Annotated in this window: 44 protein-coding genes and 2 rRNA genes (1 of these 46 only partly in view); 32 read left to right on the plus strand and 14 right to left on the minus strand. The window is 53.3% G+C overall.

Annotated features, from left to right (window positions below; genetic code table 11):
* The 6 genes from ACKGJP_RS09750 to ACKGJP_RS09775 form a co-directional block, all read left to right on the plus strand.
* Positions 1–571: the 3' portion of a carbohydrate ABC transporter permease gene (locus tag ACKGJP_RS09750; protein WP_409345464.1), read on the plus strand. It extends 410 nt beyond the left edge of the window; only the last 571 of its 981 coding nucleotides appear in the window; its start codon lies off the left edge, out of view; its stop codon occupies positions 569–571.
* A gap of 122 nt (positions 572–693) precedes the next feature.
* Positions 694–2,073: an ABC transporter substrate-binding protein gene (locus ACKGJP_RS09755; protein WP_409345465.1), complete on the plus strand. Its 1,380-nt coding sequence runs from the start codon at positions 694–696 to the stop codon at positions 2,071–2,073.
* Between the two features lie 130 nt (positions 2,074–2,203).
* Positions 2,204–4,087 carry a twin-arginine translocation signal domain-containing protein gene (locus ACKGJP_RS09760; RefSeq protein ID WP_409345466.1) on the plus strand — a complete coding sequence of 628 codons (1,884 nt, stop codon included), beginning with the start codon at positions 2,204–2,206 and terminating at the stop codon, positions 4,085–4,087.
* A 115-nt stretch (positions 4,088–4,202) separates the two neighbouring features.
* Entirely contained in the window at positions 4,203–6,884 is a 2,682-nt protein-coding gene (locus ACKGJP_RS09765) for an alpha-mannosidase (RefSeq protein ID WP_409345467.1), read from the plus strand.
* Between the two features lie 97 nt (positions 6,885–6,981).
* The gene (locus ACKGJP_RS09770; protein WP_409345468.1) at positions 6,982–7,926 is read left to right on the plus strand and encodes a carbon-nitrogen hydrolase family protein; all 945 of its coding nucleotides are present in this window, start codon (positions 6,982–6,984) and stop codon (positions 7,924–7,926) included.
* Positions 7,927–8,144: 218 nt separating this feature from the next.
* Positions 8,145–9,371 carry an SGNH/GDSL hydrolase family protein gene (locus ACKGJP_RS09775; protein ID WP_409345469.1) on the plus strand — a complete coding sequence of 409 codons (1,227 nt, stop codon included), beginning with the start codon at positions 8,145–8,147 and terminating at the stop codon, positions 9,369–9,371.
* 41 nt (positions 9,372–9,412) lie between these two features.
* Here ACKGJP_RS09775 and ACKGJP_RS09780 read toward each other — a convergent pair whose 3' ends face one another.
* Positions 9,413–9,577 carry a hypothetical protein gene (locus tag ACKGJP_RS09780; protein WP_409345470.1) on the minus strand — a complete coding sequence of 55 codons (165 nt, stop codon included), beginning with the start codon at positions 9,575–9,577 and terminating at the stop codon, positions 9,413–9,415.
* A gap of 6 nt (positions 9,578–9,583) precedes the next feature.
* The gene (gene fumC, locus ACKGJP_RS09785; RefSeq protein ID WP_409345471.1) at positions 9,584–10,972 is read right to left on the minus strand and encodes a class II fumarate hydratase; all 1,389 of its coding nucleotides are present in this window, start codon (positions 10,970–10,972) and stop codon (positions 9,584–9,586) included.
* Between the two features lie 346 nt (positions 10,973–11,318).
* On the opposite strand from fumC, the gene ACKGJP_RS09790 reads away from it, so the two are divergent.
* From ACKGJP_RS09790 to ACKGJP_RS09865, 16 genes are all read left to right on the plus strand, one after another.
* Positions 11,319–12,086 (plus strand): sugar phosphate isomerase/epimerase family protein, encoded by a 768-nt coding sequence (locus ACKGJP_RS09790; RefSeq protein ID WP_409345472.1) that lies wholly within the window; start codon positions 11,319–11,321, stop codon positions 12,084–12,086.
* A gap of 121 nt (positions 12,087–12,207) precedes the next feature.
* The gene (locus tag ACKGJP_RS09795; protein ID WP_409345473.1) at positions 12,208–12,879 is read left to right on the plus strand and encodes a class I SAM-dependent methyltransferase; all 672 of its coding nucleotides are present in this window, start codon (positions 12,208–12,210) and stop codon (positions 12,877–12,879) included.
* A gap of 404 nt (positions 12,880–13,283) precedes the next feature.
* Positions 13,284–14,824, plus strand: a 16S ribosomal RNA gene (locus ACKGJP_RS09800).
* 176 nt (positions 14,825–15,000) lie between these two features.
* Positions 15,001–17,919, plus strand: a 23S ribosomal RNA gene (locus ACKGJP_RS09805).
* The 16S and 23S rRNA genes sit together here, the layout of an rRNA operon.
* 235 nt (positions 17,920–18,154) lie before the next feature.
* Positions 18,155–19,588: a sensor histidine kinase gene (locus tag ACKGJP_RS09810; RefSeq protein ID WP_409345474.1), complete on the plus strand. Its 1,434-nt coding sequence runs from the start codon at positions 18,155–18,157 to the stop codon at positions 19,586–19,588.
* A 192-nt stretch (positions 19,589–19,780) separates the two neighbouring features.
* On the plus strand, positions 19,781–20,854 hold the full coding sequence (locus ACKGJP_RS09815; RefSeq protein WP_409345475.1) for a Gfo/Idh/MocA family protein: 1,074 nt from the start codon (positions 19,781–19,783) through the stop codon (positions 20,852–20,854).
* A 177-nt stretch (positions 20,855–21,031) separates the two neighbouring features.
* Complete coding sequence (locus ACKGJP_RS09820; RefSeq protein WP_409345476.1) at positions 21,032–23,296, plus strand: helix-turn-helix domain-containing protein; 2,265 nt, start codon at positions 21,032–21,034, stop codon at positions 23,294–23,296.
* A gap of 234 nt (positions 23,297–23,530) precedes the next feature.
* A complete protein-coding gene (locus ACKGJP_RS09825; protein ID WP_409345477.1) occupies positions 23,531–24,445 on the plus strand; it encodes an ABC transporter permease in 915 nt (304 codons plus the stop codon).
* 14 nt (positions 24,446–24,459) lie between these two features.
* A complete protein-coding gene (locus ACKGJP_RS09830) occupies positions 24,460–25,338 on the plus strand; it encodes a carbohydrate ABC transporter permease (RefSeq protein WP_409345478.1) in 879 nt (292 codons plus the stop codon).
* A gap of 45 nt (positions 25,339–25,383) precedes the next feature.
* A complete protein-coding gene (locus ACKGJP_RS09835) occupies positions 25,384–26,976 on the plus strand; it encodes an extracellular solute-binding protein (protein ID WP_409345479.1) in 1,593 nt (530 codons plus the stop codon).
* Positions 26,977–26,992: 16 nt separating this feature from the next.
* On the plus strand, positions 26,993–28,285 hold the full coding sequence (locus ACKGJP_RS09840) for a sialidase family protein (RefSeq protein WP_409345480.1): 1,293 nt from the start codon (positions 26,993–26,995) through the stop codon (positions 28,283–28,285).
* Between the two features lie 20 nt (positions 28,286–28,305).
* Positions 28,306–29,184 (plus strand): dihydrodipicolinate synthase family protein, encoded by an 879-nt coding sequence (locus ACKGJP_RS09845; RefSeq protein ID WP_409345481.1) that lies wholly within the window; start codon positions 28,306–28,308, stop codon positions 29,182–29,184.
* The gene (locus ACKGJP_RS09850; protein ID WP_409345482.1) at positions 29,171–30,262 is read left to right on the plus strand and encodes an SGNH/GDSL hydrolase family protein; all 1,092 of its coding nucleotides are present in this window, start codon (positions 29,171–29,173) and stop codon (positions 30,260–30,262) included. Before ACKGJP_RS09845 ends, ACKGJP_RS09850 begins: the two co-directional genes overlap by 14 nt.
* Before the next feature lie 47 nt (positions 30,263–30,309).
* Entirely contained in the window at positions 30,310–32,358 is a 2,049-nt protein-coding gene (locus ACKGJP_RS09855) for a hypothetical protein (RefSeq protein WP_409345483.1), read from the plus strand.
* 203 nt (positions 32,359–32,561) lie between these two features.
* The gene (locus ACKGJP_RS09860) at positions 32,562–33,044 is read left to right on the plus strand and encodes a hypothetical protein (RefSeq protein WP_409345484.1); all 483 of its coding nucleotides are present in this window, start codon (positions 32,562–32,564) and stop codon (positions 33,042–33,044) included.
* The gene (locus ACKGJP_RS09865; RefSeq protein WP_409345485.1) at positions 33,041–33,730 is read left to right on the plus strand and encodes an AIM24 family protein; all 690 of its coding nucleotides are present in this window, start codon (positions 33,041–33,043) and stop codon (positions 33,728–33,730) included. Before ACKGJP_RS09860 ends, ACKGJP_RS09865 begins: the two co-directional genes overlap by 4 nt.
* Before the next feature lie 109 nt (positions 33,731–33,839).
* On the opposite strand, the gene ACKGJP_RS09870 is transcribed toward ACKGJP_RS09865, so the two are convergent.
* Positions 33,840–34,628 (minus strand): lipase family protein, encoded by a 789-nt coding sequence (locus ACKGJP_RS09870; protein ID WP_409345486.1) that lies wholly within the window; start codon positions 34,626–34,628, stop codon positions 33,840–33,842.
* A gap of 356 nt (positions 34,629–34,984) precedes the next feature.
* On the opposite strand from ACKGJP_RS09870, the gene ACKGJP_RS09875 reads away from it, so the two are divergent.
* Positions 34,985–35,743: a C1 family peptidase gene (locus ACKGJP_RS09875; protein ID WP_409345487.1), complete on the plus strand. Its 759-nt coding sequence runs from the start codon at positions 34,985–34,987 to the stop codon at positions 35,741–35,743.
* A gap of 116 nt (positions 35,744–35,859) precedes the next feature.
* Here the strand turns inward: ACKGJP_RS09875 and glpX are convergent, their stop codons facing one another.
* Positions 35,860–36,831 (minus strand): class II fructose-bisphosphatase, encoded by a 972-nt coding sequence (glpX, locus tag ACKGJP_RS09880; protein WP_409345488.1) that lies wholly within the window; start codon positions 36,829–36,831, stop codon positions 35,860–35,862.
* A gap of 327 nt (positions 36,832–37,158) precedes the next feature.
* Here glpX and ACKGJP_RS09885 point away from each other — a divergent pair, with 327 nt between their 5' ends.
* On the plus strand, positions 37,159–37,833 hold the full coding sequence (locus ACKGJP_RS09885; RefSeq protein WP_409347116.1) for a helix-turn-helix transcriptional regulator: 675 nt from the start codon (positions 37,159–37,161) through the stop codon (positions 37,831–37,833).
* Positions 37,833–38,633 (plus strand): pyruvate, water dikinase regulatory protein, encoded by an 801-nt coding sequence (locus tag ACKGJP_RS09890; RefSeq protein WP_409345489.1) that lies wholly within the window; start codon positions 37,833–37,835, stop codon positions 38,631–38,633. The genes ACKGJP_RS09885 and ACKGJP_RS09890 overlap by 1 nt, the downstream gene beginning before the upstream one ends.
* A 573-nt stretch (positions 38,634–39,206) precedes the next feature.
* On the opposite strand, the gene ACKGJP_RS09895 is transcribed toward ACKGJP_RS09890, so the two are convergent.
* Positions 39,207–39,818, minus strand: coding sequence for a biotin transporter BioY (locus ACKGJP_RS09895; RefSeq protein WP_409345490.1), 612 nt, complete (start codon positions 39,816–39,818; stop codon positions 39,207–39,209).
* Positions 39,819–39,922: 104 nt separating this feature from the next.
* Here ACKGJP_RS09895 and ACKGJP_RS09900 point away from each other — a divergent pair, with 104 nt between their 5' ends.
* The 5 genes from ACKGJP_RS09900 (at position 39,923) to ACKGJP_RS09920 (ending at position 46,086) form a co-directional block, all read left to right on the plus strand.
* The gene (locus tag ACKGJP_RS09900) at positions 39,923–40,786 is read left to right on the plus strand and encodes an ATP-binding cassette domain-containing protein (RefSeq protein ID WP_409345491.1); all 864 of its coding nucleotides are present in this window, start codon (positions 39,923–39,925) and stop codon (positions 40,784–40,786) included.
* Positions 40,783–42,639 carry an ATP-binding cassette domain-containing protein gene (locus ACKGJP_RS09905; RefSeq protein WP_409345492.1) on the plus strand — a complete coding sequence of 619 codons (1,857 nt, stop codon included), beginning with the start codon at positions 40,783–40,785 and terminating at the stop codon, positions 42,637–42,639. The genes ACKGJP_RS09900 and ACKGJP_RS09905 overlap by 4 nt, the downstream gene beginning before the upstream one ends.
* 255 nt (positions 42,640–42,894) lie before the next feature.
* Entirely contained in the window at positions 42,895–43,947 is a 1,053-nt protein-coding gene (locus tag ACKGJP_RS09910) for a LacI family DNA-binding transcriptional regulator (protein ID WP_409345493.1), read from the plus strand.
* Between the two features lie 270 nt (positions 43,948–44,217).
* Positions 44,218–44,319 carry a sporulation protein YjcZ gene (gene yjcZ, locus ACKGJP_RS09915; RefSeq protein WP_409345494.1) on the plus strand — a complete coding sequence of 34 codons (102 nt, stop codon included), beginning with the start codon at positions 44,218–44,220 and terminating at the stop codon, positions 44,317–44,319.
* A gap of 510 nt (positions 44,320–44,829) precedes the next feature.
* Positions 44,830–46,086: a Gfo/Idh/MocA family protein gene (locus ACKGJP_RS09920; protein WP_409345495.1), complete on the plus strand. Its 1,257-nt coding sequence runs from the start codon at positions 44,830–44,832 to the stop codon at positions 46,084–46,086.
* Positions 46,087–46,432: 346 nt separating this feature from the next.
* Here ACKGJP_RS09920 and nikR read toward each other — a convergent pair whose 3' ends face one another.
* The 9 genes from nikR to ACKGJP_RS09965 form a co-directional block, all read right to left on the minus strand.
* Positions 46,433–46,882, minus strand: a complete 450-nt coding sequence (nikR, locus tag ACKGJP_RS09925; protein ID WP_409345496.1) for a nickel-responsive transcriptional regulator NikR — start codon at positions 46,880–46,882, stop codon at positions 46,433–46,435.
* A 107-nt stretch (positions 46,883–46,989) separates the two neighbouring features.
* On the minus strand, positions 46,990–47,586 hold the full coding sequence (locus tag ACKGJP_RS09930) for an ABC transporter ATP-binding protein (RefSeq protein WP_409345497.1): 597 nt from the start codon (positions 47,584–47,586) through the stop codon (positions 46,990–46,992).
* Positions 47,576–48,499, minus strand: a complete 924-nt coding sequence (locus ACKGJP_RS09935; protein WP_409345498.1) for an ABC transporter ATP-binding protein — start codon at positions 48,497–48,499, stop codon at positions 47,576–47,578. The genes ACKGJP_RS09930 and ACKGJP_RS09935 overlap by 11 nt, the downstream gene beginning before the upstream one ends.
* A gap of 44 nt (positions 48,500–48,543) precedes the next feature.
* Positions 48,544–49,413, minus strand: coding sequence for an ABC transporter permease (locus ACKGJP_RS09940; RefSeq protein WP_409347117.1), 870 nt, complete (start codon positions 49,411–49,413; stop codon positions 48,544–48,546).
* Positions 49,413–50,402 carry an ABC transporter permease gene (locus tag ACKGJP_RS09945; protein ID WP_409345499.1) on the minus strand — a complete coding sequence of 330 codons (990 nt, stop codon included), beginning with the start codon at positions 50,400–50,402 and terminating at the stop codon, positions 49,413–49,415. The genes ACKGJP_RS09940 and ACKGJP_RS09945 overlap by 1 nt, the downstream gene beginning before the upstream one ends.
* A gap of 19 nt (positions 50,403–50,421) precedes the next feature.
* Positions 50,422–51,993 carry an ABC transporter substrate-binding protein gene (locus ACKGJP_RS09950; protein WP_409347118.1) on the minus strand — a complete coding sequence of 524 codons (1,572 nt, stop codon included), beginning with the start codon at positions 51,991–51,993 and terminating at the stop codon, positions 50,422–50,424.
* A 301-nt stretch (positions 51,994–52,294) separates the two neighbouring features.
* Positions 52,295–53,533 (minus strand): WD40 repeat domain-containing protein, encoded by a 1,239-nt coding sequence (locus tag ACKGJP_RS09955; RefSeq protein WP_409345500.1) that lies wholly within the window; start codon positions 53,531–53,533, stop codon positions 52,295–52,297.
* A 146-nt stretch (positions 53,534–53,679) separates the two neighbouring features.
* A complete protein-coding gene (speE, locus tag ACKGJP_RS09960) occupies positions 53,680–54,558 on the minus strand; it encodes a polyamine aminopropyltransferase (RefSeq protein ID WP_409345501.1) in 879 nt (292 codons plus the stop codon).
* A 4-nt stretch (positions 54,559–54,562) separates the two neighbouring features.
* Positions 54,563–55,888 carry an S-adenosylmethionine decarboxylase related protein gene (locus ACKGJP_RS09965; RefSeq protein WP_409345502.1) on the minus strand — a complete coding sequence of 442 codons (1,326 nt, stop codon included), beginning with the start codon at positions 55,886–55,888 and terminating at the stop codon, positions 54,563–54,565.
* A 232-nt stretch (positions 55,889–56,120) separates the two neighbouring features.
* On the opposite strand from ACKGJP_RS09965, the gene ACKGJP_RS09970 reads away from it, so the two are divergent.
* Together ACKGJP_RS09970 and ACKGJP_RS09975 are read left to right on the plus strand one after the other, a co-directional pair.
* Positions 56,121–56,468 (plus strand): zf-TFIIB domain-containing protein, encoded by a 348-nt coding sequence (locus ACKGJP_RS09970; protein ID WP_409345503.1) that lies wholly within the window; start codon positions 56,121–56,123, stop codon positions 56,466–56,468.
* Positions 56,469–56,575: 107 nt separating this feature from the next.
* The gene (locus ACKGJP_RS09975) at positions 56,576–57,244 is read left to right on the plus strand and encodes a tetratricopeptide repeat protein (protein WP_409345504.1); all 669 of its coding nucleotides are present in this window, start codon (positions 56,576–56,578) and stop codon (positions 57,242–57,244) included.
* Positions 57,245–57,671 lie beyond the last annotated feature (427 nt).

Raw genomic sequence — 57,671 nt, forward strand, 5'->3', positions numbered from 1 at the left:
AGGGCTGGTTACGTTCGGTGTCATTCTAACCTTCCTGATCCCGCCGCAAATCATCATCATTCCGCTCTATGTGATCTACAGCAAGCTGGGCTTGTTGAATACGCCGTTTGTGTTCATCGTTCCTGCATTGTTCGGACAAGGGCTGCGAAGCGCTCTGTTCATCTTGATCTTTCGCCAGTTTTTCAAATCGCAGCCGGTCGCACTGGAAGAAGCGGCCAAACTGGACGGAGCATCGTCGTTTCGCCTTTTCTTCACCATTATGCTACCGCTTGCGCGTTCTGCCTGTCTCGTCGTTTTTCTGTTTTCGTTCATTTGGTATTGGAACATGTACTACGAGCCGTCGTTTTTCCTGAACGACAAGTACATTCCGTTGTCGATCAGCCTGAACCGTATGAATGAAGTGCTGACCGGAACACCTGCCGCTTATTCCACCTTAACCGGCGGCGTATCGATCAACGAAGGCGCCAAAATGGCCGCGGCATTTCTGATTATGTTCCCGCCCCTTATCCTCTATATGTTTCTCCAGAGGTGGTTCGTGGAAAGTATAGAACGGTCCGGACTTGTGGAATAAGGCGACGTCTTGAAGGGAGGTGGTTATTGGCAGACATTGAGAACCAGGCAAGGGAAGTCGCAGCTTAGAGAGATATTGAAGGGAAGGTTTTCGTTCGTATCTACTAAGGGAGGTAAAAAAGAATGAGGGAAAAACGGTATTTCGCATTCGTGGTTGGCATCATCCTCGTATTATCGATGTTTTTGTCGGCATGCTCGACAGGAGGAGACAAAGGGAGCGCAACGACGTCTCCGGCGGCTCCGACGGCTCCGACGGCTCCGACGGCAACAGCAACCGTCAAGCCGCAGGAGAAGCGTGAACCGGTAACGTTAAAAATTATCACATGGGAACAATCGTACACCGACTTGTACAAAAAGTTTAACGAGAAATACCCGTGGATCACCATTGAACCGATCTTCCCGGCAAACGGATTAGATACGAGTATTATTGAAAAAATTGCCGCTTTGCAAGCTGCGGGAACACCGGCGGATCTGACTTGGCTCACCGACTTGAGTCATTATACGAAAGGCGGCTTGCTAGAAGATTTGAAGCCGTATATTGCGAAGGACGAATCGCTCAAAAGCAAGAAGCTTCCAAAAGGATTCTTCGAATCGTTCGATAACGCGAAGGGCCAGCGTTTTGCCATTCCGATGGTCGACGTTCCGATGTGGGTCTTGGTGAACAAGGATCTGCTTGCCAAGCATGGCTTGGAAATGCCGAAAAACGATTGGACGTACGATAAATTCCGTGAGCTTGCAAAAGCGGCAACAGACCCTGCGGCAGGGGAATACGGCTTGACGAGCAATGGTATTTTCGCCCGATATTTCTTGTCTGCAATGTCGGTAGCTAACGGAAGTTCTCCTAATTTATGGTATATGAATGAAGATTTGACACAGACTGTGCTGGATAAGCCGGAAGCGATGAACGATTTGAAATGGATACAAGAGTTAATTACGAAAGACGGTTCCTACCCAGACACGAAGAAGGCGACGGAGTTGGGCGGTTCAGTCAGTAAATTTATTAATGGCAAAACCCTATTCGATATTGGCGGGGACTGGGTCCTGGAACCGTTGGCAAAAGAAGCGAAATTCAAATACGACGTCTTGCCGTTCCCGAAAGGCAAAGTGTCGCAGGTTACTCATCATATTTATGGCCCAATCGGCATGTTGGCCGGTTCGAAGCATAAGGAGGAGGCGTGGTTGTGGATCAGCTTCCAGTTTGAGAACGAAGCGCAAAAATGGAAAGTTGATCATGGCTCCAACGCGTTCGTCATCGACGATGCTTTGAAGAACTACATCGACCAGTCGCCACTGTGGAAGGGCAAAAATACGGAAGCCGTAAAACTGACCAAAGATATGTGCTGCATCGCTCCTGGCCCTACCATTCCTGTATTCCAAGAACATCCGTTTACGTTTTTGGCGGAAACGATTTTGGCCGGCGGAGACCTATCTGGGCTCAAAGGAAAAATCGATGCATGGAACAAGAAGACGCTGGATTTAAGAAAGGCCGCTTCCGGCCAATAATCGGTACGATAGGGACCTCTTAGGAGTTGGCATCCTAAGAGGTCCTGCATGCAAATTTGCTGCGGTGACCTTAGAAACGACAGCGTAAAGGTAACGTTTCATCATAAACATACCGGGAGGTTTGTCGCGCATGACAAATCAGGTTAACGGCGCAATATCGAGACGAACATTCGTATCGGCTCTTGGTGTTGCCGGTGTTGCGCTTGCGGCGGGGGGAGGACTACAGATGGGAAACATGATGGCAGGCAGCGGCAATGCTGTGAAGAGCGTTCCGGATGTGGCGACCTTGCGTACCATATCCGGCGACTATGATGGCCAAGTCGTCGTACTTGTCAGCTATTACGACGGCTGGAATACAACCGGACGCGGGCCGCTCGGTGGGGGGTGTTTCGTTTGGAACACTGCCGGCACCGATGCCGACAACGGTGGCACCGTGTTTGCCGTGACGGGTGCGTCAGGACAATGGGTGCGACTACTATCCGGTTTCGTCGCGCCGGAAATGTTCGGCGCCCGATCGGACGGCAGCGACGATACGAACGCGTTTCATCGCATGTTCTCCGTCGGCTTGCCTGTCGAGCTCGGGCCGTATACGTACAGCGTCTGCCCGTTGCCTAACGAGGATTCCATTATCTGGAACAGGGGGAGTCTCTTCAAGCCTCAGTCAAGCGTTCGCGGCATTCCCGGCCGATCGAAGCTCGTTTGGGGCGGCGAAGCAACCGCTTATTTCATGGCTCTGCGGGATACAACCGGCATCACGATTGAAGGCATTCACTTCGTAAACGGAGCCGGAGCTGTATGTATGGATCCGATCCGCGATTATTCGGTCAGCGACATCTCCATCATAAACTGCATATTCGAAGGCCAAGCCGATCTTGCCGTAAGCTGCGGCAGACAGCTTGCCATTGATGTCAACTCCAAGAAGTGCAGCAAGATTAAAATTCGTGGATGCACGTATTTGAACGTCCGCGGCCACGCCGTCCTGTTGACGAACGCTCGCGACGTCGAGGTCGTCGGCAATTTGTTCGACGGCGTCTGGGCGGGCGAGGGCGTGAACATGGGAGGGTTTTGCATCGATGTCAGCCAGGGCGTCCGCGGATGCGTCGTGTCCAACAACATCGCCCGCAACAGCACGTATTTCACCAAGACCGAATCTTATACGGTATTCGGCTCCACAGACGATAATCTGACGACGGACGTTGTCATCGCCAACAACGAGTGCATCGATATGCGTCCCGTATATCAATCCGGCGCCTACGTGAGCGGATTCGCCATCTTCATCAACAGCCGGATCGGCAACGTCGTCGTCGAAGGGAACAGGATTACGTACAATAAGGGGAACGGCATCTACATTTACGGATCGTCAGCCGGCAACGGTTCGGTCATCGTGAAAGGCAATGTGATCGTGCAGACCGATGCCGGCACCTATTCGAGCAGCGGCATCTACTGCGAGCCGAACAGCTTCAACAGGGTGCTCGTGCAAGGCAACACCGTGCACGGATTCCTCAACGGAATCGTATGCCACGTCGGCATGGCCAGCATCCATGACAATGACGTTTCGGCACTTCAAGCCGCCATTGCCGTAAACGGAGCGTCCGAGGTCTCGATCGAAGGCAACGACCTTCGCGGGGTGACGGGCGTAACGTTCGGAAATTCGACCCCTCAATTCTACAAACGAATCCGCGCTTGCGGCAATCGTATCAAGGCAACGACCGGCATTTGCTTCGACATGACGAATGCACAAAACCCGGCAGGATGCGTCATCCAAGGCAATATTTTCGAAAAAACCGACACGGGTGCAGATTTGCCGGCGTTGTCCGCCAACAATATCGAGTCGTGGGTCGTTTCCGGCAACACGTTCAGCGTGCCGGCTGCCTCCATGAGGGCTCTCGGACTATTCGGTACGGTCAAGACATCGGTCATTCGGGACAATATAACGAACGGCATTCATCAGATCGCAGCTATGGATGCGGCAACCGTCCAACAAGGCAATCTGACGTCAGCAGCCGCCATTTAACGGCCTTGAAGTCGAACAAGACCGATTATCGGGAAGTTATAGACCGCGAGGATTCCGGTTCGGCTGAAGGGGCTTCATGTACATTCACAAAATATATACCGGGAGGTTATCCCGCATGACGAAACCGACATTCTATTATTTTTCCAGTACCCATTGGGACCGGGAGTGGTACGAATCTTTTCAGGGCTTTCGTTTGCGGCTTGTCGATATGATGAACGATCTGATTGAGGTAATGGAAAATCAGCCGGATTTCGCAACGTTTCACTTAGACGGGCAAACGATTATGCTGGAGGATTTCCTGGAAATCGAACCGGCCCAAAAAGGACGGCTTACCCGTTTGATTCAGGAGGGCAGGATCGTTATAGGCCCGTGGTATGTCATGCCCGATGAATTTCTTCTATCCGGCGAAAGTTTGATCCGAAACTTGTTGACGGGCCGGAAAATATGCCGGGAATGGGGGGCCGATCCTTGGCGGTACGGTTACGTTTGCGATATTTTCGGTCATATCGCCCAAATGCCGCAACTATTCAACGGGGTTAATATCCCTTTTGCGGTGCTGGGGAGAGGGCTTAATGAGCACGACGTGCCTGCGCATTTTCGCTGGAGTTCGCCGGACGGCAGCGAATGCATCACCTTCAAACTGCCGGATGAAAACGCCTACGCCTCTTTTTTAGTAGTCATCATGGAAGCGGAGAACAGTCGTTTATCGCCCGACGAAACGAAGCGGCGGATCCAAACCTTTATTGACAAGGAAATGGAGCGAAGCCCGATCCCCGTCTGCCTGCTAATGGATTGTATGGATCATACATCGATTCGCCGAAATACGGTGAACGTTCTGGAGATGATTCGCGAGCTGTATCCGGAAGCGGAGGTCAAGCACGTCAATTTGGAGCAGATGGGGAAGCAGTTGGAAGGCTATGCCGATCAGATGCCTATAAAAATGGGGGAACTGAACGAACCGGGCAAACAGCCGGGTTCCAATTACTTGATCACCCATACGCTATCCAGCCGTTATCCGCTCAAAAAGGCAAACGACGAATGCCAGGTCCTGCTGGAAAAATGGGTGGAGCCGATGGCTGCTTTATCCGAGCTTCGCGGCTATTCCGTTCAGAAGACCTATGTCGATCTGGCCTACAAGTATTTGATGCAGAACCACCCGCATGACTCGATCTGCGGTTGTTCGATCGATCAGGTCCATCAAGACATGCAGTATCGGTTTGACCAAGTAAAAGAGATTTCCAAGCATGTGATCAGTACCATCCTGTGTAAGGGGTTGCTAAGGAACCATGAGGAAGGAAGCGGACATACCCGAGTGCTGACATTGTGGAATCCGCTGCCGTTCCCAAGGCGCGGCACTGTCACCGTGGACATTGATTTCGATCAGCCATATCCCACCCATTATCAGGAGCCTTTCGGTTATGAAGTGAAAAACAGCTTTACCATCCATGATAGCCATGGACGGGAAATTCCTTACGGGCTATGCCGGATGAAGAAAAACTTTATCGTAACAGGGCTTGGGACGGAGACGAAAGCGACGAGAGCGGCGGACCGTCATACTGTATCGCTGGAGGTGGATGTTCCTGCGATGGGAACGGCTGCATACACGATTGTTCCAAGCAAGAAATCTTCCCGGTATTTGGACCGGTTATCCCGTTCCGAACGGGAAGCGGAGAACGACTATATCAAACTTACGGTAAACGATAACGGTACGGTCGCGGTTTACGATAAACGCTGCGGCGTACGCTACGACAATCTGTTAAGTTATCTCGACGACGGGGAAATCGGCGACGGATGGTTTCATGCGAGCCCTGCCGATGATCGTCTGATCGGCAGCAGGGGAAGCGAATGCTTCATTGAAACGGTCGAAAACGGACCGGCTCGTGCCGTATTTCAGATTACACACTTTATCCGGATTCCCAAGTCCTTGGAACGGCATCCCCATGGACTAAAGCGTTCGGAAGAGCATGTTACGTTAACGATTCGCTCGACGATAGGGCTTTCGAAAGGTGCGGCGCATGTCGATGTCGAAACCGAAATAGACAATCAAGCCCGGGATCATCGCCTGCGTCTGGTTATCCCTACGGATGTGCCGTCCCCGACTTTTTTTGCGAATCAACCGTTTGCCTTTGTGGAAAGGCCGACTGGCATTCGTACGGAAACGCAGGACTGGAAGGAATGCGAGGTGCCGGAGAAACAAATGGGGGGGATCGTGGGCAAACGCAGAACGGACGGTACCGGACTGGCGTTCGTATCGGCCTTCGGCTTGCACGAATGTGCCGCACCGGATGACAATCGGGGCACCCTGCATGTAACGATGTACCGTTCGTTCGGGAGAACGTATAGGACGAATGGGGAAGAAGGCGGTCAACTTGCCGGGAAGCTATCATTTAAATATGCACTCGCCGTACTCGATGCTTCCACATCTTATGCGGATTTGACACGGCTGCAAGAGGGTTTGCAAGTCGATATGCACGCCGTTTTCGCTAGAGCCGCTGATGATCACGTTCCGGCCCAACCCGTAAGCTATTTCGAAATATCCAATTCCGACATTTGCGTAAGCGTCATCAAGCGTCCGGATAACGGTAACGAAGGGGAGCTGATTGTTCGCTGCTTCAATTTGTCCGAACGTCCCTCATCCGCCCGGTTCACAAGCTTTAAACGCATTGCGAAAGTGACGGCGGTGAATTTGCTTGAAGAGCCCGCAGGAGAGGTTTTACATGATTCGAATGGTTTTGACGTTCGTCTCGGTCCGTGGAAAATTCAAACGTTCCGCTTAACTTTCGGTAACTTTCAATGAGATGATTTGTTCAACGCGCGCTTCTCCCGGCGCGCGTTGCGGCGCTTCATGGCGGCGGGCAAACCAGATGATTATGTAGAAAGGCGAGGGATCAGTCATGGTTCGAAAAGCAACAATCAGTACGTTCAATTTCCACTATTGTACAGTCAATCCGACCGGCAGCGTCGAGGAATACGTAAACTACGTCATGCTTTTTCTGGAAAACAAAATCAATCATGTCCTGCCGGATCGACCGGATTTGATCGTTCTTCCCGAATGCTGCGATATGCCGGCCGGGTGCACGGGGGAAAAGCTGCGCGACTATTATCGTGTGCGGGGCGATCGGATTCTGCATGGTTTATCGGACCTGGCGGTGCGGCATCGCTGCTATATCGCTTATCCTTCCATCCGGCTGCTTGATGACGGCACTTGGCGCAACTCCGTTCGGCTGATCGACCGCAACGGGGGAGTCGCCGGCACCTACGATAAGAATCACCCGGTCATTGTCGAAATGGAGAAAGACGGGATCGTATGCGGGAATGAAGCTCCGATCTTTTCGTGCGATTTCGGTACGGTCGGCTGCGCCATATGCTTCGATCTGAACTTCGAACCGCTGCGGGCCAAGTATGCTGCCGAACGTCCGGATCTCATCCTTTTTCCTTCGATGTTTCATGGCGGGTTCGTGCAGCAGCATTGGGCTTATTCGTGCCGCGCTCACTTCGTCGGTGCGATTGCGGGCGGATTACCGAGCTCGATCATTTCCCCGGTAGGACAATTGGTCAGCACCACATCCAGTTATTTCGATTATAGGAGCGAAACGGTTAATTTGGACTGTGCCGTGGTTCATCTCGACAATAACAGGGAGCGTCTTGAAGCGATGAGACGCAAGTACGGAACGAAAGTAAAGGTTACCGATCCGGGTTATCTCGGTTCCGTTCTTATTTCGAGCGAAACGGACGAATGTACGGTCCACGACTTGATCCGGGAGTTTAAATTTGAGCTGCTGGATGAGTATTTGATGAGGTCCTTGGCACACCATCGGAATGACGGAATCTCATCATGATTTAAGTGCTAAGGAACATCTTCCCTTGCTTTTCGGCAAACTTGGAGCGTTTTGGAAATTTGGATGCGACAGACTCTCATTCTTTTGATGACGAACGGGCACTAGGATGAGTGCTTGAATGAGGCTCACTTATCGAGATCGAGTCGATGAATTCCTATCAATCGATATCGGATTGGTGCATCGACGAATCCGCAATTTCATAGGGAGAGTGCGAGCATATGACGGAGCATGGGAGTAGGAAAGGAATAAGAAGTACTTTTGCGCTCGTACTGGTGTTCGCTGCTTTTGCGATTCTGTACGGCAGAAATGCGGGCAAAGAAGCAGCATCTGATGACAAACCGAGTGTTGAAAAGGGGAAGCAGTCAGTAATTCCAAATCCGACAGAGAAACAAACAACGCCTCAAGACACGAGAAAAAAGGTTGATCCGCCAAATGATGCGATTGAGGTTCAACTGCCCCCGACGATAAACGCTTTGACAGGCAAAGAAATCAACATTTACTTTGACAATTTGATTATAGGCGATGCGGGTGACTATCTATTCGACGTCGTCTGCTCAATCGGCATCCTGCAAAATGAACGTTGGACATTGAACACGAATACGGCAGGAACATACCCGATCACGATTAACGTGTACGACAAAAAGAGCATACAGAAGGTTGGTACGGCTTCAGCCACGGTAATCGTCAAATCGGGCAGCGTTGGAAGCGGCGTTACGAAAAAAGCCTTGTTTATTGGGGATAGCACGACGGCTGCCGGTAAATATACCGGCGAATTGCTCAACCTATTCAGCTCCGACCCGATGGACATCGAGCTGCTGGGTTCGCAAGGAACGGCACCGAACCTTCACGAAGGACGAGGCGGCTGGCGAGTGGATCAATATTTTACGAATGCCTCAAGCCCTTTTGTGTTCAATGGTGCATTTAACTTTTCGCAATATATGCACAGTCAAGGATATACCCGGGTCGATTATGTGTTCTTCCACTTGGGGATCAATGATATTTTCAACGAAACGAGCGATTCCGGCGCTCATGCCGTCGCTAATGCGGCGGTCACCGCTTATAACAACATGATCGCTACTATGAAGACATTGTTCCCGAACATTAGGATCGGTATGTGCTTAACGATCCCGCCGTCAAAACATCAGGATGCATTCGGGAATAACTACGGCTCCGGACAAACGAGATGGCAATATAAGCGTAACTGGTTCCAATGGAATAAAGCGATTCTGGCCGCTTTCCAAAACCGGACCGCAGAGAACATTTACCTTGTCCCGCTTCATGCGATCCTTGACACAGAACACAATATGAGTGTGTCAACAGTTGCTGTGAATGCAAGAAATAGCACGACGACTGTCCGTCAAACGGACGCCGTTCACCCGGCTGATACGGGATACAATCAAATGGCCGATGCCATTTACTGCTGGTTGAAAGGTTTCGAGAGCTGAAGCGGGCAATGCAAATAGGACGGGGGCTAATCGCCCGCGTCCTATTCGATTGTACGCCAGTTAACCAACTGGCCAGGTTCGATGCTGCTTGCCCCGTTTATCCGAGCAATCGCTGCTCGGTATAGGTCGTATGGCGCCAAACGGCCGCCGTTCGTTCCCTCAACGGAGGGGATATCGATCCCGTTCACGGGGATAACGTTCCACATGTCGCTTCACTCCTTCGGTTGAATCATTTGTTCGGGGCGAACGATTTGATCGAACTGCTCTTCCGTCAGCAAACCGCTTAGGAGTGCGGCTTCCTTCAGCGTAATGCCTTCCTTGTGCGCCGTCTTGGCTACGGATGCCGCGTTCTCGTAACCGATATGCGGGTTCAGTGCCGTGACAAGCATTAGCGAACGTTCCACATTGCTGCGGATAACGGCTTCGTCCGGTTCGATGCCGACGGCGCAGTTGTCGTTGAACGAGTGCAGCGCGTCCGAGAGCAAGCGTGCGGACTGTAGGAAGTTGTATATGATAACCGGCTTGAATACGTTCAACTCGAAATTGCCTTGGCTGGCCGCGAAGCCGATAGCGGCGTCGTTGCCCATGACTTGGCAGACGACCATCGTCATCGCCTCGGATTGCGTCGGATTCACTTTGCCTGGCATGATCGAGCTCCCGGGTTCGTTCGCAGGGATCGTAATCTCGCCGATGCCGCTCCGCGGACCGCTTGCAAGCCAGCGGACGTCGTTGGCGATTTTCATCAGATCGGCGCTAAGTGCCTTCAGGGCTCCGTGCACATAGACAAGCTCGTCATGGCTGGTCAGCGCATGAAATTTATTCGCTGCGGTAACGAAGGTTTTGCCCGTCAAGCGGCTGATTTCATCGGCAACAAGCTCGCCGAAGCGGGGATGCGCGTTAATGCCGGTGCCGACCGCCGTGCCGCCGATCGCCAGCTCGCGCAGCGAATCGGCGCTTGTCTTGATCATCCGTTCCGTTTTATCGAGCATGCGGTGCCAGCCGCTTATTTCCTGTCCGAGCGTAAGCGGGGTGGCGTCCTGCAAATGGGTGCGGCCGATTTTGATGATGTTCGCGAATGCCTCGCTTTTACGTGCGAGCGTTTCCTTAAGCAAGGCGATAGCAGGGAGGACCAGATCCTCGACGGAAGTCAGAGCAGCCATATGCATGGCGGTAGGGAACGTGTCGTTGGAGCTCTGGGATTTGTTTACGTCATCGTTCGGATGGATCCTCAACTCGCTGCCTTGAGCCTCTAATTTTTCGTTTGCAAGATGGGCGATGACTTCATTAACGTTCATGTTGGATTGCGTACCGCTGCCCGTTTGCCAAACCACAAGCGGGAAGTGTTCATCCCAGCGGCCTTCCAGAATCTCGTCGGCGGCCGAAATAATCGCTTCAGCCTTGACGGCGTCAAGTTTGCCGAGGCCGCGGTTCACCGCAGCGGCGCTTTTTTTGAGGACGGCGAACTGGCGAATCAGTTCGAGCGGCATTAATTCCGTGCCGATCCGAAAGTTTTCCGAGCTGCGCTGGGTTTGTGCGCCCCACTTTTTATCCGCGGGAACTCGAATTTCTCCGATGGTATCCTTCTCTATGCGGTATTGCATGAGGATTTCCTCCTTTAATATACGATAATGATAATCATTATCATAAATATATCATGTTGCTCTTCCGGTGGCAAATCGGTTATTTACTGCGACTGCAGCCGAATTTGTCTTCCATGGATTCCATCCAATGGATAGTATGGCTTTTTTGCCGGATTGTTTGCCTGAAGGATGAAAAATGGGCGGATCCTTTCATTCACGGGTGCCCTGATGCGTATTACACGGGAAAAGGTTTGTTTGAATCGGGTGCACATTATATAATTACGGCGAGATGTAAGGCTGGAGTTTGGCAAGTATGGATCGTGTTCAGGCAGCGTCTCCAGCAAGTTAACGGAGAGGGGAATACCGAATGCTGTTTACCGGACTTGTATCGGTTACGTTTCGTCAGAAAAGCCCGGAAGAAATCATTGCCTTAGTAGCAAAAGCCGGATTGGACGCCATCGAGTGGGGGGGAGACGTTCATGTTCCCGCCGGAAATTTGGAGAGGGCCAGAGAGATCGGTCAGGCTACGCGCGACGCGGGGTTAACGATCGCTTCGTACGGCTCCTACTACCGAGCGGGCTGCGGCCAGTCGTTCGCGGACGTTCTGGAAACCGCCAAAGCGCTCGGAGCTCCGTCGATCCGGATCTGGGCAGGCAACAAGGGGACGGACAAGGCGGATGAAGAGTGGTGGCGGAACGTTGCCGGGGATGCGAGGGCGGCAGCCGCAAGCGCGAGCGCTGAGGGCATCCGAATCGCTTTCGAATTTCATGCCAACACGCTGACGGACGGTACGGAACAAACGCTTCGCTTACTAGAGCGGGTAGGGCACGAATCGGTGTCGACCTATTGGCAGCACAAGCCGGAATGGAATGTAACCGAAAATGTAAGCGCGCTGGATAAGCTGTCTTCGCAGTTATCCAACGTTCATGTATTTCATTGGGAGCCGGGCGTACATTTGCCTTTAGAAGAAGGCATCGAGCCGTGGCGCCGGTATATCGATGCGCTGGAAGCTTTGAACGGCGACCGCTTTTTGCTGATGGAGTTCGTCAAAGACGGCGAAGAAGCGCAATTTCTAGAAGATGCCGCAGTTCTGAAAAAGCTGACAGGCAGAGATCGGGCCCATAGCGGTAGCTGATAATGACGTATTGCCCTGCAGAGTGCTGCGGGGTGATTTTTTTTAAAGTCGTTCTCTACCGGGCGCCCTAAGCGGCCGTCTGTTATGCTGATAGGCAAGAGAGCGGAAGGAGTGACCGGCTATGTCTGAAGCAAAAAATGTTCCATTAGAAGAAATGTCTTCTTTTTTCAATCAAAGAGCAGGCGGCTATGACCAGCATATGAGAGGCGTGATCCCGTCTTTCGATTCTTTTTATTCGAGCCTGTCCGAACCGATCGCAGTTACGGATTTGCCGGTGCGGGTTCTTGACTTAGGCTGCGGAACCGGGACGGAGCTCCAATGGATTTTGGCAAAAGCGCCGAACGCCCGTATCACCTGCGTGGACGTTTCTGAAAATATGCTCGAGCTGCTGCTTGCCAAGTATCGTCTTTGGTCCGACAGGCTCACGATCGTAAGAGGCTCCTATCTGGAGATCGATTTCGAGCCGGGCGGGTACGACTATATCGTATCGGCGATGACCATGCATCACTTGCTGGCGGACGACAAGCTTGCGCTATATAAGAAGCTTCATACGGCCTTAAAGCCCGGAGGACACTATATCGAAGGGGATTACGTCGAGACGCCGGAGCGCGAGGAAAGGTGGCTTGAGGCATACAAAAGCATCGTCGGGCTAGAGATTCCCGATCTCCAGTACCATTACGATATCCCGTGCTCGATCGAAACCGAGCTTCGTCTTTTGGTAACGGCGGGTTTTCATGACTTTCAGATGGTTTGGCAGGAAGAGACGAATGCGGTGTATCGCGTACGGAAATGAGCGGCCCGGTGCGGTTCATTGAAAATGTTGAATCATGTCGAAAAAAAGCTTGACCATCTCCTGTTACCGTGCTATTCTAAGGTTCCTGCTTCGGACAACACCTTTTGAAAGAAAGGAAGAGAACGAAGCGAGGAAAAAAGATTTCAAAAAAAGCTTGCAAAAAGATTTGAAACATGATAATCTGTAATTCCGGCCGAGAGAGACAAGCGGTTGGGACGCAAAAGCAAGCAAAACGAATTGTCCTTTGAAAACTGAACAATGAGCGAATAAAGCCAGCAAAACAAAGCAACAAATCGCATGAGCAAGTCAATATCGAAATAAAACGAAGCTTCAGAAGTTTTGCCTCCGGCAAAACCGGCTCTGACGAGCCGCACGATATCTTTCGTGTTCGATCGGCTTCAACTTTTATGGAGAGTTTGATCCTGGCTCAGGACGAACGCTGGCGGCGTGCCTAATACATGCAAGTCGAGCGGATCTTTCCTTCGGGAAAGGTTAGCGGCGGACGGGTGAGTAACACGTAGGCAACCTGCCTGTAAGACCGGGATAACTCACGGAAACGTGTGCTAAGACCGGATAGTTGGTTTCTCCACCTGGAGAGATCAGGAAAGACGGCGCAAGCTGTCACTTACAGATGGGCCTGCGGCGCATTAGCTAGTTGGTGAGGTAACGGCTCACCAAGGCGACGATGCGTAGCCGACCTGAGAGGGTGAACGGCCACACTGGGACTGAGACACGGCCCAGACTCCTACGGGAGGCAGCAGTAGGGAATCTTCGGCAATGGACGAAAGTCTGACCGAGCAACGCCGCGTGAGTGATGAAGGTTTTCGGATCGTAAAACTCTGTTGCCAGGGAAGAAGGGTGAGGAGAGTAACTGCTCTTCATTTGACGGTACCTGAGAAGAAAGCCCCGGCTAACTACGTGCCAGCAGCCGCGGTAATACGTAGGGGGCAAGCGTTGTCCGGAATTATTGGGCGTAAAGCGCGCGCAGGCGGTTGTTTAAGTCTGATGTTTAAACCCAGGGCTCAACCTTGGGTCGCATTGGAAACTGGGCAACTGGAGTGTAGGAGAGGAAAGTGGAATTCCACGTGTAGCGGTGAAATGCGTAGAGATGTGGAGGAACACCAGTGGCGAAGGCGACTTTCTGGCCTATAACTGACGCTGAGGCGCGAAAGCGTGGGGAGCAAACAGGATTAGATACCCTGGTAGTCCACGCCGTAAACGATGCATGCTAGGTGTTAGGGGTTTCGATACCCTTGGTGCCGAAGTAAACACATTAAGCATGCCGCCTGGGGAGTACGCTCGCAAGAGTGAAACTCAAAGGAATTGACGGGGACCCGCACAAGCAGTGGAGTATGTGGTTTAATTCGAAGCAACGCGAAGAACCTTACCAGGTCTTGACATCTGGATGCAAGCGTTAGAGATAGCGCCCTCCTTCGGGACATCCAAGACAGGTGGTGCATGGTTGTCGTCAGCTCGTGTCGTGAGATGTTGGGTTAAGTCCCGCAACGAGCGCAACCCTTGATCTTAGTTGCCAGCATTGAGTTGGGCACTCTAGGATGACTGCCGGTGACAAACCGGAGGAAGGTGGGGATGACGTCAAATCATCATGCCCCTTATGACCTGGGCTACACACGTACTACAATGGCCGGTACAACGGGCTGCGAAACCGCGAGGTGGAGCGAATCCTAAAAAGCCGGTCTCAGTTCGGATTGCAGGCTGCAACTCGCCTGCATGAAGTCGGAATTGCTAGTAATCGCGGATCAGCATGCCGCGGTGAATACGTTCCCGGGTCTTGTACACACCGCCCGTCACACCACGAGAGTTTACAACACCCGAAGTCGGTGAGGTAACCGCAAGGAGCCAGCCGCCGAAGGTGGGGTAGATGATTGGGGTGAAGTCGTAACAAGGTAGCCGTATCGGAAGGTGCGGCTGGATCACCTCCTTTCTATGGAGATCATGATGGCTGTAGGCCGTCGGATCAATAAGCTGGTTTTACTCGCTCATGTTCAGTTTTGAAGGGTCAATTTATTGGCTTTTCAACAGTTTGTTCCTTGAAAACTAGATAGCGAAGCAATGCAAAACATCCTTAGTTTTTTTGTAGCGATCTCGAGAGAGATCATTGGTTAAGCTACTAAGAGCACACGGAGGATGCCTAGGCGCTAGGAGCCGATGAAGGACGTGGCGAACAACGAAATGCCTCGGGGAGCCGTAAGCAGGCGTCGATCCGGGGATGTCCGAATGGGGGAACCCGCACGTGGTAATGCGCGTGTACCATACAGTGAATACATAGCTGTATCGGAGGCATACCCAGGGAACTGAAACATCTAAGTACCTGGAGGAAAAGAAAACAATAGTGATTCCGTCAGTAGCGGCGAGCGAACGCGGATTAGCCCAAACCAAGGAGCTTGCTCCTTGGGGTTGTGGGACGTCAATGTGGGAAAAGTTCGTTAGGTGAAGCGGTCTGGAAAGGCTCGCCATAGCAGGTAACAGCCCTGTAGCTCAAAACGAACGTATCCCTAGACGGATCCCGAGTAGTGCGGGGCACGTGAAACCCCGTATGAATCCGGCAGGACCATCTGCCAAGGCTAAATACTCCCTAGCGACCGATAGCGAAGCAGTACCGTGAGGGAAAGGTGAAAAGAACCGCGGGAGCGGAGTGAAATAGAACCTGAAACCGTGTGCTTACAAGAAGTCAGAGCCCGTTAATGGGTGATGGCGTGCCTTTTGTAGAATGAACCGGCGAGTTACGTTCACGTGCAAGGTTAAGCTGAAGAGGCGGAGCCGCAGCGAAAGCGAGTCTGAATAGGGCGAATGAGTACGTGGTCGTAGACCCGAAACCGTGTGATCTACCCCTGTCCAGGGTGAAGGTGCGGTAACACGCACTGGAGGCCCGAACCCACGAATGTTGAAAAATTCGGGGATGAGGTGGGGGTAGCGGAGAAATTCCAATCGAACTCGGAGATAGCTGGTTCTCCCCGAAATAGCTTTAGGGCTAGCCTCGGAATGAGAGTAGTGGAGGTAAAGCACTGATTGGGTGCGGGGCCCGCCAAGGGTTACCAAGTCCAGTCAAACTCTGAATGCCACATACTTCTGTCCGGGAGTCAGACAGTGAGTGCTAAGATCCATTGTCAAGAGGGAAACAGCCCAGACCATCAGCTAAGGTCCCCAAGTGTGTGTTAAGTGGGAAAGGATGTGGAGTTGCAAAGACAACCAGGATGTTGGCTTAGAAGCAGCCACCATTTAAAGAGTGCGTAATAGCTCACTGGTCGAGTGACTCTGCGCCGAAAATGTAACGGGGCTAAACACGCCACCGAAGCTATGGCTACAGCAGCAATGTTGTTGGGTAGGGGAGCGTTGTGTATAGGTTGAAGGTCGATCGTAAGGACGGCTGGACAGTACACAAGTGAGAATGCCGGTATGAGTAACGAAAAGACAAGTGAGAATCTTGTCCGCCGAAAGCCTAAGGGTTCCTGAGGAAGGCTCGTCCGCTCAGGGTAAGTCGGGACCTAAGGCGAGGCCGAAAGGCGTAGTCGAAGGACAACAGGTTGATATTCCTGTACCACCGTAGCCGTTTGAACGACGGGGTGACGCAGAAGGGCAAGGACGCAGACGGATGGAAGTGTCTGTCCAAGCAGTGAGGCTGATGTGTAGGCAAATCCGCACATCGAAAGGCTGGGCTGTGATGGGGAGGGAAATTTCGAAAGTACCGAAGGTCTTGTACTCATGCTGCCAAGAAAAGCCTCTAGTGAGGCGAAGGTGCCCGTACCGCAAACCGACACAGGTAGGCGAGCAGAGCATGCTAAGGCGCGCGGAAGAACTCTCGTTAAGGAACTCGGCAAAATGACCCCGTAACTTCGGGAGAAGGGGTGCCTCGGTAGGGTGAATAGCCCGAGGGGGCCGCAGTGAAAAGGCCCAAGCGACTGTTTAGCAAAAACACAGGTCTGTGCGAAGCCGCAAGGCGAAGTATACGGGCTGACGCCTGCCCGGTGCTGGAAGGTTAAGGGGAGCGGTTAGGGGCAACCCGAAGCTGTGAACCGAAGCCCCAGTAAACGGCGGCCGTAACTATAACGGTCCTAAGGTAGCGAAATTCCTTGTCAGGTAAATTCTGACCCGCACGAATGGCGTAACGACTTGGGCGCTGTCTCAACGAGAGATCCGGTGAAATTTTAATACCTGTGAAGATGCAGGTTACCCGCGACAAGACGGAAAGACCCCATGGAGCTTTACTGCAGCTTGATATTGGACTTGGGTACGATCTGTACAGGATAGGTGGGAGCCTTAGAAGCATGAGCGCCAGCTTGTGTGGAGGCGACGTTGGGATACCACCCTGATCGTATCTAGGTTCTAACCTACTCCCGTGATCCGGGAGAGGGACCGTGTCAGGCGGGCAGTTTGACTGGGGCGGTCGCCTCCTAAAGCGTAACGGAGGCGCCCCAAGGTTCCCTCAGAATGGTTGGAAATCATTCGAAGAGTGCAAAGGCATAAGGGAGCTTGACTGCGAGACAGACAAGTCGAGCAGGGACGAAAGTCGGGCTTAGTGATCCGGTGGTACCGAATGGAAGGGCCATCGCTCAACGGATAAAAGCTACCCTGGGGATAACAGGCTTATCTCCCCCAAGAGTCCACATCGACGGGGAGGTTTGGCACCTCGATGTCGGCTCATCGCATCCTGGGGCTGAAGTAGGTCCCAAGGGTTGGGCTGTTCGCCCATTAAAGCGGTACGCGAGCTGGGTTCAGAACGTCGTGAGACAGTTCGGTCCCTATCTGTCGCGGGCGCAGGAAATTTGAGAGGAGCTGTCCTTAGTACGAGAGGACCGGGATGGACGTACCGCTGGTGTACCAGTTGTTCCGCCAGGAGCATCGCTGGGTAGCCAAGTACGGACGGGATAAGCGCTGAAAGCATCTAAGCGTGAAGCCCCCCTCAAGATGAGATTTCCCAGTATGTAAGACCCCTTGAAGACGACGAGGTAGATAGGTTCGAGGTGGAAGTGCAGCAATGCATGCAGCTGACGAATACTAATCGGTCGAGGGCTTATCCAACATCTTTACATCGACAGGTGTAAGGACTACAAAAGGAACAAGGATGAATGCAGAACTTCGCATCTAGTTTTCAGGGAGTAAAGGATGAGAAATCTTTTCGGCAATATAGCCGGGAAGATTTTTTGCGTTTATTTATAGATTTCATCAAATTTCGGTGTGGAAAATATTTACGGAACTTAGCCGGCCTTGATATAATGAGTGTCGGCAATGGTGATTTTAACGTTTAAGCAAGCGGGTGAAATCCATTTTTATCTATATTCTTATGTTCGCTTCCCTTTGGTTAATGGGAGCGATCCTGATCCGGAACGGCAGGACGGCATTTTCCTTTTGCTTCGGCGTCCTGATGCTGGTGGCGGGGTGCAGCAGCTTTGCGTTTTCCATCAACCTGACGATCATTCCGTTTATCGAGAAGTATTATGTTTTGCCTTTATCCGTAAAGCAAACACTGATTTGGATCAGCATAGCGGCCGCTTATGCCTATTGGTACTTTTTGAATGGGGTCGGGCTGGTTTCCTCGATCCTCTTCGGCTCCTGGATTCCGAGAAAGCATTGGCTGCCTGTTTTCTCGCTGCTTGCGCTGCTGCCCGCTCTGCTGCTCGTGATTGACGTTGCAACGGACTCGGCGACAATCCTGAACATATCTTTGATCAGATACGTGGCGGGCATGTACTTACTGGCAACCTGTTTGCTGTATATTCTTCATTCCCGGAGGGAAAAGAACCGGCTCCTCCAACGCAGCCATGTCCGTACGACATTCGTATCGGTTACGGCGCTCCTGTGGGCGTATATGATGGATTTCGCCGGCATGTCGAGGCTTACCTTCTCCACGGACGGCTTTATCGTCGAGAGCAACGGGCTGTGGGAATTCAATTATTTAATTATTTTATGGATCGTGTTGTTCTTTATTTATTTCGGAGGGAAATACGGGATTTGGGGTATCAAGCTCCGCTTCGAACGGCAAAAGTACGACTACTCGATGAAAACGTTGACGCTGGGAACATCGATTTTGAACCATTCGATTAAGAACGAGCTGAGCAAGATCAATTATTTGAACGAGCGGGCGAAGGGGAATATTCGCGAAAATAAGGATGAAGCGGCAATCGAGCAGCTGGACATTATCGACGATGTAGCCAGGCATATGCTTGGCATGATCGAGCGGATCAAGGAAAAGGCGGACGATATCCTGCTAGTGGAGAAGACCCATGAGCTCGCGCCTCTAATCGAGTATACCGTACAAACGCTGAAGCCCGTATTCGATTCGAAACGGATGACGATCAGGCTGAGGAACGAGGCTGACGGTTATTTAATCTGCGATGCCGACCATGTGAAAGAAGTGCTGAACAACTTGTGCCTGAACGCTGCGGATGCGATGGAAGAAGGGCGCGGCGAACTGCTGATCGAGACCAAAACCTTAAAGAAAGCGCTGCTGATCGAAATTAAGGATAACGGTTCCGGCATATCGCCAGAGCATGTAAAGAAAATATTCGATCCTTTTTTTACAACCAAAAAAATGTCGAACCGTTTCGGCTTGGGCCTAAGTTACTGCTATGGCGTCATGCAAAAACACGGCGGCGAGATTCAAATAACGGAAACGGAGCAGGGCAAAGGAACGACGTTCTTGCTGCAATTTCCGGCAAAGAAGTTCAGGAGCATAAAAAAACCGGCTTAATGACTCGTTCCGATCGCGTTTGCGGTCGGTTTTTTATTGGAGAAAATAAGGGTTGAGATTGCTTCCGTCTCGTTGTAAACTAGTAATGTTAAGTTATGTTAACGTGTGCATATATGTGCATTAAGGCGACCAAAGGAAGCAATAATCGATTTTACTACTAGGCTACCATAATGAAAACCGGGGGATGACGATATGCAAAAGCACGACGGAATGAATTATGCGCCGCAAGGGAAGCCGAGGCCGGTCGTAGAGCCGGGTCAATTCACTTTCGCGGCAATGAGCTTGGACCATGGGCATATTTACGGCATGTGCAACGGACTTATCGAGGCGGGAGCCGAGCTCAAATGGGTGTATGATGCGGATCCTGCGAAAGTGGATGCGTTCATTCAGCGTTATCCTAGCGTCAAAGCGGCTTCCTCCGAGGATGAGATTCTGAATGATGAATCGGTGAAGTTGATCGCAGGGGCTGCGGTTCCATCCGAGCGCTGCGCGCTTGGTTTGAAGGCGATGTCGCACGGGAAGGATTATTTCACGGACAAAACGCCGTTTACGACGTTGGAGCAGCTGGAATCGGCCAGGCGCATGACGAAAGAAACAGGCCGTAAATACATGGTTTATTACAGTGAGCGGCTGCATGTGGAAAGCGCCGTTTTTGCCGGACAATTGATCGAGGAAGGCGCGATCGGGCGCGTGGTGCAGGTCATCGGAACAGGTCCTCATAGATTGAGCGCTTCATCGCGGCCGGGCTGGTTTTTCGAAAAGGAGAAATACGGCGGCATTTTGTGCGATATCGGGAGCCACCAGATCGAACAGTTCCTGTTCTTCTCCAAGGCGAAGGACGCCAAAGTGGTGCACAGCAAAGTGGCGAACTACAACAGCAAGGAATACCCCGAGCTGGAGGACTTCGGAGATGCGACGCTGATCGCCGACAATGGCGCGACGAACTATTTCCGCGTCGACTGGCTGACGCCTAACGGGCTCGGCACGTGGGGAGACGGACGGACGATCATCCTCGGTACCGACGGCTATATCGAGCTTCGCAAATATATCGATATTGCGCGGGATAAAGACGGGGATCAGCTGTATTTGGTCAACCATGAAGGCGAGAAGCATTATTCGCTGCGCGGGCAAGTCGGGTTTCCGTTCTTCGGGCAGCTGATCTTGGATTGCTTGAACCGTACGGAAAACGCAATGACGCAGGAGCATGCTTTCAAGGCGGCGGAGCTATGCCTGACGGCACAGCAAATCGCGGTTCGGGTAGAATAGAACGGAATGTTAAAAAGAGCTTTGACCGTCAGACGATGTCTGGCGGTTTTTGGCGTTAGCGTAGACCTAACATCTTATGTACGCTGCTTCTGGAAATTATGTTATAGTAATAAGGGATGAAAACGATTACATATACGGCTGCTCGCTGTCGATAGACAAATAAAGGGGAACGTTGCGATGCTCGGTTTCAAGCTAAACTACAAATTGTTTTACCAGTACATGATCTCCTACATCGTTGTTTTGCTGCTGCCGATCATCATTATCGGCCTTACGGTGTACAGCTATTTCATACAATTATTGCGGGAGGAAGTCATACGCGGAAACTTGAACCTCCTCGCCCAGGTGAAGGATACGATCGATGTCAAAATGAACGAGTTCAGCAATATCGCCTATCATATTGCTTCCAATCCGAATCTTACGCCCTACGCGGCAACCAAAAGTGCATACAGCGAAATGAACGCAATACTCGAGCTTCGCAATTACAGCAGCGCGAACCATTTGATTCACGATATGCTCTTGTATTACCGCGGAGGGGAGAAGCTTTATTCCCCTTACAGCGCTTATGACGCCCGAACCTATACGGATAAAATTTTCCGCTATGAAGCATGGAGGGCCGAGGACTTCTACAAAACGATCGAAACGATAGACAAGCCGCTGCTTAGAAGCGCGGAAACGGTTGCCATGAACAGCCCGGAGCGATTTATAACCTACTTGCTTCCGATCCCTTATCGGGACGTAAAACCTTACGGTACGGCTGTTTTTCTGATCAAAGAAGATGCGTTTCGGGATATGATAAAAAAATCGTTCGGCGACTACGGCGGTAATACGATCATTCTGAACGGGGAAGGAAAACTGATCACATCGCTCGCGAATATCGAAGAGTCGCAACTGAACGAGCTGCTCCTGGCTATGCCGATGGAACGCCAGAACGGCTCGCAAACAGTCCGGTTGTCCCGAAACGACTATATTGTCAGCTATATCAAATCGGAGAGCTTGGGCTGGAGCTACGTCTCACTCGTCGATAAGAATAAGGTTATGAACAGCATCCAGCTCGCCAAACAGAGGACGCTGTTCGGGTTGTTGTTCGTCCTGATCGTGGGCAGCGTCGTGATCTACTATGTCATGTCGCTGAACTACAAGCCGATCAAGCGTTTAAAAACGTTAGCGGACCGTACGATTAAGTTGCCCCAACGGAACGGGAATGAAATTGAGTCGATCCAGTCGGCATTTCGTTACATATCGGACAATAATGATGAATTGGTACGCAAAATCAGCAGCAGCAAGCCCGCGCTCAAGAACTACCTGCTGCTCAATTTGCTGAAGGGCGATTTTCAGGATGTCGAAGAGTTCAACCGGAGGGGGGAAGCGGCGGACTTCCGTCTGACGAAACAGCAATTATGGGTGGCGATCGTTTATTTTTCCAAGAAGGAGCAAGAAAGCGGCATGCACGGGGATTTGATCATTAAGGAAGTGGAAGGGCTGCTTCCGGAGCAAATCGAGGGGTATGGCAAGGAAAACGTCGAAGAGGGGACGCTTACGTTCATTTTCGGCACGGACGAGGACAGCGAACAAGTGATCAAGACGTATTTGCTTCGAGTCCAAGAGCATATGCTGAGCGAGCACGGCCTGCAAGCGACCGTCGGCGTCGGCAGTCCGTATAGGAACGTTGGAGAGATCGGCAAATCGTATATCGAGGCGTGCAGCGCGATCGATTACCGGTTAATCAAGGGCCACGGACAAATCATTTTTTTCAGCGAAATTACGCTCCGATCAGGCACTCGCGACAGCTGGTATCCGAAGAGCGAATGGGAGCGGCTCAAGCTTTACATTGTGCGGGGAAATACGGAGGAAGTGGAGTTTTATCTCAACCAGCTTATCGCGACGATGAAAGGCGAGCAAATTCCATTATATATGGCGAAATGCATGTGCTACGATCTGATCAACGTCATTTTTGCCATCATGTATGAGCTCAATCTCGATTTGAATGACCAGCAGAAATCGTACCCGGACGTTATGACGCTGACGGAATTCGAGACGGTCGATGAGCTCGCAGAGCTGGTTCGTACGATCAGTATCGATATATGCAGCATGATCCGGGATCGCAAGGAAAGCGGAAACGCCCAGCTGCAGGATCGAATGATCGCCTACATTCACGAGCATTACGGATCTTACCATTTTTCGGTGCAAATGATGGCCGATGATTTTCAAATGTCCGCTTCTTACTTGAGCCGGTATTTCAAAGACCAAGCCGGTCAAACGCTCACCCATTACGTCAATTCGGTGCGGATGGATAAGGCGAAGCGGCTGCTGCGGGAAGGAAATGAAAACCTGAACGAGATCGTCACGCAAATCGGATACGGCAGCGTCCCCGGATTTATCCGCAAGTTTAAGGAAACGGAAGGGCTCACACCGGGCGAATATCGGTCGCTGCACCGCCAATAAGCACCTTGTAGCCTAGAATGTAATGATCTGCAAAGGAGTGCGGAAACCGTCAATCGGTTACAGTGAGGCCTAGAAAGGCGGAAGGAGTCGCCCAATCGTTTGATGTAAAGCCCTGCTAAGCGTGCAAAACCAATCAATTCCCGAATGTAATCGTTCGTCAACCCGGAACGGAAATTGTAAATTTACAGTTTCCGTTTTGTTTTGTTATGGTGCTTGCAAAAGGGGGTGAACACGATGCACTCGGGCAGAACGGTTTTCCGAAAGATGGTAAGCAATTATCAACTATACTTATTGTTTCTGCCGACCTTCGTTTATTTTATAGTGTTCCACTACATGCCTATGTACGGGATACAAATTGCTTTTAAAGAATTTATCGCGACGAAGGGAATTTTCGGCAGTCCATGGGTAGGCTTCGAGCATTTCGAAAGGTTCTTTAACTCGTACCAATTTTGGACGGTCATCAACAATACGATCGGGTTAAGCGTATACGGATTGGTCGTTTCGTTCCCGCTTCCGATCTTGCTCGCGCTGCTGTTAAACCAGCTTGTGAGTCAACGCTTCAAAAGATTCGTCCAGACCGTTACGTATGCGCCGCATTTCATTTCTACGGTTGTACTGGTTGGCATGCTTGCCGTTTTTTTGTCGCCCCGCAGCGGTCTGGTCAACCAGATCATTACGTTTTTCGGGGGAGAACCGGTTTTCTTTTTGGCGATGCCGGAATGGTTCAAGTCGTTGTATGTGCTATCGGGCGTCTGGCAGGGGGCAGGCTGGGGAGCAATCATTTATTTGGCGGCATTGGCCGGCGTCGATCCCGGTTTGCATGAAGCGGCCATTATGGACGGGGCGAGCAAGCTGCAGCGGATCCGATACATCGACATTCCGTCGATTATGCCAACGGCGATTATCGTCCTTATTCTCAATCTGGGAAGCATCATGACCGTAGGCTTCGAGAAGACGTTTCTGATGCAAAATTCACTTAACATCGACTCATCCGAAATTATTTCCACCTATGTGTACAAAACGGGACTTCTCGGCACGCAGTACAGCTTCTCAGCCGCAGTAGGCTTGTTCGACTCGGTGGTCAACTTCGTTCTGCTCGTCCTCGTCAACCGGGGAGCCAGGAAACTGACGGAAACAAGCTTGTGGTAGAAAGGAGCGCTCGCGTGGATTTACGTACGAAGTCTGACAAAATTTTCGATGGCTTGAACATTACTTTTTTAACAATTGCGATGCTCGCTGTCTTGTATCCGCTTTATTTTGTAGCCATCGCTTCCGTCAGCGATCCGAACGCCATTAATGGAGGGAGAGTCTGGTTCTTTCCCGAGCAATTCACCTTGGAAGGGTACCGGAATATTGTCAAAACCGATGCGATTTGGATCGGATACCGGAATACGCTGCTGTACATGACGGTCGGGACATTGATTAACGTAGCGATGACGCTGACAGGCGCTTATCCCTTGTCGCGTAAGGATTTTTACGGACGAAACGCGTTCATGATCATGATCACATTCACGATGTTTTTCAGCGGCGGCTTGATTCCGACTTATCTGCTTATCAAAAAATTGCATCTGATCCATACGATGTGGGCGCTCATCTTGCCCGGTGCAATCAGCGTGTGGAATTTGATCGTCACTCGCACGTTTTTCCAGCATATGATTCCCGGCGAGCTCCGCGATGCGGCGGCGATCGACGGATGCTCCGATTTCGGCTTTTTCGTTCGGATCGTGCTGCCCTTGTCCAGAGCGATTACGGCAGTTATGGTGTTGTTTTACGGGGTTAGTCACTGGAACGCGTTCTTCGGTGCGCTCATTTATTTGAATGATGAGCGGATGTATCCGCTGCAGCTCATTTTACGGAACATTTTGCTCCAGAACGAAGTGCAGGAGACGCTCAACCTCGGACAAGGCGGAGAAGCGCGCAACATGGCGGAGACGATCAAATACGGGGTCATCATCGTTGCAAGTCTACCCGTTCTCGTCTTATACCCGTTCGTACAAAAATATTTCGCCAAAGGCGTCATGATCGGTTCGTTAAAGGGCTGACCGAAATTGCTATATTCATTCGAACATAAAGGGGATGCATCAACAATGAAAAAAAGTTTGCTCGTTACGACGATCGTTGCCGTTGCAGCGGTCACAGGCTGCAGCCAGAGTCCTAAAACGGAGCCGGCCAGCACCGGCAGTACGCCGGAAACTTTCCGTAAGACAGGACTGCCGATCGTCGAAAAACAGGTTAGCTTGCGCATTCCGGTCGTCAAAGCGGACTACCATAAAAACTGGGATGAGATGGCCACCATTCGCGATCTGGAGGACAAAACGAACGTCAACATCAACTGGGAGCAGATACCCGCGGCCAGCTTTCAGGAAAAGAAAAATTTGATGTTTACCAGCGGGGACATTCCGGATGCATTTTTTAATGGATTGAATTCGCAGGATGTCGTCAAATACGGCTCCCAAGGCGTGCTCATTCCTTTAGAAGGGCTGATCGAGAAATACGCCCCGAACATCAAAAAAATATTGGACGAAAACCCCCAGGTGCGAAGATTGGCAACCGCGCCGGACGGTCATATTTACTCGATCCCGTGGTTCGAGGACAAATCATTTTTTGAATTCCGCAACGCGTTCCTGATTAATAAAAAGTGGCTCGACAAGCTGCAGTTGAAGGTTCCGACGACGACGGAGGAGCTTTACCAGGTATTGAAAGCGTTTAAGGAGAAAGATCCGAACGGCAATGGCAAAGCGGACGAAATTCCAGCAACGTTCCGTCACGGCGCTTCCACGAACGGCTATTACGAATTGTTCGGCGCTTTCGGCGTCGTCGATGCTTTAACGATGTTCTCCGTCGACAACAAGAAGGTCGTATTCGATCCGATGCAGGCAGGCTACAAGGAAGGCATCAAATTTATCAACAAGCTTTACAGTGAAGGGCTTTTCGACAAAGAAACGTTCACCCAGGACGCCAAGCAGATGTTGTCGAAGACGCAAAGCAACCCTCAGTTAGTCGGGCTCGTCGCCTCGTTCAACGGCGTTTATGAGTTCGGTAACGAAGGCGTGAAGGATTACGTAGCGATTCCCGCATTGAAAGGGCCGAATGGCGATCAGCTATGGCGCAGACAGGACAATCGGATTATACAGAACTTCTTCTCCATTACATCGGCCAACAAAAATCCGGAAGTAACGATGCGACTCGTCGATACGATGAACGATCCCAAATCCGTCCTGCAGTTCCAACGCGGTCCGATCGGCACGCATTTGAAGGAGCGTTCGGACGGGATGTTCGAGGTTATCGACGCACCGAAAGGAACGGATACGAGCAGTTGGATCGGCAGCGTATCGCCTTCGACGGCACTCCCGCTAATGATTTCGAAAGATTGGGTAAATAAGCTCGTTAAAAATGAGAGCGATCAGCTGCGGCAAAACTTTTACGAGATTTATAAGCCGAACATCGTCAAAGAGGACCGTGCTTACCCGAACCTTTATTTGACTGCGGAGCAAAACAACCGGATGAGCGTGCTTAATACCGATATCAGTACGTACATTCGAAAAATGGAAGCGAAATGGATAATCGACGGCAATGTCGAGAAAGAGTGGGACGGCTTCACGCAAGAGCTGAAGAAAATGGGTATCGAGGAAATGATTAAAATCAAGCAGGCTGCTTATGATGCGTTTATCAAAAACTGAACGGGAGGAGAAAGAGTTGAACGAGGCTATGAAAAGCAGCGGGGGCGATGCGGGCGGAAACCGCATCCGCCCCTTGGCAGACGAATACGTCGTTCTGTTCGAATCTCCCGATCCGCAATCGGTCTATGGTTACAGTCCGGGGATCGTCGTTCTGCCTGACGGGCGGTTGATCGCGACCATGGATCTCGGAGGTAAAGGGGTCAAGGAGCTGGAAGGTCCTAAGGGCTCTAGGCGCGGCTACATCACGCAGGGCAAAATATTCCTCTCCGACGATAAGGGACGGACGTGGCGGCATGTGCACGATTTTCCGTTCATGCACGCGAGACCGTTCGTCGCGGGAGGCTCCTTGTACGTCATCGGACAGTGCGAAAACATCCTGATCATGCGCTCCGACGATAAGGGAGAGTCTTGGACGGAGCCGGTTCGTTTGACGGATTCCGGCGACTGGCATCAAGCTCCGTGCAATGTGCATGAGGCGAACGGAAACGTCTACCTGGTTATGGAAAACATTCGGGAGCACGAATTGACGAACTGGCCCGTCAGTCAAATCGAACCGATCCTGATGCGCGCAAAGACCGATGCAGATATGACGCTTGCGGAAAGCTGGACGTTCGCGAGCGGCTTGGTCGCCGAGGAAGCGATACCGTCCGGCCGCCTCGACTATTTCGGCGTCCCCTTTTTCACCGAGCAGCGCACGGCGAAGCCGAATCAAGTGAACAGCGCCTTGGTCGGCTGGCTGGAAACGAATGTTGTGCAGTTTACCGATCCGGACCATTATTGGCACGATCCTTCAGGCCGGACGTTTCATCTCTGGATGCGGGCGCATACGGGCGGTACGGGATATGCCGCAATTGCCAAGGTGGTCGAACACGAGGACGGACGCATGGAGACGATGCTCGAACGAACGCCCTCGGGCAAAACGGCCGCATTTTTGCCGTGCCCCGGCGGACAAATGAAATTTCATATTTTGTACGATGCAATCACGAACATGTACTGGCTGCTAAGCTCGCAAGCTACGGACAGCATGACGAGGGTGGACCGCCTGCCGGCAGAACGGTTTGATTTGCCGAACAACGAACGGCACCGCTTGCAGCTGCATTTTTCGAAAAACTGCGTCGACTGGTGTTTTGCGGGCTTGGTGACGGCAGGCGATTCGCCAAGGCAATCACGGCATTATGCCAGCATGGCTATAGACGGCGACGATCTCTGCGTGCTGAGCCGTTCTGGAGATGCGAGGGCCAAGGACGCGCATAACGGCAATCTGATTACGTTTCACCGGGTTGCGGGATTCCGGGATTTGATTTACTAGCGTTAAAGGAGGACAAACCATTGAATAGTACCGACTATCAAAAGTTTACCGGCGTGTTTTCGCTGCTGCTTACGCCATTCCGTTCCAACAAGGAAATCGATTGGGACGTGTACGAGCAATATGTGAACTGGCAGCTGTCGTTTCAACCGGCCGGACTGTTCGCCGTTTGCGGCAGCAGCGAAATGAAATGGCTGACGCTCGAGGAGCGTCTGGAATTGGCACGCAGGGCGGTCAACCTCGCAGGGAGTACTCCCGTAGTGGCTACGGCAAACCTGGAGCCGAACCCGGACGATCATCCGGATGAGCTGCGAAGGATGATTGAAACAGGCGTGTCCGGCGTCGTTCTCGTGCCGCCGAACGGCATGGGAGAGGATCAGCATCGGCTGCATGCATACATGGCGAATATGGCGGATCTAGCCGGGGTCCCGGTCATTTTGTACGAGTGGCCGCTCGTTCATCCTTACCGTGTCGAGCCCGAGATTTACAAACAGCTCGTGTCATCGCACGGGGTACTCGGACTGAAGGATACGACATGCACGCTTGAAGGCATCAGCCAAAAAGTGAAAGCCGCGCCGGATTCCATCGTGTACCAGGCGAATACGCCATACTTGCTGGAGTCGGTTTCGCTAGGCATTAAGGGCGTTATGGCGATCGTTTCGGCGGCTTCAGGCAAAACGGTCATTGATTTTTGGAATGCGGCTATGCGCAAAGAGCCGGAAGCAAGTGCGCTGCATAACAAGCTTGTTTATCTCGACGCCCTGCTCCGGTTCTCGTATCCGGCGTCCGCCAAATATTTGGCTTCGCTGCAAGGGATTCCAATAGAAACGTATTGCCGGGCGGATAGCGTGTTGACTGAAGAAGCAAGGAAAGCGATGGAAGTCTGGCATGGACATTCATAAGCTGGACCGCTTTATGAGAACGGACGGAAGAAGCGGGGAAGGTGCCATTGTATGGCACTCTCCGCTCCAGCCGCCGTTCCGGATATCAGGCTTCGCTTGGCTGCGCGACGGGGGCGGTTTTCGCAGACTGCCGCATCTGCCGGAAGGGGCGGTCCGGGAGCCTGTCGATAAGTTGGCGGATTGCACGGCGGGCGGCCAAATTTGTTTCCGGACCGACTCGCGGCGAGTCGAATTACGAGTCGCCCTCAAGGCTCCCGCGCTCATGTACCATATGCCGGCTACGGGCCAGTGCGGTTTCGACGCCTATGTCGGCGAGCCCGGCTTCAAAGTATACGGCGGGACGGTCAAGTTTGATCCGCGGTTAAAGGAATACGAGAGCACGGTGCTGGAGTTTGATCCGGGCGAGTCGCGGATGCGGACGATTACGCTCAATTTCCCGCTATATCAAGGTGTGGACGATATTAGCATCGGCTTGGAAGCAGAAGCGCAGGTGCTGCCGCCGCCGCCGTACGACAGCGGGAAACGGGTCGTTCTGTACGGTACTTCGATTATGCAAGGGGCCAGCGCTTCGCGGCCGGGGATGGCGTATCCGAACATTTTGAGCCGGAGCATCAACCTTGAATTTATCAATCTGGGCTTCTCCGGGAACGGGCGCGGCGAACCGGAGCTCGCGGAATGGGCCGGCCGGGTCGAAAATCCTGCTTGCCTTCTGCTTGATTATGAAGCCAACTGTTTAAGTACCGCCTATTACAGGCAGACATTGCCTAATTTTATCCGAATTTACCGAAGCCGTCACCCCGAGGTGCCGATCGTGCTGCTGTCCAAAATCGCGATCCGTTTCGAGTTTCTGAAACGTGCCGAACAGGCGGACCGGGCAGAGAGACTTCATTTTCAACAGGAGCTGGTCGCAAGCTTACGGAGCCAAGGGGAGCGCAATTTGACGTTCGTGGACGGTACGAGTCTGATCGGCGAGAATGACCACGAATGTACGGTGGATGGCGTGCATCCGAACGATCTCGGATTTAAAACGATGGCGGATCGGCTGCTGCCGGTGCTGAAGACTGTTTTGCAGTCATAGTCGTTTGGACGAATGGACTATCAAATCACATTGCGGAGGGGATCGGGATGTCTGGAAACAGGATAAGCCGTAGAGCTTTGCTCGCATCGATGGGAATGGCTGGGGCAGCCGTTTTGACGGAAAGCGTATGGAAGGGCGGTTTACCGGGAACGGCGGAAGCCAAAGGCGGAACGGTGACCGAGTCCGTCTACGGGCTCGATAAGGTAAAGGTGAAAGACCTGAAAGATATGGATTTCGTCATCGCGGTAACGATCGCCGAGTTGAGAGCGGAAACGGATCCGAACCCCGATTATGTTTACTATGTGATTGATACCTTGCAGGAAGGCATGTTCGGCTACGACCCGTCGGATACGACAACGCCTGACAATACGGGGACGGTCGTTGCGGCTGCCGCAGGCGGGCGATTCAAGCGTATGTTTGACGGCGCTTTACAGGTCAAGTGGTTCGGGGCAAAAGGAGACGGGGAAACGGACGATACGCTGTCTGTCCGTGCGGCGATGCAGGCTGCGAGAGGAAAGGAAGTTCGTTTTGCCGCAGGTGTCTATAAGTTGACCGATACGATCACGATTCCGCGAAATACGTTCGTGAGAGGAGCGGGCTGTTCCTCGTGGTTTCCGTTCGGCCAGCTGCGCAATAACGTTCCGAACAGCATTTTGGATATGGAGAACGGTACGATCCTGAAGTTCGTTGGAAACGCTTCCGTTACGTTCTCCACGAACCGGTCCGACTTCCAAAACTTCACCTGCGCGGTAAAGCTTGAGCCGGATGCGGACGGGGTGCAGCTGTCCGATCTCAAAATATTGTCGTCGTTCCGAATTCGGGATGAGAACGGGAACATTACGACTTCCGATACGGATCAGCATGCCATGTTCGATGTGGGGCTCTGGATCGACAATGCGGATCATGTCAAGCTAAACGGAATCGGCGTCGTAGGCTACTGGCAGAAAGCCGGACTTCTCTTGGACGCTTCGGGGCGCCTCGGGGCTACGCAGGAATTCGGCGCGATCGAGTATTGCGTGGTCAATAATTGTATTTTTCAGGGGAAAATCGGGATGGCGGCGCTTGGCGGCGACGAAGGGGTACCGCCTGACGAAACCGGATTCCTCAAGCCGGCCGGGGATGATTTGACAGAGGGTGCGTTCGGCCTGTCCCATTTGTTCGTGTCCGAATGCTTTTTTTCCGGAACCGACCATCATTCGAACGTGTTCGCCGCCGGCTGGCAAAGCCGGATCGCCCCCGACAGCACGCCGCTCAAAATCGACGGCTTTATCGGCAGCGGCGTTCCTTACCGTATCAATCATCCGCGTTTCGTCAACTGTTCGATTCAAACGCGTGAAAGCGCATCGATCGTGCTGGACCGGGTTATCCGTCCCGCATTTATCAATTGCCGGGCGGAAAGCGGTCCGATCCGTGCTTCCAAACATACCGTGCTGCCGCGGCTCATCAACTGCGAGTTCCCTTATAATCGTACGAATGCGATCTATCAGGAAATCGAGCACTGTCAAGGCGCGCTCATTACGCCTTCTTTCCGCAGACTGGCCCACATACACTTGAAGGAGTATCAATTTCAGATTGAGCTCCGCAACAACAATGGGGTTATCGAGCACCGTTTGACCAAGCCTTTTACCATAAGCGCCGGCGCCAAAAGCAAAGATGTCGAAGCCTTGTTCCGTTATGCGATCAAGGAAGCAGGCTGGGATTACCAAGTATGGACGCCGACGCCCGTTCCGGGGAGCACGATGAATGACGACTACAGCAAGGGCCTATTTCTCGGTGAAAAAGCGTTCCAAGCGAAGTATAGTCTTGTCACCAGCGTGACCTTCGATAACCATGCCGATTATCAGGAGGCGGAGCTTGTCGTCGTTCAGTCGCGGGCCGCGGATACAGGTTTGTGGGCAAGAGCTGCGGCTTACTCGGCTCCTACGGTTCCTTATAAAATGGCGACGTACAATACCGTATTGAAAATCGAGCTGCGGAACGGCAGCGGTCCGGCGACGGCACTAACGACGAACCTCCCTATGGAAGCGCAGGGAGCGGCAAGCTTGATCCTTCGGGTTAGGGGCCTGTTTTATGAGCAGGCATACGGGCTGGGCTGACCGACAGGAAATACGCCCAAGCGTATCGTTCTTTTTAATAGAAACTTCGCCGTCAGACCATGTCTGGCGGTTTTTTGGCGTCCGAATGGAAAGCTATGCAACCAAAGGCATGTCTCGTCCGTTTTATGATATAGTTAGAGATAATCGAAATTTGTCAAAAGGCGCTGTCGAGCGTGCGTGCCGAAAGGCGGGGGAGGAAAAAGATGAGCAATTATCGTTTCGTTTGGCCTTTATTTGCCTTTCTGTTTTTCTTTTTCCTGTTGGAGCGTCCGGCGGAGGCCAGCGTGATCGATCGTATTAAGGATATATACTCGGCTCCCGAGAAGGTGGACGAGCTGCGCAAGCAGTACGAGGACACGATAAAATCGCTTGAACAGCAGCAGCAGAAGCTGCAGGAGGCGCAAGCTTCGATGGAGAAATACGCGGCCGAGCAGAGGCAGCTGATGGAGGAAAATAACCGGTTCCGCCAGCAGAAGGACGAGCTCCAAGCCCAGAACGCGCAATTGACGCAGCGATTGGAGCAGCTCGAGCAGGATAAGGCGGATAAAAAAAGCCTGTACCGCAGGTGGATGTCGCTGATTATTACAGCCGTCCTGCTTGCCGCGGGCTACGTCCTGTCGATCCGCGTCTGGCGCTACGCGGTGTGGCGCAGGCAGAGGCATTCGCGCGGAGGCGTCATCAAATGAATATCACGACACCTCCCAATGTGGGACATATCCATATTACGCTTGGAGACGAGGATGCCTTGCAGCTGCTCCATCCCAAGGCGCTGCTCGCGTATCAAGGATTTCCGCAAAACCGCGAAGACAAGATCATGGACCTGGCTGGCATGTACCGTAAAAAGAAGCTGGTTCGTTCGCGCATCATGGGACCCGCCGAGCTGATCATCGGGTTGCCGCCGGGCTGCTTGCTAGAAACGATCGAGATCCCCGAGGAAAGCGATTTGCTGTTCGATTTCCGACACGTGCTATTTTATTCGGACGGTTTATCGATGAAAAGCAAGGTGCAAACGATCAAAAACGTCTGGATTACGCGGGAATGGGTGCGCATGAAGTTTAAGGGTCCGGGTCAATTGGGGCTGCTGTCTTCCGGAGCTCTTGCAACGCTGCAGTTGGATCCCGAGCGGCCGTTATTCGTGGAGGCGGGGTCGCTCGTCGCCTATCCGGAGAATGCGGCGATCAAGCTGTCCGTTTACGGCAATCAGCTGGCCAGCCAGCATATGAACGTACAGTGGGAAATAACGGGCAGAGGACCGGTATTGATGCAAACCGGATTCCGCGATCCGCAGCTCGACGAGCAAATCCATAAGGACGGCATCGTTCGCAGGGCGCTTCGCGAGCTGCTGCCGTTCGGAGGCGTATATATCCGGTAAGAAGAAGCGCGGGCAACCTGAAGCGCAGCCCACGTCCGAGCCGAAGAGTCGCGGCTGGCGGTTCAGGTTGCATGGATGCAGCACAATGGGGCAGGAACGCCAGACCTGGTCATTTCGGCGGACAGAAGCCGGGACAACGCCGGCATAACGATTGGGCATAGACCGGATCGAGCTCACGCAAAGCGTTAAAATAGCTTGTGATCGAATGGTTTTCCGATACGGACATTTTCTGAAAGCGAAGCGGATGCGCTCCTCTCACGTGGAGATAGCGGTATGCGGTATCGCTTTTTGGCGGTTTATAGGTCTGTGGCGGCGTAAGGGGAACGATGTCGACTTCATTGACAATGCGTCGATTGTATTCGATCGTCCGGTTGTATGCGGCTGCGAAGGTAGGGTCGCCGACTCTGGGAGAGGCATACGTATACACGATCGGCTGGCGGAACTTCGTGTTGTATGCCCCGTCGAAAGCGCATAGAGTGGCAAGTGCGCCGCCGAGACTGTGCCCGGTAATGTAAAGCTTTTTATCGTGCGGCATGCGTTCGAGCGTTTCATGAATCTGACTGCGAACCGAGTCGTAAATTTTCGTAAACCCGCGATGGGTTGCCCCGGCTCCAGCGACATAAGAGAAGTCGGATTGGCGGGCGATCATATCGGATATCCAATCGGCTGTCGAATCGGTGCCGCGGAAGGCGATGATGATATCATGATCGGATTCAAGGATGAAGCCGAATCTTTCTTTCGTAAGCCCAAAAGCTCTGGCGGTAAGCGGCTTCGCGCAGGTGAAGCCCGCAGGCACGACGAAGCCGCCATCCGGATCGGCGAATTGATGATACGTTTGGCTGCACGTCGCCGCGAGAAAGATCGCCAGCCGATTATCGATCGGATCCGTATTTGACATGGGTGAATTCTTCCTTTCCGCATTGATCCTATTTGCTGTATGGTATGTGCGGAAGGGCACCTGCGTATGGACGTTTGTCACGGAGCAATAGGCAAAATCAACCGTTTATAAAACCTCTGAACCCGTTGCGGATTCGGAGGTTTTTTTGTGGAACCTGGAATAATCGATTTCTTCCATTGGTTCGCGCCTAACGGGATATCACGATGAGCTTTCCACCTAAAGCAAGACTAGAAATCTAGCATACATCGTTAATAGAAGGCTTTCCGTGCGCATGAATATGCGGAAGTGGCCTTCAAAGACTATCAACGTCGCTAAGCGACGGTCTGAATAAACGGCAAATGAAAGAGGGGGATGCCATGAGAAAATATGCCGTTAGAAAAGACGGCTGGGATATGAGGGATTTGTATTACCAGAGCGCGGCAGGGGTTTCTTCCAGATTGCTGCCGAAGCGGATCGACCTTAGGCCGTACTGCTCGGAGGTGGTCGATCAGGAGGAGCTGGGATCATGCACCGCTAATGCGATCGTCAGCGGTTTGAGGGAATATATGGAGATGCGGTCCTTGGCGGAGAGCGGAGATTTTCGCCGATTGTCGAGGCTTTTTCTGTATTGGCATGAGCGAAGGCTGGAGGGGACGATCAATCAGGATGCCGGAGCGACGATTCGCAGCGGGATGAAGGTTCTGCATACGATCGGGGTTTGTCCGGAAGACGATTATCCTTACGATATCTCGAGGTTTAGGGAGCAACCGTCGGTGAAAGCGGAAGAGGAGGCAGCCGCCTACCGAATCGACGGCTATCGACGCATTATCGGTTTGGCCGGATTAAAGGCGGCTTTGGCCGAAGGGAAACCGGCGGTGGTCGGTTTTCTCGTCTACGAATCGTTCGAATCGGAGAGGACGGCGAGAACCGGCAAGCTTAAAATGCCTGACGTTCTTCGCGAGCAGGTGCTCGGCGGGCATGCCGTGCTCGCGGTTGGCTATCGGGACGGTCTCATGGGAAGCGGAGCTGTCATTATTCGCAATAGCTGGGGACCGGATTGGGGAGACAAGGGCTATTGCTATTTCCCCTACAAAATGTTCGAGAGGGACATCGTGTTCGATATATGGACGTACTGACATGAATAAGTAAGCGAAGAACGCCCGATCTGCCGGCGCCGCGGAAAACCGCATGCCATGCATATCGGGCGTTAGTAATGTAGCGTCTGCTACAGGATGCACCAAAAAAGGAGCTTTTATTCCAAAACGTTCAATAACGGTTTATTTGGCAAGAAATGATTCGTACGGATAAAGCGGATCGTTTTCGTTTTGGCTCGCATGACAAGCGAATGCGTTTCCGCCCGCTGGCCGGGGTGGAAGGTAACGCCGCCTAGAAATTCTCCCGGCGTAATCCCGGTTGCGGCGAAAATAACATCTTCGCTGCCAACCATATCATGCATGGTCAAAATCTTAAGCGGATCCTCGATCCCCATTTCGCGGCAGCGCTCGAATTCCTGCTCGTCCGCAGGCATAAGCCGCCCGATCAGCTCGCCGCCTACGCAGCATAACGCGGCTGCGGCAAGCACGCCTTCCGGAGCGCCGCCCGATCCGACGTAAAGATCGATGCCCGATTCCGGAAATGCAGGCGCCATCGCCCCCGCCACATCGCCGTCGCTCAAAAACTTAATGCGGACGCCGGTATTGCGCAACCGCTGAATTAACGATTCGTGGCGATGTCTGTCCAATATCATAACCGTCAAGTCGGATAACGGCTTATTTAAATGCGTTGCGGCTTTATCGAGCGTCGTTTCGATCGGGTCGTCGAGGCTTAGCTTGCCGGCTAGCGCAGGGCCGACGGCGAGCTTTTCCATATACATATCCGGCGCATGCAGCAAATTGCCTTTGTTGGCGATCGCGATGACGGCCAGCGCGTTGTTGAGCCCCTTCGAAACCAGCTCGGTTCCTTCCAGCGGATCAACGGCTACATCCACCTCCGGACCCTGCATGTTGCCTACTTGCTCGCCGATATAGAGCATCGGCGCTTCGTCCATTTCGCCTTCTCCGATGACGACGGTACCGCGAATCGATACGGAGTCGAACATAGCGCGCATGGCTGATGTCGCGGCCCCGTCGGCTTGATTTTTGTCGCCGCGTCCCATCCAGCGAGCAGATGCCAGTGCGGCCAATTCCGTGACACGGACGATTTCCAGTGCGAGTTCTCTTTCCATGCGAATCCCCCTCAAGCATGTATCTATTACGTTCTCAGCGACGTTCGGTACTATACGGCATTGAAAAAGGTACGTTAGAAACGAATGTCATTAGTATGTATGACATCATAAATTATAATATGATAGGTTCTATATGATTGCAACTAGTAAAATTCATGGCAATTAACATGTGCTTTATAAGAATGATTGCAGCTGAATCGCGTATGAACTACAATAACGGTAGCGATAATGAGACCAATAGGCTAAAACCATCCAATTATCCGCTGCCAAACAAGGCTTTCCGTCGATGCGTCCGCTCGGCATGAGGACTAGCCGGAGGCTAACATAATAAATGAAAGCGAAAGGGAGGGAACAGGAATCGAACTTTCAGGAAGACAGTGGGAAATTGTAGATCGTATCAAGAAGCATGCGCCGATTACCGGCGAGCAAATTGCCGAGCAGCTAGGGCTAAGCCGCCCTACCATACGCTCCGATCTGGCCCTGCTCGTCATGCTCGGCTACATCGATGCGAAGCCGAAGGTCGGATATTTCCTAGGCAAGAAAGCGTCCAACGAGAATCAGCTGATGTCGAAGCTGACGGATATCAAGGTAAAGGACGTTCAAGCGATGCCGGTTATCGTCCGAGAGTCGTCAAGCGTTAACGATGCGGTCATCACGATGTTCGTCGAGAATGTCGGCAGCCTGATCGTCGGCGACGAGGAGGGCCACCTGCTCGGCATTATTTCCCGCAAAGATTTACTTAAGGTGACGCTTGGCAATCCGGGAGCGTCCTCGATGCCGGTAAGTCTAGTCATGACTCGACAGCCGAACATCATAACGGTTACACCCGATGATTCCATTCTGGAGGCGGGCAGAAGGCTTATCCACCATCAGGTAGACAGTCTTCCCGTCGTGGCGCAAACCAAGTCATCAGATCAAGACAAGCTAGAGGTTATCGGGCGCATTTCCAAAACGACACTAATCAAAGTGCTTATCGGCAAGACCGGGGGGATGGAGGAATAATGGACAAACGCGAACAAATGATATACGTATGCTCGGATGCGGTAGGAGAAACTGCGGAAGCGGTCGTTCGAGCAACGATCCGTCAGTTTGACGGACATCATGTGAAAATAAGAAGAGTCGGCCATATCCGCCACGAGGATGAAATTCGCTCGATCATGGAGGAGGCCGAAAAGAGCGGCGGCTTCGTCGCCTATACGCTCGTTCAGCCGGAGCTTCGCGAAATGATGAAAGAGGAAGCGATCCGTCTCGGCATTCGCGCCGTAGACATTATGGGGCCGATGATGCAGGCGTTCATCGATACGTTCAACGATTCGCCGAAACGGAAGCCGGGTCTTCTGCATGAACTGGACGACGACTATTTCAAACGCGTCGAAGCGATCGAGTTTGCCGTCAAATGCGATGACGGCCGCGATACCCATGCGCTGTTGCAAGCGCAAATCATTCTGATCGGCGTATCCCGCACGTCCAAAACGCCGCTTAGCATTTACCTCGCGCATAAGGGCTGGAAAGTCGCAAACTTCCCGCTTATGCCGGAGGTGAAAGCTCCGAAGGAGCTTTTTCTCGTGCCGAGCCACCGTATTATGGGACTGACGATGGACGCTTCGCAGCTGCTGAAAATTCGCACCGAACGGCTGAAAGCGCTGGGTCTTCCGCACGGCGCGAAATACGCGTCCGTAGAGCGGATTATGGAGGAGCTCGATTACGCCAATTCGCTGATGCGTCAGCTTGGCTGCCACGTCATTAATGTAACCGACAGGGCGATCGAGGAAACCGCCGGCATCATTATGGGATATATGTAGCTCGAGTTGTAACTAAAGAGCCTGTTCACAGCAACCTTGCGGCTTGTGAACAGGTTTTTTCTGTTGGCTGACAAACCGGAAAATATGTATAAGTCATCCATGATTATGCTTGATTATTGGATGTTCCCCAAGTTGACCTGTATGTAAAGGGGGGAGCGGACGGATCTTCTTTATTAATTAATCGGGACCTATAAGAAAAGGCAGGCAAGAGGTGTGCGTTTCCATCGGAAAGAAATGTTTAGGAGGATGAACGATGAGGTTGACAGCTTATTGTTGCAGGTTATACAACAATTTGGAGTCAGAAGGGGCTGAACGAACATCATGTTGCAGGTTATACAACATTTTAGAGTTAGAAGGGGGATGAACGAGCTTAATGTTGCAGATTTTACAACAATTTGGAAGAAAAAGGGCCGATAATGACATCTTTAGCTCAGAATGTTGCATTTCTTACAACACTTAACTGTTTCATGACTGAAAATCATGAAAAAAGTTGTACGTAGTACAACATGGGTTCGTTCGCAGCAAAAAGCGCCAAACGCGAGGTTTGGCGCCGTAACAGGTTTGTCCGCCTGCTTAAAGCGGAGCTGCGGTTGTTTTGGAAGCCGCCGGCTGCAGCGGTTTGCCATGAATCCGTTCGACGGGGAACAACTGGCGCACCTGCAGCGTGATCACTGTCGCGACAAGCGCCTTAATGGCGTCGCCCGGCAGGTAAGGATAAAAGCCCGCGGTTAGTGCCTTCGGCCATGAATAATGGGCGACATGCGCAAGCCATGGAACGCCTGTCACGTAAAGCAGGAGGGAGCCGAAAATTTCGATTGTCAAAAACGTCAAAATGAACGTAACGGCTTTATTGGTTCCCTTGATTCGTGGTACGATAAGTCCGATAAACAGAGCCGCGAACGGGAATGCCCAGATAAACCCGCCGGTGGGCCCTGTAAGGAGGGGGAGGCCGCCTTTCCCATGCAGCAGGGGAATGCCGAGCGCGGTCAGCACGACAACCAGCGCTATGCTGAAGAAGCCGTATCTCGCCCCGAGAATGCCTCCTGCCAGCATAACGGCAAAGGTTTCCATTGCGATCGGCACGGGGGTAAAGCCGAGATGCAGATTGACGTAGCTCAGAACGACAAGCAAAGCTGCGAATAAAGCGCTAAACACGATTCCTTTTACCGTAAAAGTGGATTTCAATTGCAACCGCTCCTTTGATATGTTAACTTATAAACCACATATGGGGTTAACGCTTCGTATTGTAGCACCTTTTGGTACCGTTCGAAAAGAGGATGAATGTTCGCATGAGCAAAAAAAATAGTTCCGTCGAAACGTACGGCATCGTGGTGAGGGCGGCGGGCACCGATATTGCGCTGCTTTCGGACGTAAGTTTTGCCGTTCGTGAGGGGGATTGGATAGCCGTTGCAGGCAAGAGCGGCAGCGGCAAGAGTACGCTTGCCAAAGCGTTGGCAGGCGTAGTTAGTCTGGACGAAGGTCATATCGAGCGGAGCGCGGGCGGCAGCGGCCGAATGACGGTTCAGCTCGTCATGCAAAATCCGGAAGCGCAGACGGTCGGAGAAACGGTTTTCGAAGACGTTTGCTTCGGAATGGAAAACATGGGGGTTCCCCAAGCCGAGATGGCGGCGAGAGCCGAGGAGGCGCTGATCAAGGTCGGACTGGCCGGATTCGCCGGGAGATCGACGACGGAGCTGTCCGGCGGGCAAAAGCAGCTTCTCGCGATCGCCGGGGCGCTGGCGGTGGAAGCTTCGGTTATCGTGTTCGACGAAGCTACGTCGATGCTCGATCCGGCTTCGCGGGAACGTATCCTGCGCGTAGTCCGGGACTTGCACGAACAAGGAACGGCAATCGTCTGGATTACGCAGCTGCTTGACGAGCTGGCATTCGCGGACCGCGTCGTTGTGCTGGATAAGGGAGCGGTCGTTTTTGAAGGAGATCCGCGGCGGTTTTTTTACGGTTCGGCTGAAATCGCTTCCTATAGCCCAGAGCAAGAAATCGGCTGCGACCGATTCGGCTTTGCGCGTCCTTTTGCCGTTGAAACCGCCAGACTGCTTCTGGAGCGGGGATTCCGGCTGCCGACGCTGCCGCTGACGCCGGAGCAGCTCGCTGAGGCGGTCGCCGCGGCAGCGGCGGAAGGGGGCGCTTCATGACGATCGTTGTGGACGGCGTGACGGCGTCGGTTGCCGTTATGAACGGTGCGAAGTCCGTGCTTCACGATGTCAGCTGCCGGTTCGAAACCGGTCAAATAACGCTGCTGGTCGGACGCACCGGCTCGGGCAAATCGTCGCTGCTGCAAACGGTTGCCGGATTGCTTGCTCCTGAGAGCGGCACCGTTACCTACGGGGGGGAGCAAGCCCCTTCGCGTATCGGGATCGTGTTCCAATATCCGGAGCACCAGTTGTTCGCGCGAACCGTGCAGGGCGAATTCGAATATACGCTGCGCCCGTTCCGGCTGCCGAAGGCGGAAGCCGAGAGGCGGATGAAAGAGGCGCTTGAGCGCGTGGGGCTGCCGCAGTCGTTTCTGGGCAGATCGCCCTTTTCGTTAAGCGGTGGCGAGAAAAGAAAGCTTGCGCTTGCCTGCGCCTTTGCCGCCGAGCCGGACTGGCTGCTGCTGGACGAGCCGTCGGCGTCGCTCGATGCGGACGGCGTCGAGTGGCTGGCGGATGTCGTGAGCGGGTGGTGCGGACGCGCTTCAGGCGGGGTCATTATCGCAACGCATGATTTGGATACGTTCTTCCCTCTTGCGGATAAAGCCGTTCTGCTGAAGGATGGCCGCGTCGTTGCGGAAACGGCGATCTCGGCGCTCGTCATGTCGCCGAAGCCACTGATGGAAGCGGGAATCGGGCTGCCCGCGTTTATGCGCGCGATGCAGAAGTTGGAGGTACGGGGAGTCGCTATTCCCGCCATGACAGGAGTAACCCTGCCCATGACGCCTTCCGCGCTTGCGGAGGCGATCCTGCAGGCTCCCGGGAAGGCGGCTGATGCCGCCCTAAGGACGGCTTTGGCGGTTGCCCGGCCGGAGGCAAGCGATGCCTGTGCGGCCGTCTCGACCTGCGGCGATAAGGCGGGTATGCCGCTCGAGGCCGTTGCTTCGGCAATCGACGCCGTTCCTGCTCGGCACGCGGCTAACGATACCCGGTCAGCCGGACAAATGAGCGGGATACCGTCCGACTTTACTGATGCAGCGGTTCCCCCCGTACACGATCGCACGGCGGGAACCCATGAAGCCGAGCCGGAGCGCAGGCGGATCCAAAGCTTGGCGCGCCAATTGGATCCGCGGGCCAAATGGGCGGTGTCGATGCTGGTGTCGGTCGGCATTTTGCTGCAGGATCGCTGGATCGGCATCGGCATTTCGGCTGTTTGCACGGCAGTCCTTTTTCTGCTGTCGGGCTCCGCTTTCCGTCCGGTTTGGCGCTGGACGAAGCCCTTTCTATATTTTACGTTGTTCTCGATCGCCTTTTCCGGTCTACAGCTGTCCTTGGGGACGGAATCGTCGGGATTTTCGCTGGGATTCTCTGGGGAGACGGCTATGCTCACGTTGAAGCAATTCGTTAAAATATTGCTCGTGATGGTCACCGGACTGCTGTTTACGCTTTCCACGACGCAAATGCAAATGAAGCAGGCGCTTGAGGTGACGTTCGGCGCGCTGGAAAAATGGAAGCTGCCGGTCGGCGCGTTCGCGCTCGGCGCCTCCTTGCTGCTGCGCTTCATTCCGATCATCTCGCAGGAGGTCGAACGGCTTAAGCTGGCGGTTAAAGCGCGGAGCGCATCGTTCGCCAAAGGGAAACCGCTCCGTGTTCGCGATGCGCCGGCGTTCGTTATTCCGCTTGTCCTGTCCGTGCTCCAAACCGCGGAGGATTTATCGGTCGCGATGGAAGCGAGAGGCTACAAAATTTCGGCTCAAAAGCGAACGATGGCGATCCGTCTGCGGATGAAGAGAAGGGATGCGGCGGCAATCGCTGCCGGAACGGCTATTCTCATGCTTCAGCTGGCTGTAAAATAAGTGGATGATAAAAGGAATATCCCTCCAGGCAAGCACCCCGAACCGTTTGTATCCGAACCGGTTCGGGTGCTTGTTGTCGTTTGTTCACTTTTTGGCTCCAAATCTATGTGAATAAGCGGGATATTTGGAATGCGAATAGGCAACAGCTATATTATGCCCTATAATAAAGTGGAACTATAATTTTACGCCAAAATGTCCGGTACTTGACTCCGATCATTCGAGCCATATCCATTTTCCGTGCAAGGAGGGAAGCAGATGCCCACTTTAAAAGATATCGCCTTGCGTGTCGGCGTTTCTATCTCGACGGTATCCCGCGCGATCAGCAACGATACGGCTCGTCCCGTAAACGATGAAACGAAACGCAAAATTCGCGAAGCCGCCGACGAAATCGGTTACAAATGGGAAGAGTCGCCGGCGCAGCCAGCCAAACAGGAAGCCAAAACATCCAAAAGAATCGGATGCATCATCCCGCAGTCGTTCATGGACAACCATCCCTACTTTTCTTCGGTCTTATCGGGCTTCCGCAAGAAAATGATCGATATGGATCAGCAGCCTTTTTTCATCCGCACCTATGAAGAGATCAACGACGTCAAACGGTTACGCAAGTGGCTTGCCGAAACGGGGGTTCAAGGCGTTCTCGTGCTCGGTTGGTATGAGAAATCGCTGTTCGAGCTGCTTCAGGCTGAAGGGGTCTTCTTGCTCGGGGTCAGCATGAACGACGAGAGCATCGCCATTTCGACCGTAGATTGCGACCGCTTACTGGCATCGCGGGCTGCCGTCCGGCATCTGATCGCGCAGGGCCATTCCAAAATCGGCTACATCGGCGGCCCGGCATTTTCCTATAAGCTGGAGGACGAAGACCGGTATCTCGGTTACAAGTTCGCGATGCTGGAATTCGGTTTGAAGCTGAATCCGGACTGGATGCTAAATGCCAATTGGAATGTGGACAGAAGCTACAGCCTCATGACGGATATGCTGAATCATTTGCCGGCGGACGAAAGGCCCACCGCCATGTTTTGCGCAAGCGACATGCTGGCTATTCCCGCCATGCGCGCGGCCCTGGAGAAAAAATGCCGTATCCCCGAAGATATGGCATTCGTCGGCATGGACAACATCGAAGTGGCGCAATATACGTCGCCCCCGCTTACATCCGTACAAGTACCCAAAAATGAAATAGGCGAAGTGGCGGCTAAAGTTCTTGTCGACTATTTGGAAGGCGCTTATTCCTATCCGTCGAAAATATTGCTCCCCTGCGATATGATCGTCCGCGAGTCATCCGTCTACGACCGGACGGGAATGGCTCTTTAATCAGGCATGCATGTTCGCGCTCTGCGTCCGACTGGACCGCAGGGCTCTTCGGCGTTGCTGAAGGAGAGAACCAACCGAACCTGCCGGATCCGGACACAGGCGTACGACTCCTCTGGGCATTTCCCCAATTATAGAAAGCAAGGGCGTTTATCCAATCAAAAACGGGGCGAAGCCATAAGATAAGTGTAGACCGACGGCGGGGATGGCTGAAGGCGGAGACGCACGAAAGCCACCACAGCGCCTAACGGCACAACAAAGGAGGAATATCGAATGTCTGGAGTTGTTGGGGGAGCCTTTACATCGACTGGCACTATTCTGGTATTGTTCATTCTGCTCGTCATTGTTGCCTGTGCTTGCATGAGAAGCTGGTAATCAAGCAGTAAAGCCATAAGTACTGTTTAGATTAGCGGCAATGTCAGGTAACAGGAACCGCTTCTCTTGGTAAATGGGGGCTATATGCCTACCGATTAACCGGGAGCAGCGGTTCTTTTTTTGTCTATGTTTGGCTCCAAATAAACCAAACGAAATGTATTGACAGGTTATGAAAGCGATATTATGATTATGAAGACGAAAATATTTGGCGCAAAAATATAAGCTTTTTGGATGTTTTGGAGTTGGGCGGTATCCTCTGGAAGAGAAATCGAAGCTAATCGAAGATGGTGAATCCATTATCATCATGCGCACCTTCTTCCAAACGACCATTCCGTAAGAAGTGCAGGAAGCTGCGACGATCGACGGTAGTTCCCATTTTCAAATCTTATGGCGGATCATTCTGCCGCTTTCTTCGGCGTACCCTGTATATATTGCACACGTTCGCAGTAAGCCGCGATGCCGTTTGCTTAAGCCATTAACGACAATCAGAAGATAGGGAGAGAGAAAATCATGAGTCAACTTACAGCCGTATTAATGGGCGCTGGCGCCCGCGGAGCGGGGAGCTATGCTCCTTACGCATTGAACCACCCGCATGAATTGAAATTTGTGGCGGTAGCCGAAGCCGATCCCGAACGCCGGGAGAGATTCGCCGCTGCGCACGGCATTCCGCAAGAACGCTGCTATGAATCCTGGGAACAGCTGCTCGCCGAGCCGAAGCTCGCCGAGATCGCGATGATTTGTACGCAGGACCGGATGCACCGTGATCCGACTATCCAAGCTTTGAACAAAAAATATCATGTCCTGCTTGAAAAGCCGATGTCGCCGGAACCGAAGGAATGTTTGGAGATGGAGCAAGCGGCCAAAGAAAACAACCGTCTTTTGAACATTTGCCACGTACTGCGCTATACGCCGTTCTGGAGTACTATCAAAAAGCTACTGTCCGAAGGCACGATCGGTGAAGTCGTATCGATTCAACTGAACGAAAACGTCGGCTATTGGCACATTGCGCACAGCTTCGTCCGCGGCAACTGGAACAATTCCGAGAAGTCCAGTCCGATGATTTTGGCGAAATCTTGCCACGACATGGACGTGCTTTCCTGGCTGATGGATCAGCCTTGTACGCGCGTCAGCTCGTTCGGCTCGCTGATGCATTTCCATGAAGGTAACGCGCCGGAGGGCTCGACCGATCGCTGCCTCGATTGTCCGGTACAGAAAACATGCGTATACTCCGCGCCGAAATTTTATTTGAGCGACCAGTTCAAAGGCTGGGCGCGTCATTTTACGCAGGATATCGCCAAGGAAAAAGTCATTCAAGGCTTGCGCGACACGGATTACGGGCGCTGCGTATACCGGAGCGACAACAACGTCGTCGACCATCAGGTCGTCAACATGGAGTTCGCGAACGGCGCGACCGCCATGTTCAGCATGTGCGGCTTTACGTTCGAACAAGAGCGCCGCATTCAGATCATGGGTACCCGCGGCGAGCTTCGCGCCGAAGAAGACAAAATCGTTTATTGGGATTTCCTCACCCATCAGAAAACGGAAATCACCATTCCTGCGCAAACGAGCGGCCATGGCGGCGGCGATGACGGTATCGTCAGCAGCTTCCTGAACGAGGTGCGCGCTTACGACGGCCAAGAGGGCTTGACCTCCGCATCCGCGTCCGTCCGCAGTCACCTTATGGCGTTCGCAGCCGAAGAGTCCCGTCTGGACGGCGGCAGAGCGATCGAACTGAGCGAATACGCGAAATCGATCATGGGTAAGTAAGTCGACTAGAGCACCGAAACGTGCGATTGGCGGCGATTAAGGGACGTTGGCGTCGTCTGTTTCTGCGAAAAACGCTGAAAGTCAAGAATTAGACGACGCTAGCGTCTCCTAAATCGCGTAAAGCGCGCCGAAACGTGCGAATGGCGGCGATTAAGAGACGTTGGCGTCGTCTATTTCTGCGAAAATGCGGAAAATCAAGAATTAGACGACGTTGGCGTCTCCTAAATCGCGCAAAGCTGATGCCGAGACTGGCGGGCGGCAGAAAACCGTTCGCCGAATCCGCTCGGTTTGGCATAAATACGAAAAAGGCTGGCCTCATGCGATACCGCATGAGGCCAGCCTTTTTCTATTCGTGATGATGATCGTGCGGAGCGTGCTCCGGCGATATGTGGGTGACGGACAGCTCGGCGTACGAAACGCCCTTGGTCGTTTGGATCATTTCGTGCAGGCTGCGGAGGCGTTTAAGCGGCCCGCGTACGACCAATACCTCGAGGCATTGATCGTGATTCAAATGGATGTGCATCGTCGAGATGATGTCATGATGGTATTCATGCTGCAGCTCCATTAAATAAATGGGCAGATGGTTGACGTGATGGTCATACACCATCACGATCGTTCCGGCCACGATCTGATCCGATTTGGTCCAGTTCGGGTCGAGCAGCGACTTTCGGACGAGGTCGCGGATCGCCTCCGATCGGTTGTCATAGCCCTGTTCCGCTATACGTTTATCGAACTGGCCGACCAATTGTTCCGGCATGGAGACCCCAAACCGGATTAACGCGTCTTTTTCTTTCATAACTTGAATTCCTCCGGCGATGGTTCCGCTCTGCATTTATGCCCCAAGGGGCGGAAACGTTCATCCTCCGATTATAGCAGAAAAGCTTCGCATGCATAAACCATCCTCTATCCGATTTGAATCACTCGGCTGCATAAGCGCCGGATGAGCTGCTTCTCATGGCTGACGGCCAAAATCCCGATATTCCGCTCGCGGGAAATATCGAGCACGGCACGCCAAAGCTGAGCTTGCGTGATCGCGTCCAGCATCGTGGTCATCTCGTCCGCGATAAGAAAGCGCGTTTGCGGTCCTAGCGCCCGAACGACGCAAAACCGCTGCAGCTCGCCGCCGGACAGCTCGCTCGGAAACCGGTCGAGCCATTCCTCTTCAATGCCGAGAGCCCGTAATAATGCCGGCTGCGGGTCCCAGCCTTCCGTTAAGATGCGGCGCATCCGCCAGCGGGGGTTGACCGCTTTCTCCGGATGCTGAAAAACAAGCTGCACGGGGTGGACGCCGTAGCGGGGAAGAGGTTTGCCGTCAAGCTCGACGGCGCCAGCTTGCGGCAGTTCGTACCCGGCGAGCATACGGGCAAGGGAAGTTTTGCCGCAGCCGCTTGGCCCGACCAAGCCGACGACTTCGCCTGCTTTCACCGATAGATCGAGGTTTTGGAACAGCCACGGACCCGAGCCGTAGCGGAGTCCGAGCTTTTTACCCTCAAGTAGCATGGATGCACCTCACCGTTCCGCCTCGAAGGTCGCGTATGGGCGGCCGCTCGTTCGTACATGCCGCGGATGCCGCCGCGCAGCGGGGCGCGAACAGGCAGCCTGCCGGCAGCGCATTCGGATGCGGCTGGAAGCCGGGGATCGGCTCGAATTGGTTTTGCGGCAAAGCTCTCCACAGCGCTTTCGTATAAGGATGCCTCAGCAGCTGTCCGTCTCCGATGAAATCCGCCGAATGTGCGGTCTCAACCGTCGTTCCCGCATAGAAAACGGCAACTTTATCGGCAATGTGCAGCGCGGCCTCGATGTCGTGGGTAATAAGCAGAACCGCACTGCCGCCGTCGGCGAGCTCTCTGAATTGCCGCAGCGTCTCCTCCAGCACCTCGGGATTGAGTCCCGGAGTAGGCTCGTCGGCAATAATGAGCTTTGCGCCGCTAAGCGTGGCGGTCGAGACGAGAACTCTGCGAGCCATGCCTCCCGAAAGCTGGAACGGATAAAGCCGCTCAACGCCGGAAGCGAGTCCGTACCTCTCGAAGACGGCGCGCTGTTCCTTTACGGAATTTTTGCCTTTGACCGAACGGCGTGCCTGTTCGCCTACACGCATAAGCGGGTCCAAATAATTGACGGACTGTGGCACGAGCGCGATTTCGCTGCCGCGCAGTACGGCTTGCCTAGCCGCATCTAGCGGTGTTCCGCCATAGCGGATCGTTCCGGCTAGCTCGGCATTGGCGGGGAGAATACCCATGATGGCATGGGCGAGCAAGCTTTTGCCCGAGCCGCTCGAGCCGATGACGGCTACGATTTCTCCGGCTTCGACCGAAAGATCGAGCCCGTGGATGACGGGAGTCGTGTGCTGACGCAAACCGCCTGCATAATGGGTGAACGCGATGGAAAGATCGTTGACGGTAAGGATCGGCATTCCGCCGCAGCTCCTTTCTAGGTTGGGGTCGGCCGTTAACGGCGTTACTTATGGGAACGGTCCGGATCGCTCAGTCCGCGCAAATTTTCGCCTATTCTACCGAATGCTCTAACCGTAATGAGCAAGCATAGTCCGGGAAAAACAGCGAGCCACCACATGCCGGTCGACAAGTACCGCATCGATTCCGATAAGATGATGCCGATTGCAGGCTGGTGCGGCGATAAGCCGAGGCCTAGAAACGTTATGGCCGCTTCGTGCAGGATCGCGTGCGGGAACAACAGCAGCATGCCGACGAATAACTGGGGCAAAACATGCGGCAGCATGTGGCGGGTTGCCACCCAAACCCGCGACTTTCCTAAACGGCGGGAAATTTGTACGTATTCGGCCGAGCGAAGCTGGAGAACCTCCGCGCGAATGACGCGCGCCAGACTGGGCCAGTGCGTGCATGCGATGCCGATTACGACGCCCTTCAGGCCGCCGCCAAAGACGAATGCGATCAGAATGAGCGAAACCAGATGAGGAACGCTCAGAAACAAGTCGATGAGCCAGGATACAAGCCTGTCAGCCGTTCTTCCCAGCGTTGCCGCCGCAAAGCCAAGCAAGGCTGCGATCCCTACGCTGCCCGCCGCGGCTATTAGGCCGACGCGGATGCTCAAGGCCAAACCTTTGACGGTACGGGTGAACATATCGCGCCCGAGCCAGTCCGTTCCGAATAAATGCGTGAACGATGGCGCCAGGTTGCGCGATTCCAGATGGGTGGACAGCGGGCCGCTGCTCATCAGCATGCCGCCAAACAGGGCGGCCGCAATGAACAGAGCGGCCAGCACGGTAACGGTTAGCGTCCGCTGCCTGCCGTTTAAACCGCGGCGGGGGAGAGGGCGGATCGGCGATTTTTTGCTGCTCGGCCGTGTCATCATAAAGACCGCCTTTCCTTCAGCCGCGGATCCACGAACCGGTAGATCAAATCCGCGATCGCATTTCCGCAAAATACGAAAACGGCGCTAAACAGCACGATGCCGAGCAGCAGGGGCACGTCCCCGCGCAGCCCTGCTTCCACCGTCGCCTGCCCCAAGCCCGGATAGGAAAACACCTGCTCCGCCAGTACGGCTCCGCCAAACAGCTCGCTAAAAGCCGTAAATTGCAGCGTGACGGCAGGAATGGCGATGTTGCGTAAGCCATGCCGCCAAAATAGCGAGAGCCCTCGCTCTCCTCGCGCTCTCGCAAATAAAATGTATTCGCTGGCCAGCACGTCGGCAAGCTTTTGCCGGGTATGCAAGGCGATATTGGAAACGCCGATCACGCTCAGGGTGAGGGCGGGCAAAATCATATGCTGAATGCGGTCGCCGAGCGTCACGTTTTCGGCAAGAACGCCGGCGGGGACGCCGAGCGAAACCGGAAACCAGCCCAGCCATACGGAGAAGACGATGACCAGAAGCAGCCCCAGCCAAAAAGCGGGGGTGGACGCCAGCGTGTAGCAGTACCACTTGATCAGCCGATCCGCCCAAGTGTCCTTGTTCATGGCTGCAACGGCGCCTGCGGCAAAGCCGATCAGCCCGGAAAGCAACCAGGCTGTGATCATCAGCGACAGCGAGCTAAGAAATCTTTCGCGGATGACATCGGCAACCGGCTCGCGATACATCATCGACGTGCCCATATCGCCGTGCAGCAGGGACGAGCCCCACTGCGCGAAACGTTCCGCCGGAGGCCGGTCGAGGCCCCAGTGCTCCGCAATCCGCTCGCGCTGCTCCGGACTGACTTTCATCATGTCGGCACCTATGTAGGCCTGCGTCGGATCGATCGGGGAGTTGCTGACGAGCAAAAACGACAGGACGCTGATCGCTGCAAGCAGCGAGGCTAGCCGAATGGCTTTCAGGCCGAGAAATCGGATCAAGCTGCGAATCATGTTCAAACCCTCTTTTCGACTAATCGTTCCACTTCCAGCTTTCGATATTGTCCGTTACCGGCCAGCCGTGGCCGTGCGGATGAATGCGCTGTTTGCCGATCGATAGCTTCTCCTTGACCAGGTACAGATGATCGATGTTCACCAACCATGCCCATGGAGCGTCGCCTTGCGTGCTCAGACCCGTGCCGCCGTCCCATTGCGCCTTTTTCCAGAAGTCTAAAGCCGCCTCCTCGCTGGATGCCTTCATCGCTTTGTCCATCCAAGCGTCTACCGCCGGATTGCTGTAATATCCCGGGTTATAATAATCGAGGCCTCTATATTTGCTGTTGTATACATTGTACATTTCCAGAGGATCGTGACTGCCCCAGCCGAAAAGGACGGCGTTCGCGTGCATCAGCGATTTGAGCTCGTCCCAGCTTTTGCCCTCAACGTTGATCTTGATCCCGATCGGCTTGATCATGTCGGAGACGGCCAGGGCGAGGGATTGTCTCGTTACGTCGCCGGAAGGATAGAGAAGCGTAAACTGCGCCTTCAGCCCGCCTTTCTCAAGAATGCCGTCCCCATCATTGTCCTTCCAGCCGTTGTCGGCAAGTCTTTTCTTCGCTGCGTTCGCATCGCCGTCTGCAACGACCGTCTTCGGGTTCCACCAAGGAAGTCCGTCGTTAATCGTATAGGCAGGCGTTCCGTGGCCTTCCAGCACGCCGTCTACGAGCTTTTTGCGGTCGATCGCCTCGTTGACGGCTTGACGGATGGCGAGGTCCGCCGTGACATCGTTGCCGATGGCGTAGCCTTCCTTCGTTTTGCTTCCGCTTTTGACGTAGGGGAACACGATGCCGCGGTTATCGACCGATTTGGCCGTTTCGAGCTTCATACCTGCTACCGTTTGCTTGCTGAAAGCGGAAGGGATGTAGGACACGTCCACTTTGCCTGCTTTGGCGGCGGCGAAGGCGGCGTCCTCGGACAAGAACAAGAAGGTGAGCTTCTTGAAAAAAGGCTTGCTGCCGTAATACTCCGGATTGGCCTCGACAATCGCTTGCTGCCCCTTGTCCCACTGAACGAGCTTATAAGGTCCCGAGCCGACAGGCTTTTGGGCGTAATCCTTGCCGTACGCGTGTTTCGGAACGATTCCTGTCGCCACGAGCGTGGAGAGGAAGGTCGATTGCGGCTCCTTGAGCGTAAACTTGACGGTAAAGTCGTCCGCCGATTCCACGCTTTTCAGGTTGGTCAGATCGAGGACGGAGCCGTTGCCTGCCGCCGTTTCGAAGGTGAACTGCACGTCGGCCGCCGTTACCGGCTTGCCGTCGGAGAATTTGGCGTCGCGGCGAAGCTTGACGGTCCAGACCGTCTCGCCGCTAACCTCGTAGCCGGTCGCAAGATCGTTTACGATCTTCAAATCGTCGTCGCGTTTGAGAAGCGTGCTCTGGAACAGCGGCGAGCCGTATCGCCCCCAGCCGGTAGTCGGGTCAAAACCCGCTTCCGGCTCCGAACCGACTGCCAGAATAAGCTCGTCCTTGGTTGACGTAGAAGCATTTTTGCCGGAGGTGGACGTGCAGCCCGCTAGCAGTATGCAGCAGACAAGGAATAATAACATGGTGAATGTAAACGGATATGCTTTCAAGTTTTACACCCCTATTCTACTATGTAACACGATTTTTAATAATTGTAACACACGTAAGGATGGCATTCACTAGTTTTCTTTAACAGACGGGTATTCGGCTGTCGATAAGCATGAAAGCTGCTGGTGCGGATACACGGTTGAAGACGCTCCGGAGCCGGAGCGGACAACAGGACGGAGGAATAGGAGAAGTATCGGTCGTAAACGATCGGCGAGTGGAGGGCTGAGCGGTAAAAACGCCGAACAGCCGACGTAGGGTCGGTTGTCCGGCGTTTCTTTATCCTTTTGGACTCGTTCCGACGTAGACCGCATACTCGCCGTTTACGCCGCGAACCCACAGCCTCTGGTTTCTGCCGTCCGCATCTGCAAGCCATATATCGCCGCCGCCTTTGCCGTTTGTCCGCAGCCAGGCGATTTGCCGGTTAGCCGGCAAATATTGCGGCTGGGCGTCGCCCAGTCCATGCGGGGGCTTCGTGATCGTACGCGCATCCGCCGGATTGCCGGCGGATTGATTGACGAGGCTGGACATCGGAAATTGGAACGTTATCTCCGTGTTTCCGGCTGCTTTGCTGCGCGAAACGGTGAGGAGAGCCGGGCTTTGCCACGTAAAACCGGTATCGAGCATGCCTTGCGGCGTCAGCGATAAAGTGCGGTCGGGCGCTGACGGATCGTACAGCCTGAGTTGCTTGGGTTCCGAATAAAAGCGTCCCTGTCCGCCGATATATCCAAGCAGCGCTCCTTCCGGCGCCCACTGGAACCAGTTAACATGACCCAGCATGTCATCGATTTTTCGGAACGTACGGCCGTCCGCCGACAGCAGGCAGAGCGAATTTGAATCCATCGACAGGGAGGCGGTAGGGAATGCGATAAAAGCGATCCAGCGGCCGTCCGCCGACCATTTGAACGTTGTCGTCCCTACTGCGAACAATTGTCCGGGATCGTTCGGAATGGTGTAGAAGAGCGCGCTTTTGGTCGTATCGAAATTTTCGGTTACCGGCACTTTGTAAATCTGGATATCCGTCCAGCCTGCAGGCGTCAGGTGCGAGCTCGTGGATACGAGAAAGCTTTGACCGTCCGGATCCCAAGCATAGCTGCCGACTCCTCCGGTGACGTTCGCGAACGATTTCGGCAGCGGACCTGCTGCATCGACAACGTTCAGGATGCCGTCATCCTGAAAGGCAAGCAGGTTTGCTGCAGGCGACCAACGCAGGTTGCTTGCGAGTCCCGCAAACACCTGTTTGCCCCGCTTCGTTTCCGTATCGTAAATCCATGCCCCTTTTCCCGGCTTGACATAGGCTAGCAGCTTGCCGTCGGCCGACCAGGCGATGTCGTTTATAGGGTTCCCTCGGTCGATTCGGCTTTCGTTGTCGTTCACCTTCAACCAAAGTCCGCCGTCGCGGACGAAGGCGGCTTTCGGCTGGCCCGCTTTCTCTTTTGCAGAGGCGGATAACGGCTGCCATGCTAAGGTGAGAAAAGTCAGAAGAACGATGATCGTATACACCCTAAACCTTTTCAAGGAGAAGCCCCTTTCGGATACCCGTTATTTATGACTTAGCATAACCGGATTTATCCAAAAATTGCGCAAGGAGCGGATCGTTGAGCGGTAATGGGAAGGAGGACAGGGAGCGCGCGAACTTGCCTTACCCATTAATCGGCTGTCAGCTACAGGAGCGCTTTCTTCACATAGTTCGGGAGAGCGAAGGAAGCCTCGAAAAGTTCGGGATTCATGTAACCGTTCTGCCGCCATTGAAGCCTCCTTATGTCTGCATGAAGCGGATCCCACTTTTTGGAGGCGATGACAAAGCTCCAGATTCCGCCGGGGAATACCGGTACGGCGGCTAAATAGACGCGAACGATCGGAAATAATTTGTTCAGGTTGCGAACCGTATCGCGCATAATATTCGGATTATAGTAAGGCGATTCCGCATGGCAGACGAATATGCCGTCTTCGTTCAAGGCGCGGTAAGCCAGCTCATAGAAGGCGGGCTTATATAGAGCCGTCGAAGGGCCGTAAGGATCCGAACGGTCGACGATCAGCACGTCGTAGGTCGCCTTTTGCCCCTTGATCCAATGCAGGCCGTCACGGTAAATCAAGTGCACGCGGTCGTCGATCTCGTAAATCGCCGGATTGGACAGCCAAGCGCGGCTGACTTCGACGACGCGGGCGTCGATCTCTACCACGTCGATTCGCTTGACGTCCGCATACTTTGCCGTTTCGCGCGCAGCCCCGCAGTCTCCGCCGCCGATAATCGCGACCTTATTGGGTTCGGGATGAGTCGTCAGCGGCACGTGCGTCAGCATTTCGTTGTAAATAAATCCTTCCTTTGCGGTGGATTGGGGGATGCCGTCAAGCACAAGCATGCGCCCGAAGCCGGCTGTTTCCACTACGCTGATTTCCTGAAAGGAGGACTGCTCGTAATGAAGAAGACGCTCGATTTTATAGCCGATCTCGAGTCCCATTTCGGGAACGTCGTCGTACAGCCACAGCTCCTCACGCTCGCCTTCCTTATAGTAACCGGTCAGGTTCATCGGTTTGCCCATAATTTCAACTCTCCTCCTCCACGATAGTTGTCGCCCGCGGCGGAACCGTATCCGGCGGAGAGTCGTCCGGGACGATCATCCGATCCAGCAGAAGCCCGTCCGGAGCTGCATTTTCTCCTGTAATAAACTGTTTCATATACTGCGACACGTATTCGCCGTAGCGGGTGTTCGTGCCGAGCAGAAGCTCGTCGACGTAATAAACGCCCTTCGGAAGCGTATCCAGCACGACGGAAGCGACGGCTCCGTACACGCCACAGGCTACCTGATAGTAAGTTGCGTTCGTCGGAAAAGCCGGATAAACGTCCTTAGTGGCGAGCGCATTCAGCATATACGTTTCTTTGTCGTCATAAACCAGCAGAACGCCTACCGTATCTTCGCCGATCAGATCCGCTTTCGTCGGGTCGAGCACCTGCATATCCCATTCCCATAAGTCGTCCTGCACGGGAAGGTGACGCCGGATCGCCTCGGTCATTTGCTCGCTGACGCGATAAATAAAGCCCGTTTCCATACCAAACAGCTGGCTGAGCGAAATGACTTCCTCGTGCGGCATCAGGCAGCCTGTGAACGTCTTGTCGCCGAGCCGGACCCGAAATTCCATGGCATACACATCATCGTATATAAAAAGCGGCGTCCCGCGCTGCATGAACATCGGATAATTTAACAGCGCTTCATCCAAGAAGCATTCGGGCGACCAGGTCGTATATATCGAGTTCGGCTTCATTAGCGATGCATCGGCAAAAAAGGTCGTATCGTGCTCCACGATATAGCAGGCTTTGGGTGGTTTATCCGGATTTCGTCTCATTAATTCGATCGCCATCCATTGGACGACGCCCGGATTCATGCCGGAGCCGACGATCGCCGTTAGATTTGAAAAAGTATTCTTCACCGTTTCGAATCGTTCCGACCGGCACAACAGCGTGAAGCCCTCGAGAGTAGGATCGTCGTCGACCGCCGTATTTTCCAGCGCGGTATTGACATAGGCGACGCCGAGCTCGTTGCAGCAGCCGATCATTTGGACGGTGTCCGCCCAGGAAACGTCGATCACAAGCTGCGTGCCGGTTTTTCGCAGATGCTCGCGAAATCCCGGTAAATCATGCAAATCGAATTGATGCAGAACCAACTGTTTTTTCAGATGCGGAAACAAGCGGTTGTAGTACGTTTTGTTCTTTTGCCGGTAGTCGACCAGGTGGATTCGGCATTGCCTTATCCAGCCGTGAATCGGATCATCACCATCCTGTGCTGCATGATGGAGGATGGAAAGGACCGCTTTGGCGACACCCCCGGCGCTTCCAAGCAACGTCAGAACCGGTTGACTGGGCCTCATTGGCATTCCCTCCTAAAACATTTCCCCACAAAGTGAAGCAGATGCTCCGATGCGTATTCCGAGTACTTTGCGGGGGGATTCCGGAATACGAGCAATCTGCTTCTCTATCATTTTATGCAGGCGGGGGATGCTTGTTTTCATAGAAACGCACACGCCCGATAAAAAAGGCGAAACGGATCAGCATGTCAAACGTAGGAAAAGCTAGGGATACGATTCAATCACGTTTGGAGGAATGGCCATGAAATGTCCGGTATGCCATGACGTACGGATGAGGGAAGTGGACAAGAACGGGATCATGATCGACGTTTGTCCGGATTGCAAAGGGGTATGGCTGGATCGCGGCGAACTGGAGAAGCTGACCCAGGGAATGCGCGAGGTTCGGCAAAGCTACGAGCAGTGGAACGATCGCCGCGATCATGATGACGATGACGACTACAGAAAGCATGCGAAGCATGACGATTACAATCGCAGCAGCGGCTACGACGACAATAAACAGAACCCCTACAACGGGCAGCAGGGCCAATACGGCTACGGCAAGCATAAGAAGAAAAAAACGGTATTCGACGTTTTCGATGATTTGTTTTAAGGAAGAAACTCGGACGCTTCTGCCGCGATCCTCGCAGCAGGGCGTCTTTTGCCGTTTCCGGCGCCATCGCTTTTATGATAGAATGGGAATAAGTGGGGAGGGTTCGCATGGGGAAAATTATAGGCTTTGTGCTGCTCTGGCGGCTGCTCGGTAATCCGATATTGGCTTTGCTTGTATTGCTGGCCATTCTATATTTGCTCGACAGGCGCTTCATCGGCCTGATGCCTAGCTTCGTCAAGCCGTTCAAGAGAAGCCGGAAATTGGCCCGGCTGCGTCAGGAGCTTGCGGCAAGTCCGCATCATACAAGCGGCAAACTGGAGGCGGCCCGGCTGCTGATCGAGAAGAAGAAATACAAGGAAGCGCTAGATTATCTTGAGCAGGTTCGTCCGATCATGGACGACTCGGCGGAGGTTATCTATGAAACCGGCTTTTGCCGGCTGAAGCTCGGCGATATAGCCGAAGGAGAGCGTCTCGTGCTGCAAAGTCTTCAAATGAACCCCCGCCTCAAATACGGGGAGCCTTATTTGAAGCTAGGCGAAGCGTTCGCCGAAAGCGACCCGGGTAAAGCGATTTCCTATTTGATGCAGTTCCGCACCGAGCACTCTTCTTCTTGCGAGGCATACTACCGGCTCGGCAAGCTGTATGCACAGCTTGGCAGAGCGGCGGAGGCGAAGGATGCGTTCCGCGAAACGGTGCAAATTTATCGCAGCCTGCCCAAATACAAACGGCGCTCCGAACGAAAATGGGCACTGCTAGCGAGATTACAGCGGGGGTAGGCATCAACGATATGCATATGGAAGCGAGAAGAATCGACTGCATGAAATGCCGCTATTACTATGTAACCTGGGACAAAAATTTTCCGCGCGGCTGCAAATTTTTCGATTTCAAAAGTTCGCAAATGCCTTCGATCGTCGTCAGGCAGTCGTCCGGAACCCCGTGCTTGAAATTCGAGCCAAAAGGCTGAACGATACGTTAACAATAAGGCAAACTCGCTTTCGTCCGGAAGCGGGTTTTTTATTGTGCGGCGGATGCCGCCTGATAAAGTAGGGGTCAAAGCTAGGGCATACTTTTTAGAGAACCACTACGGGCTGGTTTCCGCTATTTGCTTTACTTTTCGGACGGATGACGTATTGAATGACTTCCTTTTGCCGGGGGCGCTGGAGAATGCGGAACGGTTTAGAGCGCGCATTCTATTCCTCACTG

This window comes from Paenibacillus litoralis, assembly GCF_046244365.1.
Classification (GTDB): Bacteria; Bacillota; Bacilli; order Paenibacillales; family NBRC-103111; genus Paenibacillus_V.

Bases quoted from the DNA above. Each gene is read 5' to 3' on its own strand.
- ACKGJP_RS09755 (WP_409345465.1), top strand. From the start codon at position 694: ATGAGGGAAAAACGGTATTTCGCATTCGTGGTTGGCATCATCCTCGTA.
- ACKGJP_RS09760 (WP_409345466.1), top strand. From the start codon at position 2,204: ATGACAAATCAGGTTAACGGCGCAATATCGAGACGAACATTCGTATCG.
- ACKGJP_RS09765 (WP_409345467.1), top strand. From the start codon at position 4,203: ATGACGAAACCGACATTCTATTATTTTTCCAGTACCCATTGGGACCGG.
- ACKGJP_RS09770 (WP_409345468.1), top strand. From the start codon at position 6,982: ATGGTTCGAAAAGCAACAATCAGTACGTTCAATTTCCACTATTGTACA.
- ACKGJP_RS09775 (WP_409345469.1), top strand. From the start codon at position 8,145: ATGACGGAGCATGGGAGTAGGAAAGGAATAAGAAGTACTTTTGCGCTC.
- ACKGJP_RS09780 (WP_409345470.1), bottom strand. From the start codon at position 9,577: ATGTGGAACGTTATCCCCGTGAACGGGATCGATATCCCCTCCGTTGAG.
- fumC (WP_409345471.1), bottom strand. From the start codon at position 10,972: ATGCAATACCGCATAGAGAAGGATACCATCGGAGAAATTCGAGTTCCC.
- ACKGJP_RS09790 (WP_409345472.1), top strand. From the start codon at position 11,319: ATGCTGTTTACCGGACTTGTATCGGTTACGTTTCGTCAGAAAAGCCCG.
- ACKGJP_RS09795 (WP_409345473.1), top strand. From the start codon at position 12,208: ATGTCTGAAGCAAAAAATGTTCCATTAGAAGAAATGTCTTCTTTTTTC.
- ACKGJP_RS09815 (WP_409345475.1), top strand. From the start codon at position 19,781: ATGCAAAAGCACGACGGAATGAATTATGCGCCGCAAGGGAAGCCGAGG.
- ACKGJP_RS09820 (WP_409345476.1), top strand. From the start codon at position 21,032: ATGCTCGGTTTCAAGCTAAACTACAAATTGTTTTACCAGTACATGATC.
- ACKGJP_RS09825 (WP_409345477.1), top strand. From the start codon at position 23,531: ATGCACTCGGGCAGAACGGTTTTCCGAAAGATGGTAAGCAATTATCAA.
- ACKGJP_RS09835 (WP_409345479.1), top strand. From the start codon at position 25,384: ATGAAAAAAAGTTTGCTCGTTACGACGATCGTTGCCGTTGCAGCGGTC.
- ACKGJP_RS09850 (WP_409345482.1), top strand. From the start codon at position 29,171: ATGGACATTCATAAGCTGGACCGCTTTATGAGAACGGACGGAAGAAGC.
- ACKGJP_RS09855 (WP_409345483.1), top strand. From the start codon at position 30,310: ATGTCTGGAAACAGGATAAGCCGTAGAGCTTTGCTCGCATCGATGGGA.
- ACKGJP_RS09860 (WP_409345484.1), top strand. From the start codon at position 32,562: ATGAGCAATTATCGTTTCGTTTGGCCTTTATTTGCCTTTCTGTTTTTC.
- ACKGJP_RS09865 (WP_409345485.1), top strand. From the start codon at position 33,041: ATGAATATCACGACACCTCCCAATGTGGGACATATCCATATTACGCTT.
- ACKGJP_RS09870 (WP_409345486.1), bottom strand. From the start codon at position 34,628: ATGTCAAATACGGATCCGATCGATAATCGGCTGGCGATCTTTCTCGCG.
- ACKGJP_RS09875 (WP_409345487.1), top strand. From the start codon at position 34,985: ATGAGAAAATATGCCGTTAGAAAAGACGGCTGGGATATGAGGGATTTG.
- glpX (WP_409345488.1), bottom strand. From the start codon at position 36,831: ATGGAAAGAGAACTCGCACTGGAAATCGTCCGTGTCACGGAATTGGCC.
- ACKGJP_RS09890 (WP_409345489.1), top strand. From the start codon at position 37,833: ATGGACAAACGCGAACAAATGATATACGTATGCTCGGATGCGGTAGGA.
- ACKGJP_RS09900 (WP_409345491.1), top strand. From the start codon at position 39,923: ATGAGCAAAAAAAATAGTTCCGTCGAAACGTACGGCATCGTGGTGAGG.
- ACKGJP_RS09905 (WP_409345492.1), top strand. From the start codon at position 40,783: ATGACGATCGTTGTGGACGGCGTGACGGCGTCGGTTGCCGTTATGAAC.
- ACKGJP_RS09910 (WP_409345493.1), top strand. From the start codon at position 42,895: ATGCCCACTTTAAAAGATATCGCCTTGCGTGTCGGCGTTTCTATCTCG.
- yjcZ (WP_409345494.1), top strand. From the start codon at position 44,218: ATGTCTGGAGTTGTTGGGGGAGCCTTTACATCGACTGGCACTATTCTG.
- ACKGJP_RS09920 (WP_409345495.1), top strand. From the start codon at position 44,830: ATGAGTCAACTTACAGCCGTATTAATGGGCGCTGGCGCCCGCGGAGCG.
- nikR (WP_409345496.1), bottom strand. From the start codon at position 46,882: ATGAAAGAAAAAGACGCGTTAATCCGGTTTGGGGTCTCCATGCCGGAA.
- ACKGJP_RS09930 (WP_409345497.1), bottom strand. From the start codon at position 47,586: ATGCTACTTGAGGGTAAAAAGCTCGGACTCCGCTACGGCTCGGGTCCG.
- ACKGJP_RS09935 (WP_409345498.1), bottom strand. From the start codon at position 48,499: ATGCCGATCCTTACCGTCAACGATCTTTCCATCGCGTTCACCCATTAT.
- ACKGJP_RS09940 (WP_409347117.1), bottom strand. From the start codon at position 49,413: ATGACACGGCCGAGCAGCAAAAAATCGCCGATCCGCCCTCTCCCCCGC.
- ACKGJP_RS09945 (WP_409345499.1), bottom strand. From the start codon at position 50,402: ATGATTCGCAGCTTGATCCGATTTCTCGGCCTGAAAGCCATTCGGCTA.
- ACKGJP_RS09950 (WP_409347118.1), bottom strand. From the start codon at position 51,993: ATGTTATTATTCCTTGTCTGCTGCATACTGCTAGCGGGCTGCACGTCC.
- speE (WP_409345501.1), bottom strand. From the start codon at position 54,558: ATGGGCAAACCGATGAACCTGACCGGTTACTATAAGGAAGGCGAGCGT.
- ACKGJP_RS09965 (WP_409345502.1), bottom strand. From the start codon at position 55,888: ATGCCAATGAGGCCCAGTCAACCGGTTCTGACGTTGCTTGGAAGCGCC.
- ACKGJP_RS09970 (WP_409345503.1), top strand. From the start codon at position 56,121: ATGAAATGTCCGGTATGCCATGACGTACGGATGAGGGAAGTGGACAAG.
- ACKGJP_RS09975 (WP_409345504.1), top strand. From the start codon at position 56,576: ATGGGGAAAATTATAGGCTTTGTGCTGCTCTGGCGGCTGCTCGGTAAT.